Source organism: Limnohabitans sp. (assembly GCF_031539175.1).
GTDB lineage: Bacteria > Pseudomonadota > Gammaproteobacteria > Burkholderiales > Burkholderiaceae_C > Limnohabitans.
Window position 1 is genome coordinate 1 of sequence record NZ_JAVKLQ010000055.1, and the last position, 46,564, is coordinate 46,564.

At 59.3% G+C, this 46,564-nt stretch carries 41 protein-coding genes, 3 pseudogenes and 1 riboswitch; of the genes and pseudogenes, 9 read left to right on the top strand and 35 right to left on the bottom strand.

What is annotated here, in order from left to right:
- On the top strand, positions 1-522 hold a 522-nt coding region (locus RMS95_RS09835), incomplete at its 5' end, for a bifunctional hydroxymethylpyrimidine kinase/phosphomethylpyrimidine kinase (RefSeq protein ID WP_310645735.1).
- Here the strand turns inward: RMS95_RS09835 and RMS95_RS09840 are convergent.
- The 15 genes from RMS95_RS09840 to RMS95_RS09910 all read right to left on the bottom strand — a co-directional run bounded on the left by RMS95_RS09840 (position 483) and on the right by RMS95_RS09910 (position 15,577).
- Positions 483-1,265 (bottom strand): 3-oxoacyl-ACP reductase, encoded by a 783-nt coding sequence (locus RMS95_RS09840; protein WP_310645736.1) that lies wholly within the window; start codon positions 1,263-1,265, stop codon positions 483-485. The two genes, RMS95_RS09835 and RMS95_RS09840, sit on opposite strands and share 40 nt — an antisense overlap.
- Positions 1,262-2,329 carry an ABC transporter substrate-binding protein gene (locus tag RMS95_RS09845; RefSeq protein WP_310645738.1) on the bottom strand — a complete coding sequence of 356 codons (1,068 nt, stop codon included), beginning with the start codon at positions 2,327-2,329 and terminating at the stop codon, positions 1,262-1,264. The genes RMS95_RS09840 and RMS95_RS09845 overlap by 4 nt, the downstream gene beginning before the upstream one ends.
- Positions 2,326-3,096 carry an ABC transporter permease gene (locus tag RMS95_RS09850; RefSeq protein WP_310645740.1) on the bottom strand — a complete coding sequence of 257 codons (771 nt, stop codon included), beginning with the start codon at positions 3,094-3,096 and terminating at the stop codon, positions 2,326-2,328. The genes RMS95_RS09845 and RMS95_RS09850 overlap by 4 nt, the downstream gene beginning before the upstream one ends.
- Positions 3,096-3,839 carry an ABC transporter ATP-binding protein gene (locus RMS95_RS09855; protein WP_310645802.1) on the bottom strand — a complete coding sequence of 248 codons (744 nt, stop codon included), beginning with the start codon at positions 3,837-3,839 and terminating at the stop codon, positions 3,096-3,098. Before RMS95_RS09855 ends, RMS95_RS09850 begins: the two co-directional genes overlap by 1 nt.
- Positions 3,840-3,858: 19 nt before the next feature.
- Positions 3,859-5,367 carry an acyl-CoA reductase gene (locus RMS95_RS09860; RefSeq protein ID WP_310645741.1) on the bottom strand — a complete coding sequence of 503 codons (1,509 nt, stop codon included), beginning with the start codon at positions 5,365-5,367 and terminating at the stop codon, positions 3,859-3,861.
- A complete protein-coding gene (locus RMS95_RS09865) occupies positions 5,364-6,437 on the bottom strand; it encodes a long-chain fatty acid--CoA ligase (RefSeq protein ID WP_310645743.1) in 1,074 nt (357 codons plus the stop codon). The genes RMS95_RS09860 and RMS95_RS09865 overlap by 4 nt, the downstream gene beginning before the upstream one ends.
- 46 nt (positions 6,438-6,483) lie before the next feature.
- Complete coding sequence (locus RMS95_RS09870; protein WP_310645745.1) at positions 6,484-7,740, bottom strand: cytosine permease; 1,257 nt, start codon at positions 7,738-7,740, stop codon at positions 6,484-6,486.
- A gap of 60 nt (positions 7,741-7,800) precedes the next feature.
- Positions 7,801-7,903, bottom strand: a riboswitch (TPP riboswitch).
- A gap of 23 nt (positions 7,904-7,926) precedes the next feature.
- Positions 7,927-8,991 (bottom strand): NAD(P)/FAD-dependent oxidoreductase, encoded by a 1,065-nt coding sequence (locus RMS95_RS09875; protein ID WP_310645746.1) that lies wholly within the window; start codon positions 8,989-8,991, stop codon positions 7,927-7,929.
- A 26-nt stretch (positions 8,992-9,017) separates the two neighbouring features.
- The gene (gene fdxA, locus RMS95_RS09880; protein ID WP_310645748.1) at positions 9,018-9,344 is read right to left on the bottom strand and encodes a ferredoxin FdxA; all 327 of its coding nucleotides are present in this window, start codon (positions 9,342-9,344) and stop codon (positions 9,018-9,020) included.
- A 98-nt stretch (positions 9,345-9,442) separates the two neighbouring features.
- Positions 9,443-10,723: a GTP-binding protein gene (locus RMS95_RS09885; RefSeq protein ID WP_310645749.1), complete on the bottom strand. Its 1,281-nt coding sequence runs from the start codon at positions 10,721-10,723 to the stop codon at positions 9,443-9,445.
- A 53-nt stretch (positions 10,724-10,776) separates the two neighbouring features.
- Positions 10,777-11,706 (bottom strand): sulfate adenylyltransferase subunit CysD, encoded by a 930-nt coding sequence (gene cysD / locus RMS95_RS09890; RefSeq protein ID WP_310645750.1) that lies wholly within the window; start codon positions 11,704-11,706, stop codon positions 10,777-10,779.
- Positions 11,707-11,728: 22 nt separating this feature from the next.
- A complete protein-coding gene (locus RMS95_RS09895) occupies positions 11,729-12,484 on the bottom strand; it encodes a phosphoadenylyl-sulfate reductase (protein WP_310645751.1) in 756 nt (251 codons plus the stop codon).
- Positions 12,485-12,576: 92 nt separating this feature from the next.
- Positions 12,577-12,948: a DUF934 domain-containing protein gene (locus RMS95_RS09900; protein ID WP_310645752.1), complete on the bottom strand. Its 372-nt coding sequence runs from the start codon at positions 12,946-12,948 to the stop codon at positions 12,577-12,579.
- A gap of 33 nt (positions 12,949-12,981) precedes the next feature.
- Positions 12,982-14,766 (bottom strand): nitrite/sulfite reductase, encoded by a 1,785-nt coding sequence (locus RMS95_RS09905; protein WP_310645753.1) that lies wholly within the window; start codon positions 14,764-14,766, stop codon positions 12,982-12,984.
- A gap of 19 nt (positions 14,767-14,785) precedes the next feature.
- Positions 14,786-15,577 carry a sulfite exporter TauE/SafE family protein gene (locus tag RMS95_RS09910; RefSeq protein ID WP_310645755.1) on the bottom strand — a complete coding sequence of 264 codons (792 nt, stop codon included), beginning with the start codon at positions 15,575-15,577 and terminating at the stop codon, positions 14,786-14,788.
- Positions 15,578-15,704: 127 nt separating this feature from the next.
- Here RMS95_RS09910 and RMS95_RS09915 point away from each other — a divergent pair, with 127 nt between their 5' ends.
- Positions 15,705-15,953, top strand: a complete 249-nt coding sequence (locus RMS95_RS09915) for a DUF3297 family protein (RefSeq protein WP_310645758.1) — start codon at positions 15,705-15,707, stop codon at positions 15,951-15,953.
- A 127-nt stretch (positions 15,954-16,080) separates the two neighbouring features.
- Entirely contained in the window at positions 16,081-16,395 is a 315-nt protein-coding gene (locus RMS95_RS09920; protein ID WP_310645760.1) for a hypothetical protein, read from the top strand.
- 75 nt (positions 16,396-16,470) lie between these two features.
- On the opposite strand, the gene cynS is transcribed toward RMS95_RS09920, so the two are convergent.
- The 10 genes and pseudogenes from cynS to RMS95_RS09970 all read right to left on the bottom strand — a co-directional run.
- The gene (gene cynS, locus RMS95_RS09925) at positions 16,471-16,914 is read right to left on the bottom strand and encodes a cyanase (protein ID WP_310645762.1); all 444 of its coding nucleotides are present in this window, start codon (positions 16,912-16,914) and stop codon (positions 16,471-16,473) included.
- A gap of 28 nt (positions 16,915-16,942) precedes the next feature.
- Positions 16,943-17,758, bottom strand: coding sequence for an ABC transporter ATP-binding protein (locus RMS95_RS09930; protein ID WP_310645764.1), 816 nt, complete (start codon positions 17,756-17,758; stop codon positions 16,943-16,945).
- Positions 17,748-18,617, bottom strand: a complete 870-nt coding sequence (gene ntrB, locus RMS95_RS09935; protein WP_310645766.1) for a nitrate ABC transporter permease — start codon at positions 18,615-18,617, stop codon at positions 17,748-17,750. The genes RMS95_RS09930 and ntrB overlap by 11 nt, the downstream gene beginning before the upstream one ends.
- A gap of 1 nt (position 18,618) precedes the next feature.
- A complete protein-coding gene (locus RMS95_RS09940; RefSeq protein WP_310645768.1) occupies positions 18,619-20,022 on the bottom strand; it encodes a CmpA/NrtA family ABC transporter substrate-binding protein in 1,404 nt (467 codons plus the stop codon).
- 128 nt (positions 20,023-20,150) lie between these two features.
- Complete coding sequence (locus RMS95_RS09945; RefSeq protein ID WP_310645770.1) at positions 20,151-21,524, bottom strand: leucine-rich repeat-containing protein kinase family protein; 1,374 nt, start codon at positions 21,522-21,524, stop codon at positions 20,151-20,153.
- A gap of 10 nt (positions 21,525-21,534) precedes the next feature.
- Positions 21,535-22,929 carry a chromate efflux transporter gene (gene chrA, locus RMS95_RS09950; protein WP_310645771.1) on the bottom strand — a complete coding sequence of 465 codons (1,395 nt, stop codon included), beginning with the start codon at positions 22,927-22,929 and terminating at the stop codon, positions 21,535-21,537.
- Positions 22,926-24,530, bottom strand: coding sequence for an FAD-dependent oxidoreductase (locus RMS95_RS09955; RefSeq protein WP_310645773.1), 1,605 nt, complete (start codon positions 24,528-24,530; stop codon positions 22,926-22,928). Before RMS95_RS09955 ends, chrA begins: the two co-directional genes overlap by 4 nt.
- Positions 24,531-24,536: 6 nt before the next feature.
- Complete coding sequence (locus RMS95_RS09960; protein WP_310645775.1) at positions 24,537-24,809, bottom strand: oxidative damage protection protein; 273 nt, start codon at positions 24,807-24,809, stop codon at positions 24,537-24,539.
- Between the two features lie 79 nt (positions 24,810-24,888).
- Complete coding sequence (locus RMS95_RS09965) at positions 24,889-26,514, bottom strand: rhodanese-like domain-containing protein (protein ID WP_405023382.1); 1,626 nt, start codon at positions 26,512-26,514, stop codon at positions 24,889-24,891.
- A 102-nt stretch (positions 26,515-26,616) separates the two neighbouring features.
- Positions 26,617-27,099, bottom strand: a pseudogene (locus tag RMS95_RS09970) (cysteine dioxygenase); the annotation flags it as partial.
- A 52-nt stretch (positions 27,100-27,151) separates the two neighbouring features.
- On the opposite strand from RMS95_RS09970, the pseudogene RMS95_RS09975 reads away from it, so the two are divergent.
- Positions 27,152-27,646: pseudogene (locus RMS95_RS09975) on the top strand (disulfide bond formation protein B); the annotation flags it as partial.
- 94 nt (positions 27,647-27,740) lie between these two features.
- On the opposite strand, the gene argA reads toward RMS95_RS09975, so the two are convergent.
- Positions 27,741-29,087, bottom strand: a complete 1,347-nt coding sequence (gene argA, locus RMS95_RS09980) for an amino-acid N-acetyltransferase (RefSeq protein WP_310645777.1) — start codon at positions 29,085-29,087, stop codon at positions 27,741-27,743.
- 233 nt (positions 29,088-29,320) lie between these two features.
- On the opposite strand from argA, the gene hrpA reads away from it, so the two are divergent.
- Complete coding sequence (gene hrpA, locus RMS95_RS09985; RefSeq protein ID WP_405023383.1) at positions 29,321-33,298, top strand: ATP-dependent RNA helicase HrpA; 3,978 nt, start codon at positions 29,321-29,323, stop codon at positions 33,296-33,298.
- A gap of 26 nt (positions 33,299-33,324) precedes the next feature.
- Here the strand turns inward: hrpA and RMS95_RS09990 are convergent, their stop codons facing one another.
- Positions 33,325-34,266 (bottom strand): LysR family transcriptional regulator, encoded by a 942-nt coding sequence (locus tag RMS95_RS09990; RefSeq protein ID WP_310645781.1) that lies wholly within the window; start codon positions 34,264-34,266, stop codon positions 33,325-33,327.
- Between the two features lie 206 nt (positions 34,267-34,472).
- Here RMS95_RS09990 and RMS95_RS09995 point away from each other — a divergent pair, with 206 nt between their 5' ends.
- Positions 34,473-34,955 (top strand): DUF4148 domain-containing protein, encoded by a 483-nt coding sequence (locus RMS95_RS09995; protein WP_310645782.1) that lies wholly within the window; start codon positions 34,473-34,475, stop codon positions 34,953-34,955.
- Here RMS95_RS09995 and RMS95_RS10000 read toward each other — a convergent pair.
- From RMS95_RS10000 to lptF, 7 genes are read right to left on the bottom strand one after another with little or no spacing between them, the layout of a single operon-like run.
- Complete coding sequence (locus tag RMS95_RS10000) at positions 34,937-35,869, bottom strand: class I SAM-dependent methyltransferase (RefSeq protein ID WP_310645784.1); 933 nt, start codon at positions 35,867-35,869, stop codon at positions 34,937-34,939. The genes RMS95_RS09995 and RMS95_RS10000 overlap by 19 nt on opposite strands.
- A gap of 7 nt (positions 35,870-35,876) precedes the next feature.
- Positions 35,877-36,815, bottom strand: a complete 939-nt coding sequence (locus tag RMS95_RS10005) for a cyanophycinase (protein WP_310645786.1) — start codon at positions 36,813-36,815, stop codon at positions 35,877-35,879.
- A 2-nt stretch (positions 36,816-36,817) separates the two neighbouring features.
- Complete coding sequence (locus tag RMS95_RS10010) at positions 36,818-37,981, bottom strand: pyridoxal phosphate-dependent aminotransferase (RefSeq protein WP_310645788.1); 1,164 nt, start codon at positions 37,979-37,981, stop codon at positions 36,818-36,820.
- A 6-nt stretch (positions 37,982-37,987) separates the two neighbouring features.
- The gene (locus RMS95_RS10015; RefSeq protein ID WP_310645790.1) at positions 37,988-38,929 is read right to left on the bottom strand and encodes a CysB family HTH-type transcriptional regulator; all 942 of its coding nucleotides are present in this window, start codon (positions 38,927-38,929) and stop codon (positions 37,988-37,990) included.
- Positions 38,926-39,303, bottom strand: coding sequence for a CbiX/SirB N-terminal domain-containing protein (locus RMS95_RS10020; RefSeq protein ID WP_310645792.1), 378 nt, complete (start codon positions 39,301-39,303; stop codon positions 38,926-38,928). Before RMS95_RS10020 ends, RMS95_RS10015 begins: the two co-directional genes overlap by 4 nt.
- 9 nt (positions 39,304-39,312) lie before the next feature.
- Positions 39,313-40,413 carry an LPS export ABC transporter permease LptG gene (lptG, locus tag RMS95_RS10025; protein ID WP_310645793.1) on the bottom strand — a complete coding sequence of 367 codons (1,101 nt, stop codon included), beginning with the start codon at positions 40,411-40,413 and terminating at the stop codon, positions 39,313-39,315.
- Entirely contained in the window at positions 40,410-41,513 is a 1,104-nt protein-coding gene (gene lptF, locus RMS95_RS10030) for an LPS export ABC transporter permease LptF (RefSeq protein WP_310645795.1), read from the bottom strand. Before lptF ends, lptG begins: the two co-directional genes overlap by 4 nt.
- A gap of 23 nt (positions 41,514-41,536) precedes the next feature.
- On the opposite strand from lptF, the gene RMS95_RS10035 reads away from it, so the two are divergent.
- From RMS95_RS10035 to RMS95_RS10045, 3 genes and pseudogenes are all read left to right on the top strand, one after another.
- On the top strand, positions 41,537-42,976 hold the full coding sequence (locus RMS95_RS10035; RefSeq protein WP_310645797.1) for a leucyl aminopeptidase: 1,440 nt from the start codon (positions 41,537-41,539) through the stop codon (positions 42,974-42,976).
- A gap of 8 nt (positions 42,977-42,984) precedes the next feature.
- A complete protein-coding gene (locus tag RMS95_RS10040) occupies positions 42,985-43,425 on the top strand; it encodes a DNA polymerase III subunit chi (RefSeq protein WP_310645798.1) in 441 nt (146 codons plus the stop codon).
- Positions 43,426-43,495: 70 nt separating this feature from the next.
- Positions 43,496-44,637 (top strand): annotated as a pseudogene (locus RMS95_RS10045) (branched-chain amino acid ABC transporter substrate-binding protein).
- A 58-nt stretch (positions 44,638-44,695) separates the two neighbouring features.
- On the opposite strand, the gene RMS95_RS10050 reads toward RMS95_RS10045, so the two are convergent.
- Entirely contained in the window at positions 44,696-46,219 is a 1,524-nt protein-coding gene (locus tag RMS95_RS10050; RefSeq protein ID WP_310645800.1) for a glycosyltransferase family 39 protein, read from the bottom strand.
- Positions 46,220-46,564 lie beyond the last annotated feature (345 nt).

A 46,564-nucleotide genomic window follows, 5' to 3' on the forward strand; every position in this document is an offset into this window, starting at 1 on the left:
ATGGTGGCCACCAGCGGTGACCGCTTGATTGCCAACGACACCGTGCAGGTGTTGGTGCGCGAGTTGTTTCCCCGCGTGAGCGTCATCACCCCCAATTTGGACGAAGCCGCGTTGCTCTTGGGCCGCGACATTCCCAATGCCGAGGCCTTGGACACCGCAGCCCAAGACTTGCTGGCCATGGGGGCCCAAGCCGTGCTGCTCAAAGGCGGGCACTTGGCAGGCGATGAGGTGGTCGATTTGTTGGTGCAGGCCAACGGTCCTTCGCAGCGCTTGGCGTCCCAGCGCATTCCCAGCCGCAATGTGCACGGCACAGGCTGCACGCTGTCGTCGGCCATCGCCGCGCATTTGGCCCTGGGGCATCCGCTGGGCGAAGCCGTGAGCTTGGCGCGCACCTTCATCTTGGGCGCCATTGCGCAAGGCGCAGACGTGACCACGGGCCACGGTCATGGTCCGTTGAATCATGGGTTTGCGCCCGTGCCGCTTCATCGCATCACCAATCCGCCGTCGACCGTCAACACCTGACCGGTCACAAAACGGCTCCAGTCTGAAGCCAAAAACAGCACCGGTCCCGCCACATCGTCGGGCGTTGCCAGTCGGCCCAGCGGGGTCTGTGCGATCAGCAGGTCTTTGACCGGCTCCTGGGTCGCGCGGCTGGAGTCGGTGGGGCTCACCAGGCCCGGTGCCACGCAGTTCACGCGAATGCCCAAAGGCCCCAAGTCGGCAGCCAAGTTGCGGCTGAAACCCACCAAGGCTGACTTGGCCGTGGTGTAGTCGTGGTACGCGATGCTGGGGCGGTCTACCAAATCGCTGGTGAGGTGGATGATGCTGCCTTGACCGCGTTGTTTGAAGTGTGGCAACACGGCCTGACACACGTTGTAGGCCGCATGCACTGCGCCATCAAACTGCGTTTGGTACGCCTGCCAAGCCACATCCCCAAAGCGTTGGCGCTTGTCGGGGTCGAAGGTGTAGGGGCTGAACGCGTTGTTCACCACCGTGTCGATGCGGCCTGTTTCGCGCAAGGCCTGAGCGACCATGTCGTTCACGGCGTCGGGTGAGCGCACATCGGCTGCCAGCGCCCACGCATCGCCGCCGAGTTGTTGGCATTGGGCCACCACATCTTGTGCGGCGGCGTGGTTGTTCAAGTAATTCACCAGCACCATCGCGCCTTGACGTGCAAATGCTTTCGCAATGGCTGCGCCAATGCCTCGGCTGGCGCCTGTGACCAAGACCACTTGGCCTGCAAAGTTGCGTGGACTGCTGTTCATTTCTTGGCAGGCTTTGTGACGGAGGGCAACAAGTCTTGACTGACCACATCGCTCACTTGGATGTCGCGTTGAATCACACCAAAGGTTTTGTAGGCTTTCGCACCTTTTTGCAGGCTGACCATGTCAAACGCCCCCAAGCCGCGTTGGTCGGTGGCGGCCGACACGCTGGACTCGTTGCGCAGGCGGATGATGTCCAAGTTCATGCTGGGGTTTTGGCCGTCGATGGCGACTTTCACAGCGAGCTTGGCTGCTTCTTCGGGCGACTGCATCATCCACTTCGCACTGTCTTGGTAGGCGTGCAAGAAGCGTTTGAGCACGTCTTTTTTCTTTTGGTAGGTGTCTTCACGCACCACAAAGAAGTCGCTGGAAATGTTGAGGTGGTTCTTGATCTCCATCACGTTCACGCCGCCCAAACCTTTTTGGCGGCCCACCAGCAAGCCGGTGTCGGTGGCGGCGGTCGCATCGACCTGGCCCTGCATCAAGGGTGCAAAGTTCAACAGGCCCGTCACCACCACGGTCACGTCGGCTTCGGTCAAACCGGCTTGGTTCAACAGCACTTGCAAGTTTTGGCGGGTGCCGCTGGCCAAGCTGTACACGCCGATGCGCTTGCCTTTGAGGTCAGCGGGTTTGAGGATGTTTTGCGATTTGAGCGACACCACGTTGAACACGTTTTGTGGATAGATGTCGTAAATGGCGCGCAGCTTTTCGCCCTTGTCCAAAGCGGTGAAGAAGGAGCCCGGGTCGGTGAAGGCCACATCGGCTTGACCGCTGAGCAAGTTGCGCAGCGCGTCGCCACCGCCCGCACCAGGCACGTAGGCGAGGTCAATGCCACGGGCTTTGAAAAAGCCTTTGTCTTCTTCCACCAGCAAGTTGGTGATTTCGGTGATGGGCTTGCTCCAGCCTGCGACCACCACTTTGTCCAGTTTGGGCGCGGCTTGCGCCCAGCTCACCGCGTGTGTGGTGATGGCGAGCGCCAAGGCGCAGCTGACGCCAAGGGCGTGTGCATGGGCCGCGAGACGGCGCAGCCAAGGGGTGGATGGGTGCGAATGGGGGCGGCGAGTCATGATGAAGTCCTTGTCGAAAGTTCAGAAGAGTGGCTGAGCAAACGGCGTTCCAGCCATTCGGAAATTTTGTAAAACGCGAGGCCAAGTGCCGTGATGACGGTGAGCACGGCAAACATCAGCGGGGTGTCCATCGAGCCTTGCGCCGCGATGATCAAAGCGCCCAAGCCGCGGCTGGCGCCAATGAATTCACCCACCACCGCGCCCACCCAGGCCAGCACCACAGCCACGCGCAAGCCCGCCATGATGTGGGGCAAGCCCGCAGGCAGCTTCAAGCGCCACAAGGTTTGCCATGCACTGGCGCGCAACATGCGAAACAGCTCCAGCTTGTGGGCGTCCACTTGTTGCATGCTGGTGGCGGTGTTTTCCAGCAGCGGGAAAAAGCAAATCAAGGCGGTCATCACCACCGTGGGCAAGGTGCCAAAGCCAAACCACACGATGAACAGCGGGGCCAGGGCGAGCTTGGGCACCACTTGGCTGATCACCACATAAGGCATCATCACGCCGCGCAAACGCGCCGACTCACCCAGCAAGACGCCCCCCACAAAGCCCATGCTGGCTCCCAGCAGCAAACCCAGCACCACCTCGGTCAGTGTGTGGACGATGTGCGGCCACAGGTAGCCGCTGTTCAGGCCTTGCCAAAGTGACAGCGCCACCACGGATGGAGCAGGCAATACCAAGGGCGAGGTGTGGCCCACGCGCACGGCTGCTTCCCATGCCACCAGGCAAGCCAGGCCCAAGAGTGTGGAGAGGATGGCGTCGCGTTTCATCACAGCGTGGCGTCCATGGCGTGTCGCAGCTGTTCGCACAGCGCGTTGAAGGCGGGGGTGTAGCGCATCGCACTTTGACGCGGGCGCGGCAAGGCGATGTGCAGCGGCGCTTGAATGCGCCCCGCATGCATGAGGCTGACCTGGTCGGCCAAGTACACCGCCTCTGCCATGTCGTGGGTCACAAACAGCACCCCGGTGCCTTGCGCTTGGCACAGGGCCAAAAAGTCGCGCTGCAAATCTTCGCGGGTGATGGCGTCCAGCGCCGCAAACGGCTCGTCCATGAACAGCACCGCAGGTTGGGTGACCAAGGCGCGGGCCAAGGCCACACGGCTTTGTTGCCCGCCCGAGAGCTGATGGGGTTTGTCGTGGCACAAGGCCGCCAAACCCATTTGCGCCAGCAGCTGCTGGGCATGCGCACTTTGGGCGGGTGTGACGGCTCCGTGCAAGCTGAGCGGCAGCAACACGTTGTCCAGCACGCTCAGCCAGCCCAGCAGCGTGGGCGACTGGAACACAAAGCCCATCTCCGCTGTCGGTTCTTGCACGGCCTGACCCTTGAGCTGAACCTGTCCTTGCTGAGGACTGAGTAGCCCGGCGGCCAGTTTGAGCACGGTGGTTTTGCCGCAGCCGCTGCGGCCGATCAGGCAATGAATCTCGCCTGGCGCAAGTTGCAAGCTCACATCACGCACCACCACGCCCCGCTCTGGGTAGGCGAAGTGCAAGGCGTTGAGGTGCAAAAAGTGCATGGGCGAAGCGTTCACCGTGTCAGACCTCGTAGGGTGTGAAGCGCTCGGCTTCACGTTCTGTGGAGGCCTCGATGTCCACCATGCGCACCAAGTCCAGCAGGCTGAATCTGCCGTCGTGGTGCCAACCGGCTTCGGGGGAAGTCATGGCACCCAAAGCACAGATGCGCGTCACACCGGCTTGGCCCAAGCGTTGACCCAGCTGCAGCAATTCTTCAGGCGCAGCGGCCAAGCCCACGGTTTGCAAGTGGTCACGTTGTGGGGTGATCAACGGCATCACCTCGTCCAGGGTGTCCACCGCGACCACCAGGACGCAACGGTTCAGTGGGCCAGCGCTGAGCGGCAAGGCGCGGTCGCTGTAAACCACGGTGCTTGTGCCCCTACCGCTGCCTAAGACGGTGTAGGTTGTGTTGTTCAAACCGGTGCTGTTGTGTTCCGTGTCGCGTTGCGCGTCGTGATTGAGCGACGCGAGCTCATGCGCCTCGCGCCATGCGCCCACTTGCGCGGCTTCTTCCAGCGACAGGACGCGGCGCGGCAGTTTGTGTTGCAGAACAGCCAATTCGTTGGCCAGGTGTTGCGCAAAGTCTTGGGGGCTGAGCTGTGCGCCTCGTTGCACGTAAAAGACATGCGGTGAATAGCAGCCTTGCTGGTCGTAGCGCGCCACATCGAGCGCCGCCTGGCGGGCCACGCTCGGGCCTTTGCGCACGGACAGCGCCGCTTTGGAGACCATGCCCAAGCTCAGCTTGTGGCCGTGCGGTAAAAAGCGGGTGGTGACAGGTATGCGGGTTTGCATGGCCTGCAATGCTTCGTTGCCGCCATAGGCCAGCACCACGTCGGCCAAGGCGAACGCGAACGCGGTGTGCTCGTGTCCTGCGCCACTGGGCCACCACACCACGGCAAAGCAATCGGCCCAAAGCGGTTCGACCTCGGCCAGCAGCTGGGCGAACAGCGTGGCAAACACCGGCTCGGCGCTGGAGACTTTGCCAATGCTTCCGGCTTTGACCAAGAGTCCAGAGACAAAGCTCCACATCGGCAAGGCGGGCACATTGCCGGCCCACACATGCACCAGCAGCTCGGGCCCGAAGGCGCGCGTCCAGCCGCCTTGGGTGCGGGGCTGAAATTCGTCCAGCACCTTGGGGTTGGCAAAGTCTTCCGCCACAAAGCGTTGCAACTGCAAGCCGCGAAAGGTGTGCAAATAGGCGTTCAAGTTCAGGCGCACCATCTCGGCGTCAAAGCCCGTGGCTTGGGGCAGCAAGCGCTCAAGCTGTTGCCGATAGATGTCCTTGGCGTCCAGCAAACGGGCCGTGGCTTTGCCCAGCACGCGAACGATGTCCGAGACGCGCATGGTTTTCAAATGCGCGTGGCTGGCCTCGCGCACCCGCTCAGCCAAGGCCGTCATTTGTGCAGCGCTCAGTTGTGGCACGTCCACCTGCAAGGGGGCATCGGGCGCGCCCATGCTGAGGCGATGCCACGTCACGTCGGCCTCGTTCAAGCCCGGCAGGTAACCCGCTTTGAACACGCTGCGGGTCATGCTTTGGCGGCCTTCAAAAAGTCGTCCACGGCCAGGGAGCAGCCTTTGGCTTGCGCGCCTTCGGCACGGCCCAGCAACACGAAGCCGTCTTCGGTGGCCAGCCCCACGTCTTCCGTCAAGATGGTGACGACCGAGTTGAAGTTGGCCAAGTCGGTGTGGGCCAGAATGCCTCGCTCGCCTGCTGGCACGTCTTGCCCTGTCAGCGGGTCAAGCAAACGCGAGCGAATCCAGTGCGGGCCACGTTTGACCGAGGGCACGGTGCGGTTACCCGCGTCGTAGAACTGGGTGCTCAACTCGGTCATGCCGTACATGTTGAGGCACTGCGCGCGGCTGACGCCAAAGGTCGCGCTCAGTTGTTCGTAAAACGCGTCCATCGGAATTTCACGCGACTGGCCTTTGAAGCCGCCGGTGTCGAGCAAGCGGCTGCCTGAGGGCAAAGTGAAGCGCAGTCCACGCGCTTGCAAAGCATCCATCAGGTGCACAAAGCTGTAGCTCGCGCCCAGCAGGGCGAAGGGCGTGCCCGAGTTTTGGGCGTTTTGCAGGGCCTCGCACAAGGCGTCGATGCGCAGACCTTGGTCGTCGAGGTAGTAAGCGCTGTCTGGCGTGCCAAAGTGTTCGAGTGCCAACGCCAGGTAGTGGGCCAGCGACGAGTTGGGCATCAACACTTCATCAGGAAACAAGATGCCCATGCGCAGCTTGGCCTCGCCTTGCATGACGTGTTGCGCAAAGTTGCGCAGCATGGAAGCGTCGTACACCGCCATGGTGGGGTGGTAGTGGCGGCCTTTGACATCGCCGCGGGTGGTGCCGCTGGTCATGAAGGTGCGCGCGCAGGTCTCGGGTGGCACGCAGCTCAGCGTCAGATCTTTGAAGCCATTGATCGGCACAGCAGGGATGTCGCGCCAGCTTTTCACCGTGCGCGGTGTTTGGCCACGGCCCTGGCAAAACTTTTGAAAAGGACGGTTGTGCGCAAACTGGTGTGCGAACAGCTTCAGCGCCAGGGCGTTGAAGTCGTCATCACCGATGGCTGGGCGTGCCATGAACTCCAGCAATTCTGAAACGAGGGCATTCATGTTGAAACCTGGTGTGTGTACGGGTGTGTGGGCGGGCTTGTCATCATCACACTTTGGCGCGTGTCAGGCGGGCAAGGGCAAAGGTCAACAAGAGGCTGGGCAAGGCTGAGCCGTATTGCGGCGCCCAAGTGGTGGCGGCATGGAACGTGGCCACGCCCAGCAGCCACAGCAAGGCGGCGATCAGGTCTACTTTGGGTATGGGCGCATCGTCAGACATGCGCATGACCGAGGTCCAACGGCCCAAGATCACACCGTAGAGCGGCACAAACACCGAGCTGAGCATCAGCAAAAAAGGCTCCAAGCTGTGCATGGGCAGCACCCCTGCCAAGGCCGTGCACAACACCGCCAAAGCCAAGCCCCAGCGCCGAATCGACCACGTCGACTTCAAACTGTTGGCGCAGACAGCGCCCGAGTACACATCGCCATAGGCGTTGTCGAGTTCGTCCAGCAAGATCAAGCCGAGGGCGAGCAAGCCGCCCTGCGCCAACAGCAAAGCCATCACCAAGTCGGTGCCGGGTTCGGACACGCTGGCGACCAGAAAGCCCAAGGCGTAGCACCACGCATTGGCGATGGCATAGCCCACCCAGGTGCCCGTCAAGGTGCTGCGTCCGCTGCGGCCATGGCGCGCGTAGTCGGCCACCAGCGGCAACCACGACACGGGCATGGCCATGACCAAATCAATTGCCGACAACATGCTCATGCTGCCGTCACCTGGGCGCGCCATGAAAGCGGCCCAACCTTGGGCGCTGACCATGCCGATGAAGTGCCAACTCAGCCACAGCAGCGAGCCAATGACCAAGGGCAAACCGATGCGGCTGACAAACTGTCGCACCAAGGTGAGCATGGAGCCTGTCATCAGCAGGGTGAGCACGCCGCCCCACAGCAAGGTCGGCCAGAGGATGTTCAGTTGCGCGTCGAAGGCGCGCTCGCCAATGGCGGCGGTGCCATCGCGCATGACGACCAGCTCAAACGTGGTCCAGCCGATCAACTGAATGATGTTCAGCACCACGGGCAAGCGGGCAAAAGCGCTGCCGTAAATCCGGTGCATCAGCCCTGCGCTGGACAGTCCACTGTCGCAACCGAGTTTGGCTGTGACGGCCAGCAGTGCGGAGCCTACGAGAGAGCCGATCACGATGGCCAGCCATGCATCGCGTGTGCCCATGGCGGGCACCAAATAGGCGCCCACTTGCATGACCAGCAGGCCCACGCCGAGGCTGAACCACAAAGAGGCGTGAGAAAACCCGCTGAAGACGCGCGCGTCTTCGCCCACGGGGGTGAGTGATGTGTTGTTTGTATTTGCCATTGCTTGTCTCAAGTAAATGGCAGTTCGGCGAGGCCTGAGCAAGCCCATTGAAAGTGCTTGCTCTGTCTAGACCAGCTTCCCTGCGCGAGGATTACCTCAATCAGGTTCAAAGGGACTTTCTCAGTCGAAGTCGGTGACGGCTTCAACACCCCTAGCGAATGCACTATTTCTAGCGCGGTGTGAATTTTAAACCAGCCCCAACAGCCGGTGCAGCTCGGTGGATGTGGTGGTGTACTGCAGCAGGGTTTTTCGTGCCGGATGCACGATGGCCGCTGCGCCAAAAGCGGCCAAGGTGGCTTCGTGAAAGCCGCACAAAATGAGTTTCTTTTTGCCTGGGTAGGTGTTGATGTCGCCGACGGCAAAGATGCCGGGCACATCGGTGGCAAAGTTTTCGGTGTTGACCACCAGCTGCTTGCGCTCCATGGCCAAACCCCAGTTGGCGATGGGCCCGAGTTTGGGCGAGAGGCCCAAGAAGGCGACCAGTTGTTGCACGGGGCGGTCCACGGTGTGGCCATCGGGGGTGGCGATTTGCAGCGTGTGAAGTTGTCCCTCGGTGGCGAGCAAGCCTGTGGGTTGACCGATTTGCAATTGCAAGGTGCCGCCAGCCACCGCGTCGCGCATGGCTTGCAGCAGCATGGGGTCGGCTTGGAACACATCACGTCGGTGCATCAGCGTGACGCTGCGTGGTCCTTTTGACGGGGCGTTGGCGTTTGTTTGGGCTGCGAGCGTGAGTTGCAAGGCGGCTGCCACAGCCGATGCTTCACCGCCCAGAACCAACACATCTTGGTCCGCAAAGCGCGACACATCGCCCAAGCGGTAGTGCAGGTGGGTGCCTTCTAGGTTCAGCGCACCCTCGACGGCCAGTTTGCGTGCTTGAAATGCGCCGACGCCAGCTGCCACAAACAAAGTTTTGCAAATGAAATGCTGTTGTGCAGAGGTATGCACAGACAGGCAGCCATCGTCCAACCGCGTGACTTGCGTCACTTCTTGGTTGAGGTGAAACGTGGGGGCAAAGGGTTTGATTTGCGTTTGCAGCTGCGCCACCAACTCACGGCCCGTGCACATCGGAATGCCAGGGATGTCGTAAATGGGTTTGTCGGCGTAGAGCTCGACGCATTGGCCGCCCGCGTGGGGCAGCGCGTCAATGATGTGGCAGCGTATGTCTTGCAGGCCGAGTTGGAAAGCCTGAAACAGGCCCACCGGGCCCGCGCCGACGATGACGGCATCGGTGTGAATCGGGATGGCCGTCATAGGGGCGTACGCGCTCGGGGCGCAGCTTAGCGCTTGAGTTCGGCAAGTTTGCCGGTTTTGTCTTTCCACACGTCGGCATCGGCCATGGGGGCTTTGCGCTTGGTGATGCTGGGCCAGCCGATCAAGGACAACTCGGCATTGAGCTTGGTCATGTGTTGTTGACCGTCTGGCACGTCTTCTTCGGCGTAGATCGCGTTGACGGGGCACTCGGGGATGCACACGGCGCAGTCGATGCACTCATCAGGGTCGATGGTGAGGAAGTTGGGGCCTTCGCGGAAGCAGTCGACGGGACAAACGTCCACACAGTCGGTGTACTTACATTGGATACAGGCTTCGGTGACAACGTGCGTCATGACAATTCAATCAGTAAGGAAAGGGGTGGGCGTCAGAGCCATGCTCTGACCGCGAACCCTTGATTTTAAACGGCTTGGTTGTGGGGCAGGGCTGGCGCTCAGTTCACCAACACAGCGCCCGAGGTTTTGTGGGTGGCTGTGTCGACCAACACCAAGGCACCCAAGATGCGCGACTGCTTGAACGGCAGCGTCACCAAAGCCTCTTGCAGCGCCAAAGTGACGTGGCCAATGGCGTTGGGGGCCAATTCGGTGGCTTCTTCTTCGGCCAAGGTGTTCACGTTCAGACGGTGCACCACGCGTTGTACCTTGGCTTTGACCCAGCGGTGGCCGTGCAACGCCCAGTACACGCGACCAGCCACCAAAGGCTCGTCGTCCATCCACGCGATGGTGGTGTTGAGCTGGCGTTGGCCTTCGGGGCTACCTTCGGCGGCGAGTAACCAGTCGCCACGCGACACGTCGACTTCACGGTCCAGCACGATGCCCGCGCTGTGGCCCGCGGCTTTGTTTTGTGGTTCGCGTGTGGCGGACAGCACTTGCGACACCACCGCGGTTTGGCCACTTGGGAAAACTTGAACGGTTTGGCCGGGCTCGATGGTGCCTGTGGCCACACGGCCCCAGAACACACGGCGGCCTTGGGTGGTCACGCCTGAGTCGTGGAATTTTTCCACCCACTGCACGGGGAAGCTGAACGCCACCTCGGTCTCGGCGGGGGTGTTGGGCAACTCTTCCAAGATGCTCAACAGGCTAGGGCCCGTGTAGCCACACCAAGCGGCTTGGTCGGCGTTGGTCGTGTCCACCACGTTCCAGCCTTTGAGGGCTGACACAGGCACCATGGCGGTGATGGCAATGCCCGCTTCTTGGGCGAACTTGCGCAAGGCGGCTTCGATGTTTTTGTAGGCCAGGGCCGGGTCTTCCACGGCGTCGAGTTTGTTGATGGCAAACACGATGGAGGGGACGCGCAGCAGGTTGACCAAGAGCGAATGGCGACGGGTTTGGGGCAGCAATTCAAGCGCTGGGTTTTTCCAGTCCAGCTTGATGGCGTCGACCAACACCACGGCGGCGTCAGCGCTAGAGGCTGCGGTCACCATGTTGCGGGTGTATTGCTCGTGGCCGGGGGCGTCGCCAATGATGAACTTGCGAGCCTCGGTGTTGAAGTAGCGGTAAGCCACGTCAATCGTGATGCCTTGCTCGCGCTCAGCCGAGAGGCCGTCGGTCAACAAAGCGAGGTCGGTTTCGCCTGAGCGTTGCACACCCGCCAAGTGGTCTTGCAGCACGGCCTTGGTGTCGACCAACAAGCGGCCGATCAAGGTGCTTTTGCCGTCGTCCACCGAGCCGCAGGTGATGAATTTCAGGGCGGAAAAATGTTCAGAAGTTTGCATGTCTGTCAGAAATAAAGTAGGTCTTTGGGAAGCGCTCAAGGTCGTGGCGACGTTTAAAAGTAGCCGTCTTTCTTGCGCTTCTCCATCGAAGCCTCGGAGGTCTTGTCGTCCATGCGTGTGGCGCCGCGCTCGCTGACGTCAGCAGCCAACGTCTCGATGACGATTTGCTCGGGTGTGGCGGCGGTGCTTTCGACGGGGCAGGTACAGGTGATGTCGCCCACAGTGCGGAAACGCACGTCGCGAATCACCACTTCTTCGCCCTCTTTGGGGGGGGTGAGTTCGGTCACGGGCACCAGCAAGCCACGGCGGTCCACCACTTCACGCTTGTGCGTGTAGTAGATGGAGGGCAGTGCGATGTTTTCGCGAGCGATGTATTGCCACACGTCCAACTCGGTCCAGTTGGAGATCGGAAACACGCGGAAGTGTTCATCGGGTTGCAACTTGTGGTTGAACAAGGTCCACAGCTCAGGGCGCTGTGCTTTGGGTTGCCATTGGCCAAAGCTGTCGCGGTGGCTGAAGATGCGCTCTTTGGCGCGCGCTTTTTCTTCGTCACGGCGGGCGCCGCCAATCAGGGCGTCAAAGCGGAATTCTTCGATGGCTTCGAGCAAGGTGACCGATTGGTGCACGTTGCGGCTCTCACCGGGGTGCGCCAAACGCACGGTGCCCTTTTTCATGGAGTCTTCGACGCTGCGAACGATCAACTCTGCACCCAATTCTTTGGCGCGTGAGTCACGAAAGTCCGTCACTTCTTTGAAGTTGTGGCCGGTGTCGATCATCAACAGGGGGTAAGGAATGCGGCCGGCGCCAAACGCCTTTTCGGCGCACTTGAGCATGACCAACGAATCCTTGCCGCCTGAGAACAGCAGGGTGGGGCGCTCAAAGGCAGCGGCAACTTCGCGCAAGATGAAGATGGTTTCTTCTTCCAGTGCATCGAGGTGGGTGTTGCTTAAGTGGTGCAACTCGTTTTGGGTTGTAGCGTTCATGACGTTTCTCGGTATCTAACTTTTATTTCTTCACGTGCAAGCCGCACTCTTTGGCAGCTTCGTCTTCCCACCACCAGCGGCCCGCGCGAAACTCTTCGCCCATGGCGATGGCGCGTGTGCAAGGCGCACAGCCCACGCTGGGGAAAAACTGGTCGTGCAGGGGGTTGTAATCGACGCTGTTTGTGGCGATGTAGTGCCACACATCACCCCAAGTCCACTTGGCCAAGGGGTTGAATTTGCTCAGATTCTTCGTGGCCACTTCGCTGTCGTCTTGCAAAGGCACATCGGCGCGCGCGCTCGATTGCTCTTGGCGCAAGCCGGTGATCCAAGCGCGTTGGCCTTGGAGGGCGCGAGCGAGCGGCTCCATCTTGCGGATGCCGCAGCAGGCTTTGCGCAGCTCAATGCTTTTGTACATCGCGTCTTGGCCTTCGGTACGCACGAATTGGATGACCGATTCATGCACAGGGCGATACACGTGGATGGGTGCGCGTGAGGTGGCCTCTGTGCGCTCCAACAAAGCCAAAGTTTCGGTGTGCAGCGCGCCGGTTTCGAGTACAAACACGGGAATGTCGAGCTTCAAACGGTTGATGAGGTGGGTGATCACCACGTCTTCTGCCCCAAGACTAGAGGCTTGGGTGACAGGCGGGAACTCAGCTGCTGCGCGTTGCAGCAAGGCCAGGGATTCAGCCAGTTTGGCGGCGAAATCGTCGCTGGCGCGTGCATTCAGCGTGGTGGCTTTGGAGGCGTTGCCCGCTGAGAGAAAAGAGGAGGTGCTCATAAAAGTTTCAAGTGGCAACTCAGCGGTTGAGGTCGCAGCGTGCGCTGCGGGCCTCAACACGTGGTGCGTGAAATTTGAAAAGATGACCGTGCTTACGACGCGTCTGCAAAGAGTGGCGTGGCGTGTACCGCATCGCCTTGGTAGAAGCGCTTGTACAAGCCCAACAGTTTTTCGCCGTGGGCAGCGTCTTGGTCGTCGCGCAGCACGGCGCTGGAAAAACCGCTGCGTTGCATTTGCAGCAGCTGGTCAATCAGCACATCGCCGTGGGCACGAATGTCGCCGGTGAAACCACGGCGACGCAGCACAAAGGCTTGGCTGAACGCGCGGCCATCGGTGAACTTGGGAAAGTTCAAGTCGATGCGCTCCAGACCTTCGAGGTCCAAGGTTTGTACGTCCACGTCGTTGGCCAAAGCGCGGGCGTTGGTCCCGTCTGCCGTGTGTTGGGTGATGATTTGCAAGGTCATGGCAATTCTCTTTGTGGGGTTCAGGTCGTGTGCTTAATGGGCACGCGCTGTGGTGTTGCGGGCGGCGTTGGCGGCGGCTTTGAAGTCGTCCATGCCGACGCGGTTCAGCGTGCGTGCGAAGGTTTCGCCGCTTTCGCGCTTGTCGCGGTACACGTCCAAAATGGCTTCCACCACGTCCACCACTTCGGCGGCTGCAAACGATGGACCCACCACTTTGCCGGCTTTGGCTGGGCCGCTCAAGAACGAGCCGTCCGAGCCACCGAGGGTCACTTGGTACCACTCTTGGCCGTCTTTATCCACGCCCAAGATGCCGATGTGGCCGCTGTGGTGATGGCCGCATGAGTTGATACAACCGCTGATGTGCAAGTCGATTTCGCCCAAGTCAAACAACTCGTCGAGGTCTTGGTAGCGCTCGGTGATGGCGGCAGCGATGGGCAACGAACGGGCGTTGGCCAAGGCGCAGTAGTCGCCACCCGGGCAGGCAATCATGTCGGTCAACAAGTGCACATTGGCGCGGGCAAAGCCTGCGGCTTTGGCGGCTTGGTACAAGTCGGCCAGTTGGTCAATGCGCACCCAAGGCAGTACCAAGTTTTGGTCGTGGTTCACACGCACTTCACCTGAACTGAATTTGTCGGCCAAGTCAGCGGCTGTGGCGAGTTGGTCGGCCGTGGCGTCGCCTGGGGCTTGGCCCAAGCGCTTGAACGACAAGGTGACCACACGCAGGCCTGGGTTTTGGTGGCTGGTGACGTTTTGTTGCAACCAGCGCGTGAACTCTTTGTCGGCGCGGGCTTGAGCCAACAAGGCTTGTTCGGCTTTTTCTTGGGCCTCATCAGACACCACATCGACAGGCGGCATCACAAAGCAAGCCGTCACACGGTCCAACTCAACCTGAGGGATGGTGTGGTGCGCACCGCTTTCCAAGATGCGCTCGTATTCGGCTTCGACTTCGTCAAAGTAGCGTTGGCCTTCGGCCTTCACCAAAATTTTGATACGGGCTTTGTAGATGTTGTCGCGACGACCCCAGCCGTTGTACACGCGCACCACAGCTTCGAGGTAGTTGATGATTTGGTTCCAAGGCAAGAACTCACGAATCACGGTGCCCGTGATGGGCGTGCGGCCCATGCCACCGCCAACCAACACTTGGAAGCCCGCTTCGCCTTCGTCGTTGCGCAACACGCGCAAGCCCACGTCGTGCCAAGCGATGGCGGCGCGGTCTTCGTTGGAGCCCGTGATGGCGATCTTGAATTTACGCGGCAGGTAAGCGAACTCGGGGTGCAAGGTGCTCCACTGGCGCAGCACTTCGGCGTAGGGGCGTGGGTCGACTTCTTCGTCCACCGCAATACCGGCACGCTCGTCGCTGGTGATGTTGCGAATGCAGTTGCCGCTGGTCTGAATGCCGTGCAAGTTGACGCTGGCCAACAGCTCCATCACTTCTGCGCTTTTGTCCAACGGAATCCAATTGAACTGCACGTTTTGACGGGTGGTGAAGTGACCGTAGTTGACCGTCAGCTTGGGGGCGTCAATGCCGCCAATTTTGTCTTGGGTGCTTTGCGCACGGGCCAGCAATTCGGACGATGGGGTGTCGTAATCGCGGGCAATTTGCGACAACACGCGCAGCTGGGCGCTGTTGAGTTCGCCATAAGGCACGGCCACGCGCAGCATGGGGGCGTAGCGCTGCACGTACCAGCCGTTTTGCAAACGCAGGGGACGGAACTCGTCGTCGGCCAATTTGCCTGCGAGGTTGCGGGTCAGTTGGTCGCGGTATTGCGCGGCGCGGGCTTTGACAAACTGCTGATCGAAGTCGGTGTATTGGTACATCTAAAACTCAGGCAAAAAATTAAGCGAAAACCAATTTGCTGCCGGCCCAAGCCAGCAAGACAGAAAGGATGGAGCGAATCACCCGCTCAGGCGTTTTGTGCATCAGCCGTGAGCCCACCCAGATGCCGGGCAAAGAGCCCGCCAACAAGAGCGACAACAACGACCAATCCACCGAGCCCAATGAGGCATGGCCCAAACCGGCGACCAAAGTCAGTGGCACGGCATAGGCAATGTCTGCAGCCACGATGCGGGCCAAAGGCAATTGCGGGTAGAGGATCATAAGCACCGTCACGCCGATGGCGCCAGCGCCCACGGAGGTGAGGGTCACCAAGGTGCCGATCACGGCACCAAACAGCACGGGCAGGGCCCAATGACGGGGTTGGGTGGCGGCGTTCAGGTTCTCTTCGGCCAGCACGACAGGGGTTTGTTTGCCGCGAATTACCTTGAACAACATGGCGCTGGCGGTCAACAACAACGCCAACCCCAACGTGAAGGTCATGACTTTTTGCACGACAGGGTCAGAGGGGCCCACGTTGTGCAGCACCCACAGCGTCAAGGCCGATGCGGGCAGGCTGCCTGCACACAAAGCCATCACCACGCGCCAAGGCACCAAACGCTGTCGGGCAAAGCTGAACGTGCCGCCAGCCTTGGTGAAGGCTGCGAACAACAAATCGGTGCCCACCGCCATGTAGGGCTTGACGCCAAAGAAGAAAATCAAAATAGGCGTCATCAGCGAGCCGCCGCCCACGCCTGTCAAGCCGACGATCAGACCTACAAAGAAACCGGCGAAGATAAAACCAAAATCATGCATGGCACGGACTGTAGGGGGTCTTTATGCCAAAACCAACGATTTCTTAGTTGTACATATATGCTTTATTGGAATAAGGCAGGTTTGGCGGGGCACCAAGCCCGTTCTCAAATCATGGAAAATCACCCGTATGACTGAACCTACCAACCGCCCCGAATTGCCTGACCGCCTGTCTGTTGACCCGCGCAGCCCCCATCACATCGCCGCCGTGTTTGAGCACGACATTGGCATCCGTTTCAACGACAAAGAGCGCTTTGACGTGGAGGAATACAGCATCAGCGAAGGCTGGGTTCGCGTGCCTGTTGCCAAAACCCGCGACCGCAAGGGCAACCCGCTGGTCATCAAAATCAAAGGCAAGGTGGAAGCGTTTTACAAATAAACCGCCTCCCGCATGCGCAAAAGGGGCTGACACCGTTGGGGGTCAGCCCCTTTTTTCTTGCATTTGAAAATTTAAGCAAATATTAATATATTTGCTATATATAATTAATTTTTAAATTGAAAATTACATGAAAAAATTTACTTTAGCTTTGGTTGTTGTTTTGGCAGGATGCGCCTCCCCCACCGTTGTGCAAACGATCAAGCCCGGTGATATGGGTTTAACTTGCCCACAATTGCAGAATGAATATTCAGATGCAGAGCGTTTCAAAAAAGAAGCAGACGCTGAAAAGGGTGTGACCGGTGGAAACGTTGCCCGCCTGCTTTTTTGGCCAGCGATCGTTGGCACGCACATGAACGCGAATGAGGCCATTTCAGCCGCCGAAAATCGCAAAGTTCACCTCACAAACATGATGATGCAGCAGAAGTGCGAATTGCCACGCTAATCCGTCACCACGTTTCCATTTGAGAAAACCCTCACGACGTCACTGTCGTGAGGGTTTTTATTTGCGCGGACGCGTTCAGTATTGCTTGTAAGGCAAAAACTTGCCCGACAACACCACATTCACGCGGTCGCCTTTGGGGTCGGGCTGGCGCTCAATGTCCATCGAGAAGTCGATGGCGCTCATGATGCCGTCACCAAACTCTTCGTGAATCAGCTCTTTGATGGTGGTGCCGTACACGCTGACGATCTCGTACCAGCGGTAGATCAAGGGGTCGGTGGGCACCGGCGTGGGCAGCGAACCTTTGTAGGGCACCACTTGCAGCCACTTTTGTTCTTCGGCGTTGAGGCCAAAGATCTTGCCGATGATTTTGGCTTGTTTGGCATCCAAGGTCATTTGTCCCAAGCAGGCGGCAGTGGTCCACTCTTTGGACAGGCCCACTTTTTTGGCCACGTCTTCCCACTTGATGCCTTTGGACACTTTGGTGCCGATGATTTTCTCTGTCACGTCGTTGCGGTTCATATGCAGATCTCCTGAAGTTTTAGAAAAATTAATGCGCTTTGGCGCGGCTGATTAAAAAGTCGACGATGTGGTTACGCAGCGGGTAGTAGCCGTCGATGTGGTGCAACTCGGAACGGGTGCGCCAACGCGGCAGGGGGTTGACCACCACCTCCGCAATGCCGCCAGGCTTGTAGCCCTCGGGCGTGTCTGCGCCGTTGCTCATGAGCAAAATGCGGTCGGCCAGCAAAATGGCTTCGTCCACATCGTGGGTGATCATGAAGACCGTTTGTCGGGTGTCGCGCACGATGCCCATCAATTCGTCTTGAATGGTGCCTCGCGTCAGCGCGTCCAAGGCGCCAAAGGGTTCGTCCAACAACAGCATCTTGGGCTCGATGGCAAAGGCACGCGCAATGCCCACACGTTGCTTCATGCCACCCGACAGTGCCGACGGTTTTTTGTCGATGGCGTGGTTCAAACCCACCAAGTCGACAAACTTTTCCACATGCACATTGATGGCTGCTGCTGACTTTTCGGGCCACTTGGAGCGCACGGCAAAGGCGATGTTTTGGCGCACCGTCAGCCAAGGCATCAGGGCGTGGCCTTGAAACACCACGCCGCGGTCGAGGCTGGGCCCATCGACCACGCGCCCGTCCATGAAGACATGGCCTTCGCTGGCTTGGTCGAGTCCGGCCAGCACATTCAAGATGGTAGTTTTGCCGCATCCGGAGTGGCCGATGATGCACACGAATTCACCTTGGTCCAGGCTGAACGACACATCGGCAAACACGGGGCGATCCAGCGCGTAGGCCTTGCCCAAACGCTCGATTTGCAAAAATTTACCTGCAGCGGTGGTGTTATTCAACATAGGTCACCGCCTTTTGCAGTTGGCCAAAAGCCATGTCGAGCAGCATGCCCACCACGCCAATGACCAAGATGGCAAAAATCACATTGGTCAGCGACAGGTTGTTCCACTCGTTCCACACAAAGTAGCCAATGCCTGTGCCGCCCACCAGCATTTCAGCCGCGACGATGACCAGCCAAGCAATGCCCATGCTGATGCGCATGCCCGTCAAGATGGTGGGTGCGGCGGCTGGCAAGATCACCAAAAATGCTTTGCGCAGGGGGTTCACTTCCAGCGTCAGCGCCACGTTGAGCCACTCGCGTTTCACGCTGGCCACACCAAAAGCTGTGTTGGTCAACATGGGCCAGAGTGAGCAAATGAAGATCACAAAAATCCCGGAGGTGGTGGAGTCTTTGATGGTGTAGAGCGCCAAGGGCATCCATGCCAAGGGCGAGATGGGTTTGAGCACCTGAATGAAAGGGTCAAACGCCTTGCGCAGCAGCGGTGACATGCCAATCACAAAGCCCAAAGGAATGGCGACCAAGCAGGCCAGACCAAAACCCAGTCCGACGCGCAGCAGCGAGTGCCCGATTTGGATGGCAATGCCTTTGTCGTTGGGGCCGTTGTCGTAAAACGGGTTGGACAAATGCCCCCACGCGGTCTCGCCCATTTGCCCCAAGGTGGGGAAACCGACGCTCTTGGCCGAGGCGGTGTCTTTGCCCATCATCTTGGCGTATTCCTGTTGCTCGGCCGTCAGCGTGCTGGTGGCTGCAACGGGCGCGCTGGCTGTGGTGGTGGCCAAATGCCAGAGCCCCAAAATGCTCAAGAAGATGCAGGCAGAAACCACGCCCGCTCGGAGGTTCAACGACGCTTTGATCGCCATCTCAGCTCACCTTGCGGATCGGAAAGCTCTTGGCGTATTCGGCGGCTTTGGCGGCATCGAACTCGCGGCCCATGATCTTGAACTTGGGGTAAGCGCCGTCGGGCACTTTTTGATCCAGTTCTTTCATGCGCTTTTTGGCATCGGTCAGCATGAACACTTTTTCTGCGATTTGCTTGTAGTTGACTTCGCCTTTGATGTAGCCCCAACGTTGCATTTGCGTGAGCATCCACACGCCCATGCTTTGCCACGGCATGGGGTCAAAGTCGGCGCGATTGGGCACGTTTTGGATGTTGCCCAAACCGTCGGCAAACTTGCCCGTCAACACTTGGGTCAGCACGGCTTCGGGTTGGTTTAAATAGGCTTGAGGTGCAATCACTTTGGCGATCAACTCGCGGTTTTCTGCTTTGCGTGCCATGGCCGCAGAGGTCAGCACGGCGCGGTAAAGCGCCGCAAAGGTGTTGGGGTTCTTTTCGATGAACTCGGTGCTTGTGCCAAAGGCGCAGCAGGGGTGACCGTCCCACAAGTCTTTGGTCAGCAGGTGGATGAAACCGGCTTCTTCGTACACCGCACGTTGGTTGAACGGATCGGGGCCCAAGAACCCGTCGATGTTGCCCGCACGCAAGTTGGCCACCATTTCGGCAGGAGGCACCACACGGATTTGCACATCCGTGTCGGGGTTCAAGCCCGCTTCTGCCAAGTAATAGCGCAACAGCAGGTTGTGCATGGAGTAGTCAAACGGCACTGCCAGTTTGAAGCCTTTCCAATTCTTGGGGTCGCGGTTGTTTTTGTGTTTGAGCGCGAGGGTGATGGCTTGACCGTTCACGTTTTGAATCGTCGCCACGTTCATCGGTGTGGCGTTGGAACCCAGCCCCATGCTGATGGCCAATGGCATGGGCGACAAAAAGTGTGTGGCGTCAAACTCTTTGTTGAGCATCTTGTCGCGAATCAAGGCCCAGCCTGCTGTTTTGGTCACCTCAACGTTGAGGCCTTGTTGTTTATAAAAGCCCAAGGGGTGCGCCATGATGAGTGGCGTGGCGCAAGTGATTGGGATGAAACCAATTTTTAAATCACGTTTTTCCAAGGTGCCTTTGTCTTGCGCCATCGCTTGCAAGCTCGCCACGGGCAATACGCTGGCAATCGCCGCCATGGCTGTGGCATTGCCGACCGCACGCAAGAAGTTGCGGCGCACCGCATCCTGTGGAAACAGCGACTTGATCAGCGAGGCTTCGACAAACTCGTTGCTGTAGGCCTCAAACTCATCGGTCAGGCTGCGTTCTTTGAGCACTTGAATGGCTTGTTGCGCATTCAGCTCCTTCGTGTGTTCTGCCACCGAGTGGTTGCGGCCGCAGCCACACTTCATCAGCAACGGACGATCCGCGTCGTAGGGCGAGAAGAACTCATTCATGTCAGCACCTTGCAAAAGTAGTCATGTCTATGACATAGCAAGTGCTGGGCCAGTGCTGTGGCGCTTTAAGACGGCGTTTTTCGCGCCATGTTGGTGCTTTCAGGCGTGGTGCACGCGAATGGCGCGTGTCACTCACTCATTTGGTGTGTGCTGCTTTCTAAGTGGTGTGACAGCTGCGCCGTGATGTCGGTAAACAACGGCCGCAGGTGCGGCACCTTGTTGCAGCATTGGTCGCTGAGGTGCTGCAAGGCTTGGCAAATGGCTGTATTTTTTGGGCTGTCGTGGCGGGTGTCGCCATGGGCCAGCAGTTCGGCTAACAAGTGACCAAAGGCGCAAACTTCTAGCCGTTGTAGGGCGTGAGCGAGGTCGATGTGTGTGGGATCAAAGAAGCCTGTTGCACCAAAGTCGCCCAACAAAGCGTGCCCATCGGCGGTGCACAAGATGTTATGGGCATACAGATCGCCGTGGGTCAGTCCGCATTGGTGCAAGTGCCGTGCTGCCGAAGCCACACCGTGGGCCAAATGCAACAACGCAGGCAGTGTCACCCGTGTATCGGGCGCGTACACATCGCGGGTGCACGAGGCCAAGCTGGGGGCGCCGGCCAAGTTTTGAAACTGCCGAGCCACCAAGGGCATGGCCAAAGCTTGTTTGCCCTCGGGGTGATGGGTCACGGGCGCATGCACAGCGACCAAGTTGGGGTGGGTGCCCGCATGCAAGCTGGCGGCCATTTCGCTCAAGGGCAAGCCATCGCTGGTGAGGGCACCTTTGAACACCTTGACCGCAACCTGCGTTGCTGCTTGCGCTGCATGTGTTTCAGGCTGTTGCCAGTTTGCGCGGTAAATCAAGCCCGATGCGCCTTCGCCCAGCAACTCTTGAAGCTCTAAGTCGGTCCAATCGATGGCGCGTGCGGCGGCATTGGCCAGCGCCGAGGCTTCGAGGTCCGCGCACAACGGGTTACCCGCAAACGCGAGCCAGCTCAGGCGCGGCAGGTTCAGCAGCCACGCGGGTAATGCTGTGAATTGGTTGGCCGAGATGCGCAGCAACGCCAACTGGTGCAAATTCGCCATCGTGTCGGGCAAGTGGCTCAAACGGTTGCCAGCCAGCATGAGTTTTTGCAGATCGGTGCAGTGGCCCAGTTCAGCGGGCAAGGTGTCGATGTGGTTGTCCGTCAAGATCAGCCAGCGCAGACGCGGCGGCAGCGCCTGTGCAGACACATGGCGAATGCGGTTGGCTTTGAAGCCCACCATCGTGAGGTGTGGGCACTGGCCCAAGACTTCGGGCAATTCGGTGAACGGGTTGTCCGAACAAAAGATCACTTGCAACTTGTGCAAGCGCGGCAAGTCGTCGGGCAGGGCGGTGAGTTGGTTGCCTGACAAGTCCAAAATTTCCAGCGTGTCAGCCAGATCAAAAATTTCTGGCGGAAACGTTGTCAAGCCCTCTCGCAATTGCAGTCGGGTGATGCCTTGAAGTGCTCCGGCGCGGAGTTGAGCGAGGGTGTGCACGGCCAACGCTTCAAAGTGGCAGTGTCTTGATGGCCAAGCCGATGAAGGCGCACACGCCAATCACTTGCATCACGCTGCGTTTGTAGTGAAAGAGCGCCACGGCTGCACCCACGGCGATCAAGGCCGAGCGCCAGTCAAAGCCCATGCACAGCGGGTCCTGCCATTGGCAGCTGCTGAGCGTTTGCGCCTCTGCACTGCCAAAGCCTTGCGGCCACAGCAAGTGGTAGCCAAAGAACAGGGCCAAGTTCAGCACCACGCCCACCACGGCGGCGGTGATGGCGGTGAGGGGGGCGGTGAACTTGAGGTTGCGGTGCGTGCTCTCGATCAGCGGGCCACCCGCCAAAATGAAGATGAACGAGGGTAAAAAGGTGAACCACGTCACCAAACACGCGGCCAGTGCCCCAGCGGCAAACAAGTTGTCAGGCCCCAACAGCGCTTTGAGGTAGCCGCCCACAAACGCGACAAAGGCCACCACCATGATCAGCGGGCCGGGCGTGGTTTCGCCCAAAGCCAAGCCGTCCATCATGTGGGTGGGCGTGACCCAGCCAAAGCGATCCACCGCGCCTTGGTACACATAGGGCAACACGGCGTAGGCGCCGCCAAAGGTCAGCAAGGCCGCTTTGGTGAAAAACCAGCCCATTTGGGTGAAGGTGTGGCCCCAGCCAAACACGGCATACAACACGCCCATGGGCACGCTCCACAACACCGCACCTGCCACCAGCACTTGCATCAAGCCCGCCCAGCTGAAGTGCGCGTGGTCGGGCGTGGGGGTGTGGTCGTCAATCAGCGCAGGGCCAGACGATGTTTGGCTCGCCCCATGACCACCACCGATTTCAAAGGTGTGGGGCGACCAACGGCCACCCACATATCCCACGCACGCTGCGGCACCCACGATGAACGGAAACGGCACGTTGAGCGCAAAGATGGCCACAAACGATGCCGCTGCGATGGCCCACAACACCTGGTTTTTCAAGGCTTTAGAGCCAATGCGATGCGCCGCCTGCACCACGATGGCGGTGATCGCAGGCTTGATGCCATAAAACAAACCCGCCACCACGCTCACCTCGCCAAACGCGATGTAAACCCAAGACAGCGCGATCAAGATGAACAACGAGGGCAACACAAACAAAGCGCCCGCCACCACGCCACCCCATCGCTTGTGCATGAGCCAGCCGATGTAGGTCACCAGCTGCTGCGCTTCGGGGCCCGGCAGCACCATGCAGTAGTTCAGGGCGTGGAGAAAGCGGCGTTCAGAAATCCAGCGGCGTCGCTCCACCAGCTCTTGGTGCATGATGGAAATCTGCCCCGCAGGTCCCCCAAAGCTGATGAAACCCAGCTTGAGCCAAAACCAAAAGGCTTGGGCCAAGCTCACGGGGGGCGGGGGCGATGTCGGGGTGGGGGTCATTGTTCAGCCTTGGGTTTGAACCGAGCCGCCTCTAAAAACTTGGCCAATCTGGCTTCAACGGGCAGGGGTTCACCGTGCCATTGTGCAGCCAGCAACTCGCCGCACAGCAACGCCAGTGTCAAGCCGCGCGAGCCCATGGCTGTGTTGAGGTACAGGCCCTCGGGTGCGTTGTGAACACGTCCGGTCATGGGCAGTCGGTCATGCACGCCGCAGCGCACACCGGCCCAGCCGCGCACGCGTGCGGCATCGCTGCCGACCGTGGCAAACAAGGGCGCGAGCGTGGCGGCCGTGTCGGGGTGAAGGGCTTGCAGGCGTGCGAAGTTGTCGGCGTGGTCGCTGTCTGACAACAACGCTTCGGTTTGCAGGCGGTCGTAGGTGGAGCCGACAAACCACGCGGGGCCCTCTTCGGTGGGCACGCTGTGCACAAACGCGCCATTGCCGTTCACGGGCGTGGCTGGCCATGGCGTGCCCTTGGGGAAATCAGCCATCAGTCCCCACGAGATTTGGCCGCGCAAGGGGTTGATGCGTGGGCTGCTGCCGTCTGTGGTGGCGGTGGCCACCAAGGCCGCAGAACCCGGGCCTGCGGCGACGACCACGCGGCTAGCCTGCGCCAACACGTTGCCTGCTTGCAGCACTTGCCATGATGCGGCGTTTGGGGTGGTGTTGCCGATCGCCGTGCCATCGGGATGGCTTGTGACGTGCTTCAAGGCATCGGGTTTGGCGTGGCCTTGCCATCGGATGTTGGGGTGGTCGAGCAGCGCGCGCACCAGTTGGGCAGGCCGCAGCCAAGCGCCTTTGGCGTGCCAATAGGCATCGTCAGGCGCGGGGGGCGGCGCTTTGTGGGTCCAGTCTTGGGCCACCTCGGCGTGTTCATTCAGCCAACTCAAAGGCACGCCGCCGCGCCGAGTTTTGCCGGGCAAACGGCGCTCGAGCACGCCTGTGGGCGACCAGTCGGTGCCTTCGGTCAACCACGTTTGCAAGGTGTGGCGCATCAAGCGCACGCCAGCACGGGTGAGGCGCGAAACCGCGCTGTCGTCGTGGGAGGTGTGGGGCGCAATCACGCCCACCGGCAAGCCTGAGGCGCCTGCGGCGGGTGCGTGGCCGGCATCGAGCACGGTCACTTGCCAGCCACGTTCGGCCAAGGCGCGTGCGGTGCCTGCGCCCGAAATGCCCGAGCCAATGAGGGTGACAGTGCGGTCGGTTTCAGGGCCTAAATTGGCAGGGGGCAAGCAAGGCCCCGTGGGGTGCTGGCGCAGCAGTTCGGCAAACTCCGGCGAATCGCCGATGCACAGCGTGAGCGTGACGTGGCCTTGTGCAAAGCGCAGTCGGTGCATGCCCGGCAGCAAGCCCCAGCATTGGTCAGCCACTTGTTGTGCCAGGCCCATTGGGTCGGCAACTGCTGCGCGACACGCTGTATGAACTGATTCAGCCGTGTGGCAGTGCGCCAACACATGCAAATGCCGAGGACGCTGCGGGTCCAGTGTCCATGCGTGCCAAGTGGCTAAAAAAGCGGGGAGGTCTAGGTGGGCTTGCGCCACGCACCAGCTGGCGTGGCCTTGCCAAGCGTGGGCGTGCGAAGCTTGTGGCAGCGAGGGCGTCACGCCCAATCAGGCGCTGGGGGGGACGTAGCCTTGCACGGCGTCAGCGCCGTCGCCGAAGAAATGGTTTTCCATTTGGCGCTTGAGGTAGTCGCGGGCACGTTGGTCGGCCAAGTTCAGGCGGTTTTCGTTCACCAACATGGTTTGCTGCTTCATCCATTCGGCCCAAGCTTGTTTGCTGACCGATTGCCACAGGCGTTTGCCCAGCTCGCCTGGATAAGGCGGGAAGTCGAGGCCTTCAGCTTCGGTGCCGAGTTTGATGCATTGAACAGTGCGTGCCATGGTGATTTTTCTTTAAATAAACGTTGCAATTGGGGACGGACTGTAGCAATTTTTCAGTGCCCGTTTGACGGGCAGGGGCTCACAGCACGTTGAAATGGTGGGTGCCGTCGCGGCCCAGTTGTTCCACCAAGCCAAACTCCCAGTCCAAATAGCCTTGCATGGCGGCCACGGGGTTGTCGGTGCCCTCGTACGGACGGCGGTAGCGGTCAATGCGCTCGGCGCCGAGTTGGTGTTCGCCGGTTTGCAGTTTGTTGCCCGAGTACTCCCACGCTTGGTTGCCGCCTTGCAGCAGCAGCACTTCGACTTCGGGCTTGAGCAAGGCTTTGATATCAGCCACGGCATAGCGGCTCAGGCTGCCGTTGGTGCAGGTCAGCACATAGCGGTTGCCTTTGTAGGCGCGCTTCAAACTTTCTGCCAATTGCGAGCGCAGTGCCCACCACGCGCTGTGGATATGGCCTTTGACAAATTGGGCGCTGGGGCTGAAGTCCAACACGATGGTGTGGCTGTTGCGGTCGGCCAGCCATTCTTTGAGTTGTGCGGGTGTGGCGTAAGGTGCCGACGCCACAGGCTCGGGCAATGGGTGTTTGGCGATGCGGTTGTTGAAATCAGCGGGTGTCGCGCCTTGCAGCACCGCCACGTCCCAGCCCATTTGGGCCAGCCAAGAGGCCGACATGTTGGCGCGAACACCGTCGGTGTCGCAGAGCACCAAGCGTGCGCCGCGCACGGCGGCTTGGTGGTCGGTTTCTTGGACCAATTGGCCACCGGGTGCGCTGCGTGCGCCAGGAATGTGTCCTGCCGAGAATTCTTCGGGCGTGCGCACGTCAAACAAGTACGTGGTGCGTGTGGCGTCGGCCAGCCAAGCGCGTACCTCGTCCAATGACACGCGTTTGACGCCTGCACGGATGGCCACCGATTGAGCAATGGCGGCTGATTTTTGGCGGTTTTCTTCGCTCACCTCAGGAAAGCGTTGGTTGGCGCCTTTGATGAGTTCTTGGCCCGCCAGCGTCCAGCCGATGGTGCCGTTGCGCAGGGCCGTGACGGGGTTGGGAATGCCCGCGTTGATCAGCGACTGTGTGCCAATGATGCTGCGGGTACGGCCCGCGCAGTTGACCACGATGCGTGTGGCCGGATTGGGGGCCAGCGTGCGCGCACGCAGCACCAGTTCGGCGCCCGGCACGCTGATGCCGGTGGGGATGCTCATGGTTTGGTACTCGTCAAAACGACGTGCGTCCATGACCACCAAATCGGCGTTGGCATCGATCAAGGCCTTGACTTGCTGGGCCGACAACGACGGCGTGTGGCGCTTGGACTCAACCAACTCGCCAAACGATTTGCTGGGCACGTTGACATCGCGAAACAGTTCACCGCCCGCGTTGTGCCAGCCTTGCAGGCCACCGGCCAGCAGCGTGACGTGGGTGTACCCCAAGCGGCGCAGCATGCGGGCGGCAGGCAGCGCCAAGTCGTCGCCTGTGGGCGAGTCGCCGTAGACCACGATGGTGGTGTTGCGTCGCGGAATGCGCGCCCATGCCTCCAGCTCAATGCGGCCCAAGGGCATGTTGGCGGCAAACAGGGGGTGGGCTTGCGCGAACGGGTCTTCCTCGCGCACGTCCAAAATAGCAATTTCGTCACGGTTCAGCAGCGTTTGGCGAATGTCGGCGAAGGTGCGTTCCGCAAACTCGGGGGTCACCGTCTCTGCTTCTTCAATTTCGCTGCGTGTCGCGTTGCTGTAGCCTGAGATGAACGTCTTTTCTGTGCCGTCTTCCAAAAACACATGGCGGCTGACTTTGCCAATGTTGGCGCCGTACACATGAATGCTGATGGAGGGCTGGTCAGCCAAGGCGTTCCACACGCGGTGCACATCGCCAATCGTGGGTGACACGGCTTCAACGTGCCCCGCTTCGATGCGCGTTTGTGGACCGCTGGCCACCCAATGGCCTTGCTCGTTTTTGGCAAAAGGTTGCGCCAACTCGGCACCACGCAAGACACCCACCAAGCCCCACACCGTGTGGTCATGGATGGGCGTCGATTGGCCGGGGCCCCACACAAAACTCACCACCGAAAAACGGTCTTGTGGATCGGCATACAACAGGTACTGTTGGTAGCGTTCGGGGCTGGGTTGGGCAAAGGCGTCGGGAAGCCAATCGTCTTTTTTGAGCAAATCTTCGAGCAGCGCTTGGCCGTGCTTCAAGCGCGTAGGTTCATCCGTGTGCATCGCAAGCAGCGCATTCAACTGCGTGACGAAGTACTGCAAATCGGGTATTTGTGCGAGAGAGGGCAAGCTGAGCGTCATGGGGTAATTGTTTCACAGCGACAATGTGAAACTTGTCATTGAGGAGTTGTGAATGACCTTAGAACTTTTGAATCAGCCCCGTCGTGTGTGGTGGTTGATGTTTGCCACCTGCGTGGGGTTGCTCTCATTTGGCTTGTATTTGCAACACGTCGTGGGCTTAGAGCCTTGCCCCATGTGCATCGTGCAACGTTACGCCATGATTCTGGTCGGTTTGCTGGCGCTTTTGGGCGCTTGCTTGTCGGGACGCAAAACCAGTTTGATCGTCGGCAGTTGGCTGGTGGTGTTGTCGGCCGGAGGCGCTTATGTGGCGGCGCGTCAAAGTTGGTTGCAGTGGTACCCGCCCGAGGTGGTGTCGTGCGGCCGAGACTTCTACGGCATGATCGAAACCTTTCCGCTCAAGCGCGCCATTCCCATGATCTTCAAAGGCGGCGGCGACTGCGCCAAGGTGGACTGGACCTTCTTGGGGGGCTCGATTGCCAATTGGTCGTTTGTGGCCTTCACCGGCATGGCCTTGCTGGCGCTGCTGACCACTTGGCGAGCCTTGCGGGCCGAGCCTGATGTTGGCGATGACGGCGTGTCAGACGCCAGCGGTGACATCAGCGCAGAGGCTGACGCCGACGACAAAAAAGACGATGTGCCTTTTATAGGTGCTTGACCAGCACCAAGCTCTTGCGGTCCCAGTTGTACTTGCGCTTGCGCGCTTCGGGCAACCACTCGGGATCGACCTGCACAAAACCGCGCTTCAAGAACCAATGCTTGGTGCGCGTGGTCAACACAAACAAACTCTTGAGTCCTTTGTTGCGCGTGCGTTGTTCGATGCGCTTCAAGATCTTTTCACCGTCCCCTTGGCCTTGCGACTGGGGTGACACGGTGAGTGCCGCCATTTCGGCCGTTTTGGCTTCGGGGTAGGGGTACAGGGCGGCGCAGGCGAAGATCACGCCGTCGTGCTCGATGACGGTGTATTGGCCCACATCGCGCTCAATCTCGTTGCGGTCGCGCTTGACCAAGGTGCCGTCTTTCTCAAACGGCTCAATCAGCTGCAAGATGCCGCCCACGTCTTCGTGTGTGGCTTCGCGCAATTCTTCGAGTTTCTCGTCCACCACCATGGTGCCGATGCCGTCGTGCATGTACACCTCCAGCAGCAGCGCGCCATCCACCGCAAACGGCAAGATGTGGCTACGCTCCACGCCCGTCTCGCAGGCTTTGACGCAATGCTGCAGGTAAAAGGCAATGTCTGAGGGGTTGGAAGTGGCGGGCAGGGTGGCTAGCAGCTTTTTGGCGGCGTCCAGTGGCAGCTCGGTGTCGATGGGGTTGTCTTCGCTCGCAGGTTCTGCGGGGTGGATGCGAATGCCCGGCGTCTCGGTGACAAAAATCAGTTTGTCGGCTTGCAAGGCGGTGGCGACTGAGGTGGCCACTTCTTCCATGGTCAAGTTGAACGCTTCGCCGGTGGGTGAGAAGCCAAACGGCGAGAGCAACACCATCGAGCCCGCCGCAAGCGTTTGCGTGATGCCCGCCACGTCCACCTTGCGCACCAGCCCAGAGTGCTGGAAGTCCACGCCGTCCAAAATGCCCACGGGGCGCGCGGTGATGAAGTTGCCCGAAATCACCCGCACGGTGGCGCCTGCCATGGGTGTGTTGGGCAGGGCTTGGCTGAACGCGGCTTCAATTTCATAGCGCAGTTGGCCCGCGGCTTCTTGCGCGCAGTCGAGCGACACGCTGTCGGTGATGCGCATGCCGTGCGAGTACTGCGGCACATGGCCTTTGGCAGCCAGCTGTTCGTTCACCTGCGGGCGAAAGCCGTGTACCAGCACAATGCGCACGCCCATGCTTTGAATGAGCGCCAAGTCTTGCGCCAAGTTCGGCAGCTTGCCAGCGGCAATCGCTTCGCCAGCAATGCCCACCACAAACGTCTTGCCACGGTGCATGTGGATGTAGGGCGCCACGGAGCGAAACCAAGGTACAAATGTGAAATCGAAAACAGCGGACATGGCGTGTGGGGGTAAAGAGGATGCCAGCTGGGTCGGGCTGGGATAATTGCGGATTGTCACCCAAGTTATCGCCTGTTTTGTCTAACCCCTCAAAGCCGAATTCACCGCCAAATTCACTGCCGCACTCTCCCCAGTCACCTTTGACGCCTGTGGCCCAGCCCGTCCGCGTGCCTCAGCCGTTGAAGATTGAGTTTCCGGAGGGCTTGCCCGTCTCTGCGCGGCGCGACGAAATCATGGCAGCCATGCAGGCGCACCAAGTCATCATCGTGTGTGGCGAAACGGGTTCGGGCAAGACCACGCAGCTTCCCAAGATGGCGCTGATGCTGGGGCGCGGGCAGGGCCGCGAGTTGGGCCCTCATCCCAAGCCCGGCCAGCGCAAACAAATCATTGGCCACACGCAGCCACGCCGCATTGCCGCGAGCTCGGTGGCCAAGCGCATTGCCGAAGAGCTCAACACCCCCTTGGGCGATGTGGTGGGTTTCAAGGTGCGCTTTCAAGACCGGTTGAGCAAAGACGCCTCGGTCAAGCTGATGACCGACGGTATTTTGCTGGCCGAAACCCAAAACGACCCGCTGCTCAAAGCCTATGACACCATCATCATTGACGAGGCGCACGAGCGCAGCCTGAACATCGACTTTTTGCTGGGTTACTTGCGCGAAATCTTGCCGCGCAGACCTGATTTAAAAATCATCGTCACCTCAGCCACGATTGATGCTGATCGGTTTGCCCAACACTTCGCATCAAGCAAAGGCCCAGCGCCGGTGTTGATGGTCTCGGGCCGCACCTTCCCCGTGGAGATGCGTTACCGCCCCTTCGAAGAAAGCCGCGACTACGACCTCAACAACGCCATTTCTGACGGCGTGGACGAACTGTGGAGCAACCCCTCGCAGCAGGGCGACATCTTGGTGTTCTTGCCCGGCGAGCGCGAAATTCGCGAGGCGGCTGACCACCTGCGTGCCCACTTGAGCCACTCCCCCGTGATGCGCAGCGCGGAAGTGCTGCCCCTGTTTGCGCGGCTCTCTAGTGCTGAGCAAGACCGCGTGTTTGACACCCGCGGCGGGCGCCGCATCGTGCTGGCCACCAACGTGGCCGAAACCTCGCTCACCGTGCCCGGCATTCGCTACGTGATTGACGCAGGCAGCGCCCGTGTCAAGCGCTACAGCTGGCGCAGCAAGGTGGAGCAGTTGATGGTCGAGCCCATCAGCCAAGCGGCCGCCAACCAGCGCGCAGGCCGTTGCGGCCGTGTGGCCAACGGCATTTGCATTCGCTTGTACGACGAGGTGGATTTCAACGGACGCTCGCGTTTCACCGACCCCGAAATTTTGCGTTCATCGCTGGCCGGTGTGATCTTGCGCATGAAGGCGCTGCACTTGGGCAACGTGGAGCAGTTCCCGTTCTTGGAGGCCCCGCGACCCAAAGCCATCGCTGACGGTTATCAGTTGCTGAGCGAACTCGGTGCAGTGGACGACGACAACGAACTCACGCCCATGGGCCGTGAGTTGTCCAAATTGCCTCTCGACCCCCGCGTGGGCCGCATGATTTTGGAAGCGCGTGACCGCAACGCCTTGGACGAAGTGCTGGTCATCGCCTCGGCCCTCAGCGTGCAAGACGTGCGCGACCGCCCGATGGAAGCGCAAGCCGCTGCCGACCAAGCCCACGCCAAGTTTGACGACGACCGCAGCGAATTCAGCGGCTACCTGAATCTGTGGAAATGGCTAGAGAACTCGCGCGGTGGCAAGCCCCATGTGCCTGGGAGCGTGAAGCACCAGCTGGCCGTGAAGCAGCCTCAGAGCCAACAAGGCGCGGTCAAAGTGGGCGCCACAGGCGTACCCACTGAGCACAAGCTGAGCAACCGGCAATACGAAGCGCTGTTGCGCCAAAACTTCATCAACGTGCGCCGCGTGCGCGAATGGCGCGACACCCACACCCAGCTGTTGACGGTGGTGACCGAGCACAAATGGCGTTTGAACACCTTGCCCGCCAGCTACGAGCAATTGCATTTGTCGATGTTGGCGGGTTTGTTGGGCAACGTGGGTTGCAAGCTCGAACCCGCTGCGGGGCAAACCAGCAGCAACGAATATCTGGGCGCGCGCAGCATCAAGTTTTACCCACACCCCGGCGCGCACTTGCGCAAGAAGCCTGGGCGCTGGGTGGTGGTGGCCGAGTTGGTCGAAACCACGCGCCTGTTTGGCCGCGGCATTGCGGCCATTGAGCCGCAATGGCTGGAGCAAGTGGGCAGCCATTTGCTGAAAAAGCAATTGCTCGATCCGCATTGGGAAAAGAAGGCGGGCGAAGTCAAAGCGCTGGAACGCGCCACGTTGTATGGCTTGGTGGTCTACAACGGCCGCCGCGTGAGCTACAGCAAAGTCGACTTGGCGGGTGCGCGCGAAATCTTCATTCGCGAGGCCTTGGTGGCGGGCGAGCTGGACACCAAACTGTCGTTCTTGGCTGCCAATCAAAAGCTGATTGCGCAAGTGGAAGAGCTGGAACACAAGTCGCGCCGTCAAGACGTGTTGGTCGACGACGCGTTGATTTACGCGTTTTACGACCAACAACTGCCCGCCGAGGTGTGCGGCTTGGTGACGTTGGAGAGTTGGTACCGCGAAGAGGTGAAACGCCAACCCAAATTGCTGCACCTCACCCGCGACGAGTTGATGCGGCACCAAGCCGCGGGCATCACCACGCAGGCGTTTCCCAAAACGCTGCGCCTAGGCGGTGTGGACTGCGCGGCCGACTATTTGCACGAACCCGGCGATGCCAAAGATGGCCTGACCGTGACCGTGCCCCTGTTTGTGCTGAACCAAGTCAGCGAAGAGCGCGCCGAGTGGCTGGTGCCTGGCATGCTGAATCAAAAAATTCATGCCTTGCTCAAAACCTTGCACCAACGGCCTCGCTCGCGCTTGGTGCCTTTGCCGGAGAGCGCCGCCCGCTTCACTGAGACCTTGTCGACAGACGTGGCGTTTGGCGCTGGCCCTTTGGTGGATGCTTTGCTCAAGCTGGTGCGCGATGCCACGCAAGTGGACGTGAAGCGCGCCGACTTCAAACTCGACATGCTGGCGCCGCACCTGTTCATGAACTTTCGGGTGGTGGACGAGCACGGGCGGCAAATGGGCCATGGCCGCAACTTGGGCGCGTTGAAAGCCGAGTTGGGCAGCCAAGCGCGTGGCGCGTTTCAGGCGCTGGCGGCGCTGAAAGGCGTGGGCACCTTGTCGGTGGCGTCTGACGCGACGGCTGCGGGTCAAGGCGCGGCGGCTTCGCCAAGCGCGTCGGGGCAGGGCGCTGCTGAGTCGGTGCGTGGCACGGCGAACGCCTTGCGCGGTGGGGCTGGCGCATCAGGCGCGGGCAAAAAGGCAAGCCCTGCCGAGCAGCGTTACACCACATGGAGTTTTGGCGAGTTGCCCGAGCTGATGGAAATCACCAAAGGCAACCAAACCCTCATTGGCTTTCCGGCCTTGGTGGATGTGGGCGACGCCGTGTGCATCGAGGTGTTTGACGAGCCTGAAGTGGCCGCCACTAAGCACCGCGCGGGCCTGCGCCGTTTGTTTGCCATGCAGATCAAAGACGCGCTCAAGTACCTTGAGAAAAACTTGCCGGACCTGCAAAAAATGGCGGTGGCTTATATGAGCTTGGGAACAAGCGACGAGCTCAAGCAGCAAATATTGGATGTCGCTTTGGACCGCGCTTTCTTGCTCGACCCACTCCCAACCAGCGAGGCCGAATTCAAACGCCGCCTCGAAGAAGGCCGTGGCCGACTGACGCTGATCGCCAACGAAATAGCCCGCTTGGCCAGCACCGTGCTGACCGAGTTTGCAGCGGCCAGTCGCAAAGTGAAAGACACCAAAATCAGCCCTGACAGCGTGGCCGATGCCGCACAACAGTTGCAGCGCTTGGTAGGCAAACGCTTCATCGCCGACACGCCCTACACACAGCTGCAGCACTTTGCGCGTTACCTCAAAGCCGTGGTGCTGCGCCTAGACAAACTGCGCGCCGATGCCGCACGCGACGCGGCCAAACTGGCCGAGCTCAAACCGCTGGACCAAAAATATTGGCGCTTGGTGGCCGAGCGCAAAGGCGTGACCGATGCGCGCATGCAAGAGTTCAGATGGCTACTGGAAGAGCTGCGCGTGAGCTTCTTCGCGCAAGAACTGCGCACGCCCCAGCCGGTGAGTGTGAAGCGGTTGGAGAAGGCTTGGGGGCAGTTGAGTTATTGAGGGTCTGTGGCACTTATCCATCTCCATTAATTGCCACTCTCACTCGAACTCACTGCCATCGCCTTCGCGTTTTGCAGGCGCGTCTCTTCCACCAAAAAATCAAGAAACACCCGTGTGCGTTGCGGAATAAATTTTCGGCTGGGCAGTGCCGCATACATCATCAAGCGTCCCGTGATCCAAGGTGCCAGCACACGCACCAGTTCGCCTCGGCTCAGGTAAGGCGCCACGATGTCCATGGCGACCGAGGTGATGCCCGTTCCGTCCAGTGTGGCGCGCAGCAGACTGTCGGTGTGGTTGGCGATCAGCACGGGTTGAATGTCGATGTCTAGCGGTTGGGTGGGGTTTTCGGGGCACCACATGCGCCAAAGGCGAGATCTGCTGTTTGGCATTTTTTGGGCCAAGCATTCATGCTGAACCAGATCTTCGGGGCGTTGTGGTGTCCCTTGGCGCTTGAGGTAGGCAGGGGAGGCCACCAAGATGGCTTCCGACTCAATCACTTTGCGCGCCACCACGTCGGCATCAAAGCTGTCATCGGTGCCGAGTAAGGTGATGTCAAAGTCCTCAATCGGTGGTTCACGCATCGACGCGACTTCCAGTTCGATGAAAATTTTGGGATGGCGTTTACGAAACTCTGCCACCAGCGGTGCGATGACATAACTCGCCAGCACGGGGGGCGCGTGCAGACGCAGCAGCCCCGCCAATTCGGTGGTTTGAGAGTGAGCCACGGCGTCAGCCTCATCAATGTCTTGCAGGATGTTGCGCACGCGGCTGAGGTATTGCAGGCCCGCATCGGTCAGCGACAGACGGCGCGTGGAACGCTGCAACAAGCGTGTGCCCAGATGCTCTTCTAGGTCAGCCACCAGACGCGTCACCACGGGGGGCGACATGTCCAGCGCGCGCGCTGCGGCAGAAAAGCTGCCTTCATTCGCGACGCGTTCGAACACGCGCATCGACAGCAAACGGTCCATCAAAAGCTCCAAACCCAAATTTCAAGGGTTTGATTATTTCTGATTTAGGAATGAGGGTGTGTTTATTTTGCTATTTTTCTATTGAATTAGAAATTTTAAAGTTCACCCATCGATGCAGCGCTTCCAACCAAAGCCTCACCGACCTGGCCATCCGCCAAGTCATTCCGACAGGCAGGCCATTCTTTTAACTTGAAGGAAACCTGATCATGAACCGTTCTTACCTCTCCGCCATCGCCCTTACCGTGGCTGCACTCGCTGCCGGTCAAGCCATCGCTGCCGATGCCACTGTGGGTAAAACCCGTGCGCAAGTGAACGCTGAATTGGCCGAAGCGATTCGCACGGGCGACATCGTTGCCAACAGCGAAACCGGTCAAAAGGCCAACGAATTGAACCCCGGCCTGTACCCTGCCAAGCCTGTCGTTCAAGGCAACACCCGCGCCCAAGTGAAAGCCGAGTTGGCTGAGGCGATTCGCACAGGCAACTTCGTGGCCAACAGCGAAACGGGCCAAAAAGCCAACGAATTGACGCCCGGTTTGTACCCCGCCAAGCCTGCCACTCAAGGCGTAACCCGTCAGCAAGTGAAGGCTGAGTTGATGGAAGCCATTCGCACGGGCGACATCATTGCCGATGGCGAAGCGGGCAAAAAACTCAACGAGATGTACCCACAGCGTTACAACCGCGTCAACTGAGGCGCCTTGTAAACCAACACTTTCAGCGAGCGTTCGTCCGACACATCCGCAAACACAGCGGGGTTGGCGACGCGCTGAACGTAGTGCAACTCAGGTGCCAGTTCTTGCATTTGATCTTGCAAGAACGCCAAGCCCAACTCGGGGGCGTTGAGGCACAGAAGCGCATGGCCATCAGGGGCCAGCAGTTCAGGCAAACGACGCATCAAACGGGCGTAGTCTTTGGTGGCCACGAAGCTGCCTTTTTGGTAGCTGGGTGGGTCCACGATGATCAGCCCATACGGGCCGCCACGGGTGATTTTTCCCCAAGTCTTGAAGATGTCGTGACCCAAGAAGCTGGCACCTGTGGTGAGGCCATTGAGTTGGTGGTTTTGCTGGCCAATGGCTAAGGCGCCTTGGCTCATGTCCAAGTTCATCACGCTTTTGGCACCGGCTTGCAGCGCCACGACCGAGAAGGCGCTGGTGTATGCAAACAGGTTGAGGACTTTGAGTTTGGGGTGTGCAGCCACATGGTCGCGCACCCATTGGCGCCCTTGCGCCATGTCCAGAAATAAGCCGTGGTTTTGGCCCTTGAGCACATGCACCCGAAAGCGAGCGCCTTGCTCGGTGACCACATGGGGTTCGGGCACGCTGCCCGTCATGAGGCGCGTTTCGGCTTGGCTGTCGTGTCGGCATTGAAACACCCAGTTCAGAGGCTGATCAGGGGCGAGTTGCTGCCAGCGTGCCGTCAAAGCGTCATGCACAGCGGCTAATTCGGCTTCACTGGCGGGCTGAAAGCTGGTCAGTACAAAGACGGGTGGAAAGGCGTCGAGTGCCCAATGTTCGCAGCCTGGGTACAAGCCGCCCCGACCGTGAAATACCCGTTGGGCATCGGTGGGCAGGGCCATCGTGGCGATGGCGTTGAGCAAGGCTTGCATGTGTTTTTTAATCTCGCATGGGCCCTGTTTGGGCCAGTAAGTACAACGCTTCCCACAAAGCCGTGGGCTGTTTTTTGTTGTTTTTGAGGGTGCTTGGCACGACGTAGCGGTGACCGGCAGGCAACAAGTGCAACTGCAAACCCAGCATTTCTAGTTTTTCTTCTGAACTGATGAGGTCGAAGTTGCTCTGCATTTTGCGAGGGTCGACCAAGGTGACGGCACCGCGTCCGACCACTTCGATGGATTGCCCACGCTCGATGACCAGCGCGGTGTCTTCGTCAATGCCCACACCCAACAAATCGGGGCGTTGTGCCAAGGCGGAGAGCAAGCGGCTCAGGCGTTGTCGTTGCGAAAAATGTTGGTCAATGATGGCGTTGGCGATGAAGCCCAAACCAATGTCCATTTGCACCAAGTCTTTTTCGGGGTTGGGCTTCACGCTGCCTTGGGCCAGCATTTGCCGTGACATCACGGCCGCGCCCGCGCTGGTGCCCGCAATGCATGCCCCCTTGAGGTGAAAGGCGCGGTGCATGGCTTTTGCTGCGGGCGACTCCCACAGGCATTCCATCAGTCGGTTTTGGTCGCCGCCGGTCATGAAGATCCCATCGGCCTCGGCGAGCTGTCGAATCACTTCGGGGTTGGATGCATCGTCGCGGGTGAGCAAGGGCACCAACTCGCAATCGGTGGCACCAAGGTCTGCGAACACGGCTTGGTAGCTGGCCCACGATACATCAGGAAATCCGCTGGCTGCTGTGATGAATTTGATGCGTGCGTTTTTGCCCCCGCTGAGGCTGAGGAATCTCCGAAGGATGACGCGGTCTTGCTGGCGATCTTCCGCGCCGCCGATGATGACCAAGTGGCCATGACGGCTGGGTTGGGCGGCGCAAGAAATAGGCAGCAAGGCAGAGCCCAGCAGCAGGCTCAGCAGTTGGCGTCTGTTGTGCAGCAAGGTCACAGTCGTGCCAAACGGCCCAGTGCGAGTTTCAAGGTTTCGTCTTTCTTGGCAAAGCAAAAGCGCACCACCCGTTGGTCAAAGCCATCGGCATAAAACGCGGAGAGTGGGATGGCGGCCACGCCAATTTCGGTGGTCAGCCATTTGCAGAAGTCGGCTTCGCTCAAGTCTTTTTCAGGCACGGCCAGTTTGTCGATGCGCACGCACTGAAAGTAGCTGCCTTGGCCCGGCAACAGCTCAAACTTGGTGTTGGCCAAACCGGCGCGGAACAGGTCGCGCTTGGCGCTGTAAAAGGCAGGAAGTTGTAAATAGGGTTGCGGGTCTTTGAGGTAGTTGGCCAAGCCATATTGCACCGGCGTGTTGACGGTGAACACGTTGAATTGGTGCACCTTGCGGAACTCGGCGCTGTACGCCGCAGGGGCGGCCACGTAGCCAATTTTCCAGCCCGTGACGTGGAAGGTTTTGCCAAAGCTCGACACGATGAAGGCGCGGTCGGCCAAGCCTGGGAAGCTCGAGGCACTGAGGTGCTGCATGGGCGCGTAGACCATGTGCTCGTACACCTCGTCGCTGATAAGCACGATGTTGGTGGGGGCCAATAGCTCTTGCAGCTTGAGCATTTCTTCGCGCGTCCACACCATGGCGCTGGGGTTGTGTGGGCTGTTGACGATGATGGCGCGGGTCTTGGACGTGATGGCTGCGGCGATCTTGTCAAAGTCGGGGCGGAAGGTGCCAGGGGTGAGCGGCACACGCACGGCCACGCCGCCAGCCATGTCGATGTTGGGGATGTAGCTGTCGTAGCAGGGCTCCAACACGATCACCTCGTCACCCGCGCGCACGATGGCCAAGATGATGCTGAGGATGGCTTGGGTAGCGCCTGCGGTGATGGTGATCTCGGTGGTGGGGTCGTAGCGGTGTTGGTACAGCGATTCGATCTTGTCGGCCACGGCTTCGCGCAGCACAGCCACGCCAGTCATGGGCGGGTATTGGTTCAAGCCGTGGGTCATGGCGTCGTTGACGCATGCCACGAGCTTGTGGTCGCAGTCAAAGTCGGGAAAGCCTTGGCCGAGGTTGACGGCATTTTTTTCGGTGGCGAGCGCCGACATCACGGTGAAGATGGTGGTGCCGATTTTGGGGAATTTGGTGTCGAGGTGTGGTGTCGTCATGGTCGTTTACATGTCGTAGTCGTTGGCATGGCCTTCGAGGGCTTTGAGGATGAGGTTGCGGTCGAGGCGGTCGCTGAGCAGGGCGGCGAAGTCGTACACAAAGTTGCGGATGTAGGCGTTGCGCTTGAAGGCCACGCGGGCCACGTTTTTACCAAACAATTGGGCGCCGGGGCGGGCCACCAAATCGTCGTCCAAGCTTTCTTTGACGGCCATTTCGGCCACGATGCCCACGCCCAAACCCAGTCGCACGTAGGTCTTGATCACGTCAGAGTCGATGGCTTCGAGTGCGATGCGTGGCGTGAGTTGTTTGGCGGCAAACGCTTTGTCAATGCGGGTGCGGCCCGTGAAGGAGGGGTGGTAAGTGATGATGGGCTCGGCTGCCAAATCTTCCAGGGTGATGCGCACTTTGGCGGCCAGCGGGTGTGATTTGGGAATCACGAGCATGTGTTCCCACTCGTAGCAAGGCAAGGTGACGAGCTCGGGGTAGTCGGCCAACGACTCGGTGGCAATGCCAATTTCGGCCACTTCGTCCATCACCATTTGTGCCACTTGGCCGGGGGCACCTTGGTGCAAGCTGATGTTGACTTTGGGGTAGGCCTCGCGCAGTTGAGACACGGGCACGGGCAGCACATAACGCGCTTGGGTGTGGGTGGTGGCGATGGACAAGGTGCCGCTGTCTTGGGCGCTGAACTGCTCGCCGATGCGTTTCAAGTTGCCCACTTCGCGCAGGATGACTTCGATGCTGCGCAGCACATGCTGCCCGGGTTCGGTGACGCGTTTGAGGCGTTTGCCGTGGCGTGAAAAGATCTCGATGCCGAGTTCTTCTTCCAGCTCAATGATGGCTTTGGACACGCCCGGCTGCGAGGTGTGCAGTGACTTTGCCACCTCGGTCAAATTGAGGTTGCGCCGAACGGCTTCTTGGACGAAACGGAATTGGTGCAGGTTCATGCCAGTTTTCCTAGCGCAATGTCAGCCAGCAAATCTAGCAAAACTTCGCGCTCGCCGACGGCGGGTTGGCAGCTGATGTCGACCGAGGGGTGTGCCACGCGCAGCGCTTGCATGAGCGCGGGCAAGTCTTCGCGGGCGTGTCGGCCAACGCCTAAAAACATGGGCACCACATCCAAGCTGGTGGCTCCTTCGGTGACCAGTTGCTGCGCCACGGTGGGCAGGTCGGGGACGGTTAATTCGAGGTAGGCGCAGCGCACGACGGTGGACTCACCCTGTTGGGCCACGCGCTGTTCGATGCGCTGGGCCACCGCTTGAATGGGTTTGTGCCACAGCGGATCACGCGAACCGTGGGCAAACAAAATGATGGCGTGCATGGCAAAACCTTATTGACGCAGCACCAGCCAGCCAAAGGCCGCCAGTGATGCCATGGAGTAAAGCAAACCGGGCGCAGCAGCGGCAAACCACGGCGCCCAGCTGTTGATGTTGCCCACGTAACTGAACACGTTGTTGAGCAAGAAAAAGCTGATGCCCGCCAACACGCCACCAAACACATGGCTGGCAATGTTGCCACTGCGAAAGTGCAAGTAAGCGAAAGGCAGGGCCAGCACCACCATGACCAAACAGCTCAAGGGGTAGAACACTTTCTTCCAGAACTCAATCTCAAAGCGCTGAGTGCTTTGGCCGTTGGCGCTCAGGTGGCGAATGTATTGGAACAAGTCGATGGTGCCCATGCGATCGGGTTTGAGCAGCGCGACCGACACCATTTCAGACGTGATGCTGGTGGGCCAGTTCCAGCTGTCGCGGTAGCTGCGATTCAAAGTGCTGTTGGATTTGTCGCGCAGCAGTTCATCGCGTTCGACTTTGTGCAGCTCCCAAGCGTTGTCGTTGGCGATCAGGCCCACATCGGCTTTGGTCAGCGCCACCCATTGGCCTTCCGCGTTGAATTCAAAAATGCGAATGCCGCTGGGGTTGCCGTCGGGGGTGAGGGTGGTCACGTTGACGGCGTAGCTGCGCTCGGGTTGGCGCTCGCGCAGCCAAGCGCCTGTTTGCCCAACCGTGATTTGCCCCATGTAGCGTGACTTGAGCAGTTGCCCATAGCGGTCGCACAGCGGGGAAAGGTAGTCGCCCACGGCAAAGGTCAGCAGCACAAAGGCCAAACCGAGGCCCATCAAGTTGCGCAGCGCCAAGGTGGGGCCTAGACCGCTGGTACGCAAAATGGTGAATTCAGAGCTTTGGGCCAAGCGGGCCATCACAAAAATGGTGCCGATCAAGACCGAGATGGGCAGCAACTCATACAAATGGCTGGGCACCAAGAGCAACACGAAGGTGAGGGCGTGTTTGAGTTGGTATTGGCCGTTGTTTTTACCGACCGCTTGGAGTTCGTCCACAAAGTCGAAAAAGAAAAACAAGGCCAAAAAGCTGAGGGCCACAAAGCTCACCGCGATCAACACTTCGCCATAAATCAGGCGGCGCAAGGTTTTCATGCGGCGACCTCCGAGCGCTTGGCCGCGCCCAAGAGTTGGCGCCATGTCCAATTGTTATGACGCACGGTGAGCCAAAAAACGGCAGCGGCCAACATGCCACCGTGCAAGACCAACAAGAAGGGCAACAAAGGCATCTTGCCTGCAGAAATCCAGCTTTGGCCGAGGTTGATGAAGTTGTAATACACCACAAAAATGAACAACGCCAAAGCCAAGTTGCCGCCGCGTCCCACGCGAGGGTTGGCGCTGGTGATGGCCAGCGCGATCACCACAAAATTAATGGCCGCCAGCGCCAAGCCCAGACGCCATGCCAATTCGCCTTGGTTGTTCAAGGTCGGGTTTTGAATCAATTGCAGGGTGTGCGTGGCTTTGGCAGGAATGGTGGCGGAGGCTTTCACGTCTTTGCCAATGCGCACGCCATAGGTGCTGAATTCGCTGATTTTGAGGTCTGACTCGCCCAGCGTTTGCTCCACTCGCTGGCCGAGGTTCAAGATCAAGAAACGCTCGTCGTCTATCAAGGCGATCTCGCCGCCTTTGGAGGAGGTCATGGCTTGTTTGCCGTGGTCGATGGACGAAATGAACACGTTTTTGCCTTGCTTGTTTTCGACGCTGTCTTTGTCGATGAAAAACACACGCAAGCCGTTGGCAGATTCTTGAAATTGACCGGGCGAGACGCGCTCTAAGTCACCGCGTCGCTCAAAGCGCTCTTTGAGATCGCTGATTTGTTGGTTAGACCATGGCCAGACCAGCAGCACCAGCACCGCCACGCCCAAGAGCATGGGCCACGCAAAGCGCAGCATGGGCTTGAGAAAACCGCGCAAACCGCGACCACTGACCAGCCAAATCACCATTTCGCTGTCCAAATACATGCGCGACAAGGTGCCGACGGAGGCGATGAACAAGCTCATGGTCAGCACGGTGGGCAAGTGCCCCAGCATGGTGAAGCCCAGCACCAGACTCACTTCAGACGGATTGACGCTGCCCTGTGAGGCTTGGCCCAAGGTGCGAATCAGCATCATGGTCATCACGATGGTGACCAAGACAACGAGCGTGGCGCCGAAGCTGCGGGACAGCTCTTTGCGAATGGAGGAATGGAATAACATCAGAGCAGAAGAAAGACGCAATTATGAACTTTGAGCTCAAGACACTGGATGCCGCAGCCGCTGCGGGCCACAAAACCGATGCCCTGATTGTCCTGCTTTCCGCAGAGGCCAAATTGCCAGCAGGTACGCTGGCGAAATGGGTGGCCGACGCACGCAAAAGTGGCGATATCGATGCAACCCCGTCTAAATTACTGACTTTGTGGCACCCTGAAGGCATGCAGGCCACCCGCGTGGTCTTGGTGTCTACCGGCGATGGCCACGCGGTCCGTGTGCGTCAAGCCGTCACGGCGGCGATGGGCGCCTTGAAAGCCGCAGCGCCTAAGCACGTCACCGTGTGCTTGCCCGATGCCAATGCGCCCTGTTTGCAGGCTGCGGCACAAGCCGTGGCGGATGCCAGCTACACCTACACCGCCACCAAACCTTCGGCCAAAGCGGCTGCGTTGAAGCGCGTGGTCTTGGCGTTGCCCACGGCGGCCAAAACCAAAGCGGCCAAACCCGCGTTTGAGCAAGCCTGCGCCCAAGTGGCGGGTGTGGCCTTGGCCAAAGAGTGGGGCAACCGTCCTGCCAACCATGCCACGCCAACCCAGCTGGGCAAGGTGGCGCAAGGTTTGGCCAAGCACAAGCGCATGAGCTGCAAGGTGTTGGGCCCGAAAGAGATCGAAGCTTTGGGCATGGGCTCATTTGCTGCGGTGGCGCGTGGTTCGCGCGAACCCATGCGTTTCATCGTGCTGCAGTACAACGGCGCGGCCAAAACAGTGGCCCCGACGGTGTTGGTGGGCAAGGGCATCACGTTTGACACAGGCGGTATTTCTCTCAAGCCCGGTGCGGGCATGGACGAGATGAAGTTCGACATGTGCGGCGCGGCCAGCGTGTTGGGCACCTTTGAGGCTTTGGGCCTCTTGCAGCCCAACATCAACGTGGTGGGCCTGATTCCTACCTGCGAAAACATGCCCGATGGCTTGGCGTTGAAGCCCGGCGATGTGGTGACCAGCATGAGCGGCCAAACCATCGAGGTGCTCAACACCGACGCCGAAGGTCGCTTGATTTTGTGCGATGCCTTGACCTATGCCACCCGCTTCAAACCCCGCGCAGTGATTGACATTGCCACGTTGACTGGCGCTTGCGTGATTTCTTTGGGCCATGTGCGCAGCGGTTTGTTCTCACCCTCAGACGAGTTGGCCCAAGCCCTGTCGGCAGCTGGCGAAGCCGCGCTTGACCCCTGCTGGCGCTTGCCCTTGGACGACGACTATGCCGAAGGCCTCAAGTCCAACTTTGCCGATGTGGCCAACGTGGGCGGACGCGAGGGCGGTGCCATCACGGCTGCCAAGTTCTTGCAGCGCTTTGCCAAAGACTACCCGTGGGCGCATTTGGACATCGCGGGCTCAGCATGGAAGAGCGGCGCGGCCAAAGGCGCGACCGGCCGTCCCGTGGGCTTGCTGCTGCAGTATTTGTTGACCGCCTGATCGCGGCTATGACCGAAATCGCCTTTCATTTCAACGCACCCGACAAGCTGGCTTATGCCTGCCGTTTGCTGCGTAAAGCGGTGAGCAGCGGTGCCAAAGTGGTGGTCACCGGCAGCGCCGCCAGCCTGCAGGCCTTGGATACTCAGTTGTGGACGTTCTCTGCTTTGGAGTTTTTGCCCCATTGCCGTGCAGACAGCCCCATCGAGCAGCGCATGGCTTCGCCCATCGTGCTGGCGCCTCAGATTGATGGGGGGGCTGAGTTACCTCATCACCACGTGCTGCTGAACTTGGGGGCCGAGGTGGCCGCTGGCTTTGAGCGTTTTGAGCGCGCGATTGAGGTGGTCAGCTTGGATGAGCATGACCGCCAATTGGCCCGTTCACGGTGGAAGCATTACACCGATCGGGGGTATTCCATCACACGTCATGATTTGAAGCTGAAAGAAACTTAGGCTTGAATTTTGCATCTGTGTTGTGAGTTCTTTTTTTCGTTTTATGCCATCTCAAACAAGGACGTTTCCTATGAAAACCGCATTCAAATTAACCGCGATGGCCACATGGGTGGCACTGACTGGCTTGGCTTCGGCGCAAGAGCAAGTTGTGAAAATTGGCCATGTCGCCCCCTCAGCGGCGCCATCGCGCACTTAGGCAAAGACAACGAAAACGGCGCACGTTTGGCGCTTGAAGAAATCAACGCCAAAGCTCTGAACATTGGCGGCAAGAAGATCAAGTTTGAATTGCAGGCGGAAGACGATGCCGCCGATCCCAAGCAAGGCACCGCAGTCGCTCAAAAATTGGTGGATGCCAAGGTCAGCGGCGTGATTGGTCACCTCAATTCGGGCACCACCATTCCAGCGTCGCGCATTTACAGCGATGCGGGCATTCCTCAAATTTCTCCCTCGTCGACCAACCCCAAATACACACGTCAAGGCTACAAAACAGCGTTTCGTGTGGTGGCGGATGACGTGCATTTGGGCGGCACATTGGGCCGTTATGCCGTGAAAGAACTCAAAGGCAAAGCCATTGCCGTGATTGACGACCGCACAGCCTACGGCCAAGGTGTGGCCGAGGAGTTTGAAAAAGCGGTCAAAGCGGCTGGCGGCACTTTGGTGGGCCACGAGTTCACCACCGACAAAGCCACAGACTTCATGTCGATCTTGACCACCTTCAAAGGCAAGAAGCCAGACATCGTCTTCTTTGGTGGCATGGATGCGGTGGGCGGCCCCATGGTCAAACAAATGAAATCGTTGGGATTGAATGCCAAATTCATGGGCGGTGATGGCATTTGCACCACAGAGATGATCAAGTTGGCGGGGGACGCCATGGCGGACGGTCAAGTCGTGTGTGCTGAAGCCGGTGGCGTCGATGGCGCCCTCAAAAAGGGCATGGATGACTTCAATATGAAGTACAAAAAACGCTTCAACGAAGACGTCAAGCTCTATGCGCCCTATGTGTACGACGCCGTCTACGTGATGGTGGATGCGATGCAGCGCGCCAAGTCCACCAACCCCACGCAATATTTGCCTGAGTTGGCCAAGACCACGGGCTACAAAGGGGTGACGGGCACCATTTCGTTCGATGCCAAAGGCGACATCAAAAATGGCGCTCTGACGCTCTACACCTTCAAAGGCGGCAAGCGCGATCAAATCGCTGTGGTGCGTTGAGCACCTAGGCTTGGCCTTGTTTCAAAAGCCACCCTCGGGTGGCTTTTTGTTGCCTGTCTTATTGCGCAGCCTTGGGCGGCACGTAGTCAAACACCAAATAGCTGAATGGTTTGATCAGTGGAAAGCGCAGGCCTTCGCTGTGCACTTTGAACTCGATGGGGTCTTGTGGCTGGCCTTGCTTGAACAGCCAAGAGGCCATTTGCTCTGCGCACAAGGTGCTTTCTTCGGTTTTTTCGAGAGGGCCTAAAGGGCACAGCAGCACACCCGCTTGTTGTTGCCAGCCCGTCAAGGGGTTGACGGTGGCTGGGAATTGGTCAGGCACGCCAGGAATCACGCGCAGGTGGTGGTCGCCATAAAACGCCACCAAAGCGTTTTCCGCCCATTGGCCACCCACCCATTTCAGCGGCTGGTCAGGGTGACGCTCTTGCCAACCTTTGAGCACTTCGTGGGCCGCTTCACGGCGGGGCAGGTAATGATTTTCTGTGCCGTTTTGTGCTTGGTGCCAAGCGTACCAAGGGCTGATGGCCAAAACCAGTACCAACCAAATGGCGACGCTTAGGCGCAGGCGTGAAGCAACCCAAGGCAAGTCGGTTCCATCCACACTCAAATTGCGCAGCCACAGCAGAGAAAAGCCATAGCCAATGGGGATGGCCCAAGGCAATGACAGCTCGACAAAGCCCGTCATGCCAAACACCAGCGTGATCGCCCAAGGCAGCATGGCGAACCAAAACAAGCTGTCATCCCAGCTTTGTGGGCACCAGCTGCGCCACATGCGCACAGGCCATGTCTGGGCGCGTTGGGTCCAGGTGGGTTGACCAGGCATGACAAACCACGTGCAAAGCAACCAAGGAATCAGCCAAAACGCGACAGGCGCGATGGCAAATTTGGTCACCATGCTCCAGCTGGTGCCGCTTTCGCCACCTTGTTCACTGACGTAATGCAACGTCACAAAGTCATGCGCGGCCAGCCATCGGTAATGCGGCCACATGCACAACGCAAAGATGGCCAAAGCCAGCCAAGGTTTGGGCGTCAAAAACCAGCGGCGGCTGTCGGCATTGGCCAACGCGGTCAAAAAGATGCCCAATAAAAATACGCCGCTGTAATACTTGCCCAACATCGCCAAGGCGCTCAACGCACCCAAGCCGATGGACCAAGTCCAGCCATCACGCCCTTCCAGTTGAATACTTTTGATCCAAGCAACAGCCACCCATGGCCACAGGCTTAGCAAAATCGCATTCGCGTTGAACTTGACGGCCAAGGTGCTGTACGGAAACGCCATGCACAACAGCAGCACGGCGGGCAGCGCCAAGTCTTCTCGCCCAATCGACTGAGCCACACGGTAAACCCCCAGCAGGCCCAGCGCCGCATTGGCGTAAGACAGCAGGTGATAGGCCGTATCGGTGTTGGGAAACACGGTGAACCAAGCCCCAGTGACCCATGCAAAGAGCGGGGGGTGCTTGGCGCTGCCCCATTCAAAGGTTTGGCCCCATGCAAAGTTTTCCAGCATGTCCGCGTAGCCGTCGAGGTTGGTGTCGCTGATGCCGTGGGCGAGCACCCAGACCAAGAGATGGGCGGCGAGCAAAAGCCAAATCCATGACAAAGATTGGCTTTTTGCGGTGTTTAAAAGGGAATGAAAAAGTTTGGACAAGACTGTCGATCACAAAGTTAGTACAAAAATTATAGAAGTCTCTGGCAAGCTGCCCCGTTTTGAGGGGCCTGTTCTTTATGAATCAACGACTTACGCCATCTTTAACTGCAGCTTAAGAGGTGTTTTGAAAAAAACATCAATTGGCGGATTCAAGGACGAAGTGCAACAAAGATGAACTGGTTATAGGTGGCTGAGGATGCGAGAGCATCATGGCCGCTTTAACCGCCAAATCGAAATTGCCCAATGTACAAGCACCTCAGCCGAGAAGAACGATACCAA

Coding starts and splice junctions, on each gene's coding strand:
- RMS95_RS09840 (WP_310645736.1), bottom strand. CDS start 1,265: ATGAACAGCAGTCCACGCAACTTTGCAGGCCAAGTGGTCTTGGTCACA.
- RMS95_RS09845 (WP_310645738.1), bottom strand. CDS start 2,329: ATGACTCGCCGCCCCCATTCGCACCCATCCACCCCTTGGCTGCGCCGT.
- RMS95_RS09850 (WP_310645740.1), bottom strand. CDS start 3,096: ATGAAACGCGACGCCATCCTCTCCACACTCTTGGGCCTGGCTTGCCTG.
- RMS95_RS09855 (WP_310645802.1), bottom strand. CDS start 3,839: ATGCACTTTTTGCACCTCAACGCCTTGCACTTCGCCTACCCAGAGCGG.
- RMS95_RS09860 (WP_310645741.1), bottom strand. CDS start 5,367: ATGACCCGCAGCGTGTTCAAAGCGGGTTACCTGCCGGGCTTGAACGAG.
- RMS95_RS09865 (WP_310645743.1), bottom strand. CDS start 6,437: ATGAATGCCCTCGTTTCAGAATTGCTGGAGTTCATGGCACGCCCAGCC.
- RMS95_RS09870 (WP_310645745.1), bottom strand. CDS start 7,740: ATGGCAAATACAAACAACACATCACTCACCCCCGTGGGCGAAGACGCG.
- RMS95_RS09875 (WP_310645746.1), bottom strand. CDS start 8,991: ATGACGGCCATCCCGATTCACACCGATGCCGTCATCGTCGGCGCGGGC.
- fdxA (WP_310645748.1), bottom strand. CDS start 9,344: ATGACGCACGTTGTCACCGAAGCCTGTATCCAATGTAAGTACACCGAC.
- RMS95_RS09885 (WP_310645749.1), bottom strand. CDS start 10,723: ATGCAAACTTCTGAACATTTTTCCGCCCTGAAATTCATCACCTGCGGC.
- cysD (WP_310645750.1), bottom strand. CDS start 11,706: ATGAACGCTACAACCCAAAACGAGTTGCACCACTTAAGCAACACCCAC.
- RMS95_RS09895 (WP_310645751.1), bottom strand. CDS start 12,484: ATGAGCACCTCCTCTTTTCTCTCAGCGGGCAACGCCTCCAAAGCCACC.
- RMS95_RS09900 (WP_310645752.1), bottom strand. CDS start 12,948: ATGACCTTGCAAATCATCACCCAACACACGGCAGACGGGACCAACGCC.
- RMS95_RS09905 (WP_310645753.1), bottom strand. CDS start 14,766: ATGTACCAATACACCGACTTCGATCAGCAGTTTGTCAAAGCCCGCGCC.
- RMS95_RS09910 (WP_310645755.1), bottom strand. CDS start 15,577: ATGCATGATTTTGGTTTTATCTTCGCCGGTTTCTTTGTAGGTCTGATC.
- RMS95_RS09915 (WP_310645758.1), top strand. CDS start 15,705: ATGACTGAACCTACCAACCGCCCCGAATTGCCTGACCGCCTGTCTGTT.
- RMS95_RS09920 (WP_310645760.1), top strand. CDS start 16,081: ATGAAAAAATTTACTTTAGCTTTGGTTGTTGTTTTGGCAGGATGCGCC.
- cynS (WP_310645762.1), bottom strand. CDS start 16,914: ATGAACCGCAACGACGTGACAGAGAAAATCATCGGCACCAAAGTGTCC.
- RMS95_RS09930 (WP_310645764.1), bottom strand. CDS start 17,758: ATGTTGAATAACACCACCGCTGCAGGTAAATTTTTGCAAATCGAGCGT.
- ntrB (WP_310645766.1), bottom strand. CDS start 18,617: ATGGCGATCAAAGCGTCGTTGAACCTCCGAGCGGGCGTGGTTTCTGCC.
- RMS95_RS09940 (WP_310645768.1), bottom strand. CDS start 20,022: ATGAATGAGTTCTTCTCGCCCTACGACGCGGATCGTCCGTTGCTGATG.
- chrA (WP_310645771.1), bottom strand. CDS start 22,929: ATGACCCCCACCCCGACATCGCCCCCGCCCCCCGTGAGCTTGGCCCAA.
- RMS95_RS09960 (WP_310645775.1), bottom strand. CDS start 24,809: ATGGCACGCACTGTTCAATGCATCAAACTCGGCACCGAAGCTGAAGGC.
- argA (WP_310645777.1), bottom strand. CDS start 29,087: ATGTCCGCTGTTTTCGATTTCACATTTGTACCTTGGTTTCGCTCCGTG.
- hrpA (WP_405023383.1), top strand. CDS start 29,321: ATGGCAGCCATGCAGGCGCACCAAGTCATCATCGTGTGTGGCGAAACG.
- RMS95_RS09990 (WP_310645781.1), bottom strand. CDS start 34,266: ATGGACCGTTTGCTGTCGATGCGCGTGTTCGAACGCGTCGCGAATGAA.
- RMS95_RS09995 (WP_310645782.1), top strand. CDS start 34,473: ATGAACCGTTCTTACCTCTCCGCCATCGCCCTTACCGTGGCTGCACTC.
- RMS95_RS10000 (WP_310645784.1), bottom strand. CDS start 35,869: ATGCAAGCCTTGCTCAACGCCATCGCCACGATGGCCCTGCCCACCGAT.
- RMS95_RS10010 (WP_310645788.1), bottom strand. CDS start 37,981: ATGACGACACCACACCTCGACACCAAATTCCCCAAAATCGGCACCACC.
- RMS95_RS10015 (WP_310645790.1), bottom strand. CDS start 38,929: ATGAACCTGCACCAATTCCGTTTCGTCCAAGAAGCCGTTCGGCGCAAC.
- RMS95_RS10020 (WP_310645792.1), bottom strand. CDS start 39,303: ATGCACGCCATCATTTTGTTTGCCCACGGTTCGCGTGATCCGCTGTGG.
- lptG (WP_310645793.1), bottom strand. CDS start 40,413: ATGAAAACCTTGCGCCGCCTGATTTATGGCGAAGTGTTGATCGCGGTG.
- lptF (WP_310645795.1), bottom strand. CDS start 41,513: ATGTTATTCCATTCCTCCATTCGCAAAGAGCTGTCCCGCAGCTTCGGC.
- RMS95_RS10035 (WP_310645797.1), top strand. CDS start 41,537: ATGAACTTTGAGCTCAAGACACTGGATGCCGCAGCCGCTGCGGGCCAC.
- RMS95_RS10040 (WP_310645798.1), top strand. CDS start 42,985: ATGACCGAAATCGCCTTTCATTTCAACGCACCCGACAAGCTGGCTTAT.